Annotated in this window: 54 protein-coding genes, 1 tRNA gene and 1 pseudogene (1 of these 56 running past the window's edge); 22 read left to right on the top strand and 34 right to left on the bottom strand. The window is 33.4% G+C overall.

Features of this window, described 5'->3' with window-relative positions:
• Both HRU50_RS06005 and HRU50_RS06000 read right to left on the bottom strand, forming a co-directional pair.
• On the bottom strand, nt 1–158 hold the 5' portion of the coding sequence (locus HRU50_RS06005; protein WP_296349213.1) for a response regulator transcription factor. 529 nt of this gene lie to the left of the window's left edge; the window shows 158 of its 687 coding nt (coding positions 1–158); it begins with the start codon at nt 156–158; its stop codon lies beyond the left edge, outside the window.
• Between the two features lie 11 nt (nt 159–169).
• The gene (locus HRU50_RS06000) at nt 170–1,567 is read right to left on the bottom strand and encodes a HAMP domain-containing sensor histidine kinase (RefSeq protein ID WP_296349211.1); all 1,398 of its coding nucleotides are present in this window, start codon (nt 1,565–1,567) and stop codon (nt 170–172) included.
• Between the two features lie 292 nt (nt 1,568–1,859).
• Here HRU50_RS06000 and HRU50_RS05995 point away from each other — a divergent pair, with 292 nt between their 5' ends.
• Nucleotides 1,860–2,600, top strand: a complete 741-nt coding sequence (locus HRU50_RS05995; RefSeq protein ID WP_366927348.1) for a GLPGLI family protein — start codon at nt 1,860–1,862, stop codon at nt 2,598–2,600.
• Here the strand turns inward: HRU50_RS05995 and hemB are convergent.
• From hemB to hemA, 7 genes are all read right to left on the bottom strand, one after another.
• Complete coding sequence (hemB, locus tag HRU50_RS05990; RefSeq protein WP_296349206.1) at nt 2,597–3,589, bottom strand: porphobilinogen synthase; 993 nt, start codon at nt 3,587–3,589, stop codon at nt 2,597–2,599. The genes HRU50_RS05995 and hemB overlap by 4 nt on opposite strands.
• A gap of 52 nt (nt 3,590–3,641) precedes the next feature.
• Nucleotides 3,642–4,544 (bottom strand): oxygen-dependent coproporphyrinogen oxidase, encoded by a 903-nt coding sequence (gene hemF / locus HRU50_RS05985; RefSeq protein WP_296349204.1) that lies wholly within the window; start codon nt 4,542–4,544, stop codon nt 3,642–3,644.
• Nucleotides 4,545–4,549: 5 nt separating this feature from the next.
• Nucleotides 4,550–5,086 (bottom strand): GNAT family protein, encoded by a 537-nt coding sequence (locus HRU50_RS05980; RefSeq protein WP_296349202.1) that lies wholly within the window; start codon nt 5,084–5,086, stop codon nt 4,550–4,552.
• Complete coding sequence (locus HRU50_RS05975) at nt 5,086–5,868, bottom strand: EI24 domain-containing protein (RefSeq protein ID WP_296349200.1); 783 nt, start codon at nt 5,866–5,868, stop codon at nt 5,086–5,088. The genes HRU50_RS05980 and HRU50_RS05975 overlap by 1 nt, the downstream gene beginning before the upstream one ends.
• 70 nt (nt 5,869–5,938) lie before the next feature.
• Entirely contained in the window at nt 5,939–6,964 is a 1,026-nt protein-coding gene (hemE, locus tag HRU50_RS05970; RefSeq protein ID WP_296349198.1) for a uroporphyrinogen decarboxylase, read from the bottom strand.
• 70 nt (nt 6,965–7,034) lie between these two features.
• Nucleotides 7,035–8,612, bottom strand: a complete 1,578-nt coding sequence (hemC, locus tag HRU50_RS05965; RefSeq protein WP_296349196.1) for a hydroxymethylbilane synthase — start codon at nt 8,610–8,612, stop codon at nt 7,035–7,037.
• Nucleotides 8,605–9,855, bottom strand: coding sequence for a glutamyl-tRNA reductase (gene hemA, locus HRU50_RS05960; protein WP_296349194.1), 1,251 nt, complete (start codon nt 9,853–9,855; stop codon nt 8,605–8,607). Before hemA ends, hemC begins: the two co-directional genes overlap by 8 nt.
• 201 nt (nt 9,856–10,056) lie before the next feature.
• On the opposite strand from hemA, the gene HRU50_RS05955 reads away from it, so the two are divergent.
• Nucleotides 10,057–10,956, top strand: a complete 900-nt coding sequence (locus HRU50_RS05955) for an AraC family transcriptional regulator (protein WP_296349192.1) — start codon at nt 10,057–10,059, stop codon at nt 10,954–10,956.
• Nucleotides 10,957–10,959: 3 nt separating this feature from the next.
• Here the strand turns inward: HRU50_RS05955 and HRU50_RS05950 are convergent, their stop codons facing one another.
• On the bottom strand, nt 10,960–14,484 hold the full coding sequence (locus HRU50_RS05950) for a TraB/GumN family protein (protein WP_296349191.1): 3,525 nt from the start codon (nt 14,482–14,484) through the stop codon (nt 10,960–10,962).
• Between the two features lie 213 nt (nt 14,485–14,697).
• On the opposite strand from HRU50_RS05950, the gene hemH reads away from it, so the two are divergent.
• The 6 genes from hemH to HRU50_RS05920 all read left to right on the top strand — a co-directional run bounded on the left by hemH (nt 14,698) and on the right by HRU50_RS05920 (nt 23,167).
• On the top strand, nt 14,698–15,735 hold the full coding sequence (hemH, locus tag HRU50_RS05945; RefSeq protein ID WP_296349189.1) for a ferrochelatase: 1,038 nt from the start codon (nt 14,698–14,700) through the stop codon (nt 15,733–15,735).
• Nucleotides 15,735–17,090: an MATE family efflux transporter gene (locus HRU50_RS05940; protein WP_296349186.1), complete on the top strand. Its 1,356-nt coding sequence runs from the start codon at nt 15,735–15,737 to the stop codon at nt 17,088–17,090. The genes hemH and HRU50_RS05940 overlap by 1 nt, the downstream gene beginning before the upstream one ends.
• A gap of 46 nt (nt 17,091–17,136) precedes the next feature.
• Nucleotides 17,137–20,220 (top strand): glycosyl hydrolase, encoded by a 3,084-nt coding sequence (locus HRU50_RS05935; RefSeq protein WP_296349184.1) that lies wholly within the window; start codon nt 17,137–17,139, stop codon nt 20,218–20,220.
• On the top strand, nt 20,220–20,765 hold the full coding sequence (locus HRU50_RS05930; RefSeq protein ID WP_296349182.1) for a CopD family protein: 546 nt from the start codon (nt 20,220–20,222) through the stop codon (nt 20,763–20,765). The genes HRU50_RS05935 and HRU50_RS05930 overlap by 1 nt, the downstream gene beginning before the upstream one ends.
• Before the next feature lie 116 nt (nt 20,766–20,881).
• Complete coding sequence (locus tag HRU50_RS05925) at nt 20,882–22,336, top strand: ATP-binding protein (protein WP_296349180.1); 1,455 nt, start codon at nt 20,882–20,884, stop codon at nt 22,334–22,336.
• Nucleotides 22,337–22,384: 48 nt separating this feature from the next.
• On the top strand, nt 22,385–23,167 hold the full coding sequence (locus tag HRU50_RS05920) for an enoyl-CoA hydratase-related protein (protein ID WP_296349178.1): 783 nt from the start codon (nt 22,385–22,387) through the stop codon (nt 23,165–23,167).
• Between the two features lie 12 nt (nt 23,168–23,179).
• Here HRU50_RS05920 and HRU50_RS05915 read toward each other — a convergent pair whose 3' ends face one another.
• Both HRU50_RS05915 and HRU50_RS05910 read right to left on the bottom strand, forming a co-directional pair.
• The gene (locus tag HRU50_RS05915) at nt 23,180–23,332 is read right to left on the bottom strand and encodes a hypothetical protein (protein WP_296349177.1); all 153 of its coding nucleotides are present in this window, start codon (nt 23,330–23,332) and stop codon (nt 23,180–23,182) included.
• A 175-nt stretch (nt 23,333–23,507) separates the two neighbouring features.
• Nucleotides 23,508–24,071 carry a hypothetical protein gene (locus tag HRU50_RS05910; protein ID WP_296349174.1) on the bottom strand — a complete coding sequence of 188 codons (564 nt, stop codon included), beginning with the start codon at nt 24,069–24,071 and terminating at the stop codon, nt 23,508–23,510.
• A 615-nt stretch (nt 24,072–24,686) separates the two neighbouring features.
• Between HRU50_RS05910 and HRU50_RS05905 the strand changes: the two genes are divergently transcribed.
• Nucleotides 24,687–25,559 carry an AraC family transcriptional regulator gene (locus HRU50_RS05905; RefSeq protein WP_296349172.1) on the top strand — a complete coding sequence of 291 codons (873 nt, stop codon included), beginning with the start codon at nt 24,687–24,689 and terminating at the stop codon, nt 25,557–25,559.
• A gap of 36 nt (nt 25,560–25,595) precedes the next feature.
• Here HRU50_RS05905 and HRU50_RS05900 read toward each other — a convergent pair whose 3' ends face one another.
• From HRU50_RS05900 to HRU50_RS05890, 3 genes are all read right to left on the bottom strand, one after another.
• Nucleotides 25,596–26,252 (bottom strand): HD domain-containing protein, encoded by a 657-nt coding sequence (locus HRU50_RS05900; protein ID WP_296349170.1) that lies wholly within the window; start codon nt 26,250–26,252, stop codon nt 25,596–25,598.
• A complete protein-coding gene (locus HRU50_RS05895) occupies nt 26,249–26,986 on the bottom strand; it encodes a 1-acyl-sn-glycerol-3-phosphate acyltransferase (protein WP_296349169.1) in 738 nt (245 codons plus the stop codon). Before HRU50_RS05895 ends, HRU50_RS05900 begins: the two co-directional genes overlap by 4 nt.
• A gap of 85 nt (nt 26,987–27,071) precedes the next feature.
• Complete coding sequence (locus HRU50_RS05890; RefSeq protein ID WP_296349166.1) at nt 27,072–27,482, bottom strand: BrxA/BrxB family bacilliredoxin; 411 nt, start codon at nt 27,480–27,482, stop codon at nt 27,072–27,074.
• Nucleotides 27,483–27,602: 120 nt separating this feature from the next.
• Here HRU50_RS05890 and HRU50_RS05885 point away from each other — a divergent pair, with 120 nt between their 5' ends.
• The 6 genes from HRU50_RS05885 (at nt 27,603) to HRU50_RS05860 (ending at nt 33,227) form a co-directional block, all read left to right on the top strand.
• Nucleotides 27,603–28,397 carry a TerB family tellurite resistance protein gene (locus HRU50_RS05885; RefSeq protein ID WP_296349164.1) on the top strand — a complete coding sequence of 265 codons (795 nt, stop codon included), beginning with the start codon at nt 27,603–27,605 and terminating at the stop codon, nt 28,395–28,397.
• A 90-nt stretch (nt 28,398–28,487) separates the two neighbouring features.
• Nucleotides 28,488–30,842, top strand: a complete 2,355-nt coding sequence (locus HRU50_RS05880; protein WP_296349161.1) for a TonB-dependent receptor — start codon at nt 28,488–28,490, stop codon at nt 30,840–30,842.
• A complete protein-coding gene (locus HRU50_RS05875; protein ID WP_296349159.1) occupies nt 30,842–31,309 on the top strand; it encodes a thioredoxin fold domain-containing protein in 468 nt (155 codons plus the stop codon). Before HRU50_RS05880 ends, HRU50_RS05875 begins: the two co-directional genes overlap by 1 nt.
• A 1-nt stretch (nt 31,310) precedes the next feature.
• The gene (locus HRU50_RS05870) at nt 31,311–31,970 is read left to right on the top strand and encodes a metal-dependent transcriptional regulator (protein WP_296349157.1); all 660 of its coding nucleotides are present in this window, start codon (nt 31,311–31,313) and stop codon (nt 31,968–31,970) included.
• A 3-nt stretch (nt 31,971–31,973) separates the two neighbouring features.
• Nucleotides 31,974–32,795 (top strand): ZIP family metal transporter, encoded by an 822-nt coding sequence (locus tag HRU50_RS05865; protein WP_296349156.1) that lies wholly within the window; start codon nt 31,974–31,976, stop codon nt 32,793–32,795.
• A 51-nt stretch (nt 32,796–32,846) separates the two neighbouring features.
• A complete protein-coding gene (locus HRU50_RS05860; protein ID WP_296349153.1) occupies nt 32,847–33,227 on the top strand; it encodes a DUF423 domain-containing protein in 381 nt (126 codons plus the stop codon).
• 63 nt (nt 33,228–33,290) lie between these two features.
• Here the strand turns inward: HRU50_RS05860 and HRU50_RS05855 are convergent, their stop codons facing one another.
• The 8 genes from HRU50_RS05855 to HRU50_RS05820 form a co-directional block, all read right to left on the bottom strand.
• Nucleotides 33,291–34,421: an efflux RND transporter periplasmic adaptor subunit gene (locus HRU50_RS05855; protein WP_296349151.1), complete on the bottom strand. Its 1,131-nt coding sequence runs from the start codon at nt 34,419–34,421 to the stop codon at nt 33,291–33,293.
• A gap of 1 nt (nt 34,422) precedes the next feature.
• A complete protein-coding gene (locus HRU50_RS05850; RefSeq protein ID WP_296349149.1) occupies nt 34,423–38,745 on the bottom strand; it encodes a CusA/CzcA family heavy metal efflux RND transporter in 4,323 nt (1,440 codons plus the stop codon).
• A gap of 69 nt (nt 38,746–38,814) precedes the next feature.
• Complete coding sequence (locus HRU50_RS05845; RefSeq protein ID WP_296349147.1) at nt 38,815–39,213, bottom strand: hypothetical protein; 399 nt, start codon at nt 39,211–39,213, stop codon at nt 38,815–38,817.
• Between the two features lie 69 nt (nt 39,214–39,282).
• Nucleotides 39,283–39,420, bottom strand: a complete 138-nt coding sequence (locus HRU50_RS05840) for a FeoB-associated Cys-rich membrane protein (protein WP_296349145.1) — start codon at nt 39,418–39,420, stop codon at nt 39,283–39,285.
• A complete protein-coding gene (locus tag HRU50_RS05835; RefSeq protein ID WP_296349143.1) occupies nt 39,417–39,578 on the bottom strand; it encodes a hypothetical protein in 162 nt (53 codons plus the stop codon). Before HRU50_RS05835 ends, HRU50_RS05840 begins: the two co-directional genes overlap by 4 nt.
• A 1-nt stretch (nt 39,579) precedes the next feature.
• A complete protein-coding gene (gene feoB, locus HRU50_RS05830) occupies nt 39,580–41,685 on the bottom strand; it encodes a ferrous iron transport protein B (protein WP_296349141.1) in 2,106 nt (701 codons plus the stop codon).
• Nucleotides 41,678–41,914 carry a FeoA family protein gene (locus tag HRU50_RS05825; RefSeq protein WP_296349139.1) on the bottom strand — a complete coding sequence of 79 codons (237 nt, stop codon included), beginning with the start codon at nt 41,912–41,914 and terminating at the stop codon, nt 41,678–41,680. The genes feoB and HRU50_RS05825 overlap by 8 nt, the downstream gene beginning before the upstream one ends.
• 155 nt (nt 41,915–42,069) lie before the next feature.
• Complete coding sequence (locus tag HRU50_RS05820; RefSeq protein WP_296349137.1) at nt 42,070–42,744, bottom strand: SCO family protein; 675 nt, start codon at nt 42,742–42,744, stop codon at nt 42,070–42,072.
• Between the two features lie 193 nt (nt 42,745–42,937).
• On the opposite strand from HRU50_RS05820, the gene rseP reads away from it, so the two are divergent.
• From rseP to HRU50_RS05805, 3 genes are all read left to right on the top strand, one after another.
• Nucleotides 42,938–44,278, top strand: coding sequence for an RIP metalloprotease RseP (rseP, locus tag HRU50_RS05815; RefSeq protein WP_296349132.1), 1,341 nt, complete (start codon nt 42,938–42,940; stop codon nt 44,276–44,278).
• 91 nt (nt 44,279–44,369) lie between these two features.
• Nucleotides 44,370–44,443, top strand: a tRNA-Asn gene (locus HRU50_RS05810).
• A 134-nt stretch (nt 44,444–44,577) separates the two neighbouring features.
• The gene (locus HRU50_RS05805) at nt 44,578–45,159 is read left to right on the top strand and encodes a CHAP domain-containing protein (RefSeq protein WP_296349130.1); all 582 of its coding nucleotides are present in this window, start codon (nt 44,578–44,580) and stop codon (nt 45,157–45,159) included.
• A 15-nt stretch (nt 45,160–45,174) separates the two neighbouring features.
• Here HRU50_RS05805 and HRU50_RS05800 read toward each other — a convergent pair whose 3' ends face one another.
• Nucleotides 45,175–46,131, bottom strand: coding sequence for an NAD-dependent epimerase/dehydratase family protein (locus HRU50_RS05800; protein ID WP_296349128.1), 957 nt, complete (start codon nt 46,129–46,131; stop codon nt 45,175–45,177).
• A gap of 164 nt (nt 46,132–46,295) precedes the next feature.
• Here HRU50_RS05800 and HRU50_RS05795 point away from each other — a divergent pair, with 164 nt between their 5' ends.
• On the top strand, nt 46,296–46,823 hold the full coding sequence (locus tag HRU50_RS05795) for a hypothetical protein (RefSeq protein WP_296349126.1): 528 nt from the start codon (nt 46,296–46,298) through the stop codon (nt 46,821–46,823).
• Nucleotides 46,824–46,886: 63 nt separating this feature from the next.
• On the opposite strand, the gene HRU50_RS05790 is transcribed toward HRU50_RS05795, so the two are convergent.
• Nucleotides 46,887–47,606 (bottom strand): hypothetical protein, encoded by a 720-nt coding sequence (locus HRU50_RS05790; protein WP_296349124.1) that lies wholly within the window; start codon nt 47,604–47,606, stop codon nt 46,887–46,889.
• A gap of 71 nt (nt 47,607–47,677) precedes the next feature.
• Complete coding sequence (locus HRU50_RS05785; RefSeq protein ID WP_296349122.1) at nt 47,678–48,487, bottom strand: NAD(P)H-binding protein; 810 nt, start codon at nt 48,485–48,487, stop codon at nt 47,678–47,680.
• Nucleotides 48,488–48,598: 111 nt separating this feature from the next.
• Between HRU50_RS05785 and HRU50_RS05780 the strand changes: the two genes are divergently transcribed.
• Nucleotides 48,599–49,087: a CBS domain-containing protein gene (locus tag HRU50_RS05780; protein ID WP_296349120.1), complete on the top strand. Its 489-nt coding sequence runs from the start codon at nt 48,599–48,601 to the stop codon at nt 49,085–49,087.
• A 3-nt stretch (nt 49,088–49,090) separates the two neighbouring features.
• Here HRU50_RS05780 and HRU50_RS05775 read toward each other — a convergent pair whose 3' ends face one another.
• Complete coding sequence (locus HRU50_RS05775; RefSeq protein WP_296349119.1) at nt 49,091–49,441, bottom strand: hypothetical protein; 351 nt, start codon at nt 49,439–49,441, stop codon at nt 49,091–49,093.
• Nucleotides 49,442–49,686: 245 nt separating this feature from the next.
• Between HRU50_RS05775 and ssb the strand changes: the two genes are divergently transcribed.
• The gene (gene ssb / locus HRU50_RS05770) at nt 49,687–50,019 is read left to right on the top strand and encodes a single-stranded DNA-binding protein (RefSeq protein WP_296349117.1); all 333 of its coding nucleotides are present in this window, start codon (nt 49,687–49,689) and stop codon (nt 50,017–50,019) included.
• A gap of 151 nt (nt 50,020–50,170) precedes the next feature.
• Entirely contained in the window at nt 50,171–50,857 is a 687-nt protein-coding gene (locus HRU50_RS05765) for a sulfite exporter TauE/SafE family protein (protein WP_296349115.1), read from the top strand.
• A gap of 87 nt (nt 50,858–50,944) precedes the next feature.
• On the opposite strand, the gene HRU50_RS05760 is transcribed toward HRU50_RS05765, so the two are convergent.
• From HRU50_RS05760 to HRU50_RS05730, 7 genes and pseudogenes are all read right to left on the bottom strand, one after another.
• Nucleotides 50,945–51,652 carry a LytTR family DNA-binding domain-containing protein gene (locus tag HRU50_RS05760; RefSeq protein ID WP_296349114.1) on the bottom strand — a complete coding sequence of 236 codons (708 nt, stop codon included), beginning with the start codon at nt 51,650–51,652 and terminating at the stop codon, nt 50,945–50,947.
• Nucleotides 51,649–52,614, bottom strand: coding sequence for a histidine kinase (locus HRU50_RS05755; protein WP_296349112.1), 966 nt, complete (start codon nt 52,612–52,614; stop codon nt 51,649–51,651). The genes HRU50_RS05760 and HRU50_RS05755 overlap by 4 nt, the downstream gene beginning before the upstream one ends.
• Before the next feature lie 7 nt (nt 52,615–52,621).
• Nucleotides 52,622–53,446, bottom strand: coding sequence for a CPBP family intramembrane glutamic endopeptidase (locus HRU50_RS05750; RefSeq protein ID WP_296349111.1), 825 nt, complete (start codon nt 53,444–53,446; stop codon nt 52,622–52,624).
• Nucleotides 53,447–53,453: 7 nt separating this feature from the next.
• Nucleotides 53,454–54,929, bottom strand: coding sequence for an erythromycin esterase family protein (locus HRU50_RS05745; RefSeq protein ID WP_296349109.1), 1,476 nt, complete (start codon nt 54,927–54,929; stop codon nt 53,454–53,456).
• Between the two features lie 149 nt (nt 54,930–55,078).
• The gene (locus HRU50_RS05740; protein ID WP_296349108.1) at nt 55,079–56,173 is read right to left on the bottom strand and encodes a hypothetical protein; all 1,095 of its coding nucleotides are present in this window, start codon (nt 56,171–56,173) and stop codon (nt 55,079–55,081) included.
• A 3-nt stretch (nt 56,174–56,176) separates the two neighbouring features.
• A complete protein-coding gene (gene hypE, locus HRU50_RS05735) occupies nt 56,177–57,259 on the bottom strand; it encodes a hydrogenase expression/formation protein HypE (protein WP_296349106.1) in 1,083 nt (360 codons plus the stop codon).
• 112 nt (nt 57,260–57,371) lie between these two features.
• Nucleotides 57,372–57,671: pseudogene (locus HRU50_RS05730) on the bottom strand (hydrogenase formation protein HypD); the annotation flags it as partial.

Here is a 57,671-nt window from a genome sequence, read left to right as displayed (position 1 = left end):
ACGTCAAAAACACAAATGTTAAATGTGTTTTTGGTAAATACGTCTAAAGCTTCTTTTCCGTCTTTTGCCCAAGTTATTTTAAAACCTGATATTTCTAAGTATTGTTTTAATATGTTACCGAAATCTAAATCGTCTTCTGCTAAAAGAATATGTTTCATTATTTCAGATTTTAATTAATTGGTATTGTGAGAATAAAGATAGTACCATTATTATTCTGACTTTTAACAATGATGTCTCCGTTATGGGCTTTAATAATTTGTTTTGTGTAGTATAACCCAAGGCCAAGTCCTTTAACATTATGAACCTCCGTATTTCCTGCTCTATAGAACTTTTCAAAGATTTGGTTTTTGTCCTTGTCCGATATACCTATGCCATTGTCTTCAATTGAAATTTTTAAATGATTAGAAGCTTGAACATCAATATTGATTTCAATGTTATTTTCAGAATATTTTACTGCATTTTCAAGAATATTTAAAAGAGCAGTGGTCATATAAAACTTATCAATACGAATAGAGGAGTGCAGTAGATTAAAGTTTCTATTCAGTTTAAGCTCCTTAGATTTTACGGAGAGTTCAAAATCATCTAAAACAGTATTTAGGTAATCAGAAATAATTACAGATTCCTTGTTTAGTTCAATTTCTTTGTAACCCAAACTGTTATTCAACACTTGGTCAATGAGCTTTTGCAGTCTTTTATTTTGGCGTTCAATGGTTTGTACAGTATTTTCAATAAGTTTTGGTTCATGTTGAATTTCTTCTTTTCTAAGCATTTTAGTGGCTAGAGTAAGCGTAGCTAAAGGCGTTTTAAGCTCATGGGTAATGTTATTGACAAAATCGGTTTTAATATCAGCGATTTTCTTTTGAGTGATAAGACTTTTTATCGAATAATAAAGTAGCCCAAGAACAAAAGCAAAAATGAAAATAGAGAGTACAAGAATACCAGACATACGTCTTAAAACTTCTTTTTCCCACCCATCTATATTGATATAATCTTGTGTTGTAACTTGAAATTCTATCGACACACTTTTTTCGATTCCATTCTCTACATAATTCCGTTGCACATCATTAGTGATTTGAGAATTATTTAGTGCATAAGCACTTTCCACATCAAAGGCTTCACCTAATAAGTAAAGAGAATTTAACTTTTGAGGTTTATAAAAAAGTGTGTCATTAAATACGCTATCTAAAAGTACAACAGCTCTTAATCTCTTCTGAAATTTAACCGGGTGAGATAAATTAAAAGATCTAAAAGCATCTTGATATAATTTGATAAATTTTGGATTAACGGTATCTGTAATATTATTGAATTCATTTAGGAACTTATGTTTTTCTAGTCGACCTAATTTGTAATCAATAATCCTGTCTACCATTTCTTCACCAACCATTTCGTAAATCGAATCAATTTCTGTTAATTGGTCGTCAAACCGAAAAACTGCTCGTTTGGTTTCTTCTATAAAGGCGTCTTTCTCAAGTTTATAGGTGTTGTTAATAAGATAGCCTTGAATAATAGATAGCGCTATTAGCCCAAGAATAGAGGCAAAGATTAGAACATTGATTTTTCTTTTCATTTGAAGCTCTAATTTAAAACATAAAACAGAGTTTACAGGTAATAATTTGATTGATTTATATTTTGATTGATGATACTGTAAACTCCGCTTTACTAAAAAGATAACTACCTAAAGCGTCTTCTGGTATTCCAATTATAGGCTTTAGTTCTCTGATCTCTTTTTGTGATTTGATTGTTGTTTAAGGATTTCATATTTCTATGATTTATGATTGATGATGACACAAATCTATTACTAACAATTCGTTTAGAAAAAGAAAAAAGTGACGTTAACCTAGCATTAACCTAACTAAGAAATGCTAAATTTAGGCATGAAACATATTTTGGTTATTCTTAGTTTTCTTAACTGTATGAACTTAATTTCTCAATCAACAGGGAAAGTAACATATAAAGTATCTATTGTTAAGGATAGTACTGACTTGCCGAACACAAACCCTGAAAAGACGGAAATTCAAAACGATGTTCTTGCTATGATTCATGGTTCCCAAGATGTGGAATCATATTTAGTATTTAATGATAGTATTGCTTTATATACTGTTGAGCCAAAGACTGAGTTGCCAATTTGGAACAATGATAATGATGTAATTACTACTGAAAGAGCAAAGATTAATTTGGCCTGGATTTTTGCAGGTGGTGAATCTTTATTTTACTCTGATTTGAGTCGCAATTGGAATATCTCACAGCAGGAAGTTTTTGGAGTTACTAAACGTGTAAAAAGAGATTCTATTAAATGGGAAATTACAACGGAAACTAAAGAGATATTGGGTTACAAATGTATAAAGGCTAATTTGGTAGAAGATTCTAATTCAGAAGTATGGTATACATCTCAAATACCTGTAGAGCATGGGCCACATGGCTATAATGGTTTGCCAGGTTTGATTCTCGAGGTCAAATTTGGGAAAATGGTCTACTTTAAAGCACAATCAGTAGATTTCGAAAACACTGAATATCTCGATATAGAAGAGCCAGTTTCCGGTGAAATCGTAACCTCCGAAGACTATAGAAAGCTCGGACAGATATATTTATATGATGATTAGCTGTTAAGCAATTTAACCACATCCTTAGCAAAATAGCTCGCTATAATATCTGCACCAGCGCGCTTAATAGAGGTGATTTGTTCCAACATTACAGTGTCATGATCTAACCAACCTTTTTCAGCGGCAGCTTTAAGCATTGCATATTCACCTGATACTTGGTAAACAGCTATTGGGATTTCAAAATTATTTCTAATATCTCTAACAATGTCAAGATAACTTAAGCCTGGTTTTACCATAACAATATCGGCACCTTCATTAATGTCCATTTCAGTTTCTCTAATGGCTTCATCTCTATTAGCGTAATCCATTTGATAGGTCTTTTTGTCTTTAGGAACATCAATCATATCTACAGGTGCTGAATCTAAAGCATCTCTAAATGGTCCATAAAAAGCAGAAGCGTATTTGGCAGAATAACTCATAATACCAACATCGGTAAAATTAGATTGGTCTAAACCTTCTCTAATACCCAAAATTCGACCATCCATCATATCACTAGGTGCAACAAAATCAGCACCAGCTTCAGCGTGAGAAATACTCATTTCGGCTAATACTTCAACAGTTCTGTCGTTTATGATTTTTCCGTTTTCAATAATACCATCATGTCCATAAGACGAAAATGGATCTAAAGCCACATCTGTCATCACTAACATATCCGGACAAACGTCTTTAACAGTCTTAATGGCACGTTGCATTAATCCATTAGGATTTAAAGCTTCGGTACCCTTATTATCTTTTAAATTATCAGGCACTTTTACAAAAAGTAAAACCGATTTTAAGCCAAAACTCCACAATAGTTTTACTTCATCTTTAAGTAAATCTAAACTATAGCGATAGTAGTTTGGCATAGAAGCAATTTCTTCTTTTATACCATTACCTTCTACTACAAAAAGCGGCACAAGAAAATCGTTGGGTGTTATTATAGTTTCTCTAACTAAGCCTCTAATTGCTTCGCTTGTTCTTAGTCTTCGGTTTCTTCTTATTGGGAACATTATTAAAAGTTAAAAGTTAAAAGTACAAAGTTATAAGTTGTTTATCCAAATCTTAAACCCAATCAATAGGATTACTTAATACTTCAACGAGCTTTTCCTCTGCACTTCCTTTCTCAGGATGATGATCATAAACCCATTGTACATGTGGTGGTAAACTCATTAAAATACTTTCTATTCTACCATTGGTTTTTAAACCAAATAAAGTGCCTTTATCGTGTACTAGATTAAATTCTACATAACGACCACGACGAATTTCTTGCCAATTTCGTTGTGCTTCTGTGTATGGTATCTCTTTTCTTTTTTCAACAATAGGTACATAAGCATTTAAGAAACTGTCACCAATTTCGGTAACAAAGTCATACCAGTTTTCCATGCTCATGTCTTCTGTTTTTTTGCAGTAATCAAAGAATAATCCGCCAATACCGCGCGCTTCATTTCGGTGCGAGTTATAAAAATACTCATCACATCTAGCTTTATATTTTGAGTAAAATTCTGGATTATGATTATCACAAGCCGTTTTACAAACCTCGTGAAAATGTGTCGCATCTTCTTCAAACAGATAGTATGGTGTTAAATCTTGTCCGCCACCAAACCATTGGTCAACGATATTTCCGTCTTTGTCATACATTTCAAAATAGCGCCAATTTGCATGAACCGTTGGTACCATTGGACTTTTTGGATGTAATACAAGGCTCAAGCCACATGCAAAGAAATCGGCATCTTTAACACCAAAATAAGCTTGCATGCTTTCTGGTAATGCACCATGAACACCTGAGATATTTACACCTCCTTTTTCAAAAACGTGTCCATTTTCAATAACACGAGTTCTTCCACCGCCACCTTCGGGACGTTTCCAAAGGTCTTCTTTAAAGGTTGCTTTGCCATCAATCGTTTCTAACTTTGAAGTGATAGCATCTTGAAGTTGATGTATATAATCGAAAAATTTATCTTTCAAAATAATTATGATTTATAAAGTTCGTATAACTCCATGTCTAGAGGTGATTCGTTTGGTGGTGTGTAGCCTTTTTTTAATGTCCTTTGCCATTCAAAATTATTGATTTTTGCAACATTAACGCTAGAAATATTGTCTTTATGTACAATAATTTGAAGCACTTCTAGTCCGAGGCTTTCAAAGGCATATTTTGATAGTGTTTTAATAGCTTTTGCCATTAACTTTTTACCACTAAATGTGTAACCCAAACAGTAGGCAAACTCACCTTGTTTTTTGCCCCAGTCGAGTTCTTTTATATAGATAAGCCCTGCTAGTTTGCGACTTTCAGAGTGTTTTAATGTGTAAAGAAAGACGTCTTTGTTTTCATAGGCTTTAACTTTATTGTCTACAAACAATTGAGATAAAGTAGGGTTGAGATTCTGTTCTAAGGTTTTTGGAAAATAACGTTTAAATCGGTCAATATTTGCCACACACAAATCACAGATTTTCCAAGCATCTCCATTATGAACTGGATTAATTTCAAAGCCTTCAAATTGTGCAATCATTAACTAAGTTCTATTTTATCAAAAGGCTCAAAACCTATTTCGTCATCATCGTCAAATAATAAATCAACTGCAATTACAGATGCTGAGGTCACTGATAAGGGAAGTACTAAGATAACACCAATGACAGGTATAAAAAGTAAAAGTAAGAAACCAATACCATTGCCTATTGCTAAACCTCTATTTTTTCTAATAAAAGAGATACTTTCACGATACTTAAAGTGACGTTCAAGTGTATAATCCATATTACTAAAACCAGCATAATATGCTTGAACTAAAAACAGTAAGGCTGTTGAAAATATATTTATTATAGGTATGAATTTTAATAATAGAATAGGTAGTGTGTAAAGCAATTCTTTAGATAGGTTTCTAATACTAATTCTAATACCACGAGCTAATTGCTTTGAGAATGAGGTGTTAATATAGTTTTTGGCGGGCTTACCTGTAAAATAAGCTTCGATTTTTTCTGAAACCGGACTCATAAATGGTGTAGACAAAGCCATTATGATGTGTTTGTACATTATAAGGCCTAATGCAAATATAACTATGCCACTTATAAATGTAGATATAGCTGTAAAGGTTTCTTTACCAAAATCCCATGGCCAAATTCCACCAATCCATTCGCCTAGGTTATCAGAAAGTCCGTAAGCAGAGACAAATATGAAAACAAAAACAACTAAGCTAATAATCATAGGAATCACGAAGTACTTCCATAGTTTTAATTTTGAAATTAAACCATAGGCTCCACTATACACTTGAAGTCCTCTAAATATATCTCTGACCATAGTAATTACATGTTTCTATATAAATCTAGACGTATAAACTGACAAACTGTTACCTTTTGGTCATAAAAACTTATGAACCGTATTCCTTAACAGCATCAATAAATGCTTTTGCATTGTCAAGTGGAATATTAGGTAATATTCCATGACCTAAATTTACAATGTATTTGTCTTTTCCAAATTCATTGATCATTTGGTGAACCATCTTTTTAATTTCAGCTGGTGGTGAAAATAATCGTGTCGGGTCAAAATTACCTTGTAGTGTAATGTTTCCGCCAGTTAAATAACGTGCATTACGAGCAGAGCATGTCCAATCAATACCTAGTGCAGAGGCATTAGATTTCGCCATTTCCCCTAGTGCAAACCAACAACCTTTTCCAAATGCTATAACTGGCGCGTCATCTTTTAAAGCTTCAATAATTTGATTGATGTATTGCCATGAAAATTCTTGATAATCTACTGGTGACAACATGCCACCCCAAGAATCAAAAATTTGAACTGCATTACAGCCAGCTTCCACTTTTGCTTTTAAATACGCAATGGTAGTATCCGTAATTTTTTGAAGTAAATTATGAGCAGCAACAGGATTTGTAAAACAAAATTCTTTAGCCTTATCAAAGTTTTTACTGCCTTGACCTTGAACACAATAGCAAAGAATCGTCCAAGGTGAACCAGCAAAACCAATTAACGGAATGTCGTCATTTAGCAATTCTTTAGTTGCTTTGATGGCCTGCATAACATAATCTAACTCTACATTAACATCAGGAATGATAACATTATCTACATCTTTTTGCGAGCGTACAGGATTTGGTAAATACGGACCGAAATTAGGCTTCATTTCTACCTCAATATTCATAGCTTGAGGAATCACCAAAATGTCTGAGAATAAAATAGCAGCATCCATACCATATCTACGGATTGGTTGTACTGTGATTTCGCTCGCTAATTCTGGTGTACGACAACGTGTAAAGAAATCATATTTAGCTTTTATCTCCATAAACTCTGGCAGATATCTTCCGGCTTGTCTCATCATCCAAACTGGTGGACGTTCAACCGTTTCTCCTTTTAATGCTCTTAAGTATAAATCGTTTTTTATCATTATAGCTGTTGGCTTTTAGCTATTGGCTTTTTGGTATAGCCTTTAGCTGTTTTTAATTTTACTGATTAAGCTATTGCGCGAAGCGCATGTTGACCAATTCAATAACACTTTCTACAGTTGGTACTTTTGCAATGCGAACCTCTTCAAAATAATTCTTAGCAACATTTGCAGTAGTTTCACCTATACAGAATGCAATGCCGTTTGGTTTATTTTGCTTTAAGAAACTCTCTACGGTTGATGGGCTATAGAACATTACACCTTTTAAATCACCTTCAATTTTATCGGCGTTATATCGTGTTTGATAGGCTTCAACCTCATTCACAACAATATTGTTTTCACTTAAAACTTTTGGTAAAGTATCTAATCTTAAATCGCTACAAAAATATGTAACTTCTGTACCTTCTAAATATTCAATCAAATGTTGTACAAGCTTAGCTGCATTAGCTTCAGTATGTTTTACTTTTCCTATTCTGTTTTCAATCAATCGTTTGGTGCGTCGTCCAACACAATAGATATTTTTGAATTGTAATTCTGTGGCTGAAAAGTTGTTTAAAAGTGCTTCAACACCATTTTTACTTGTAATGATGACGTTTTCAATTTCATTTCTAACAACACTTTTAGGTATGCGATTCAGACTGATTTTTATAGCATCATTACTTTCTGCGACTACATCGTTATGAAACAACTGTAATTGGTCATCCGTCAACTTTTTTGTCGAATAGATATTGGTTGTTTTATCGCTTCTGTGTAGCTGGTCAATAAGTGTTTTTCCGCCTTTGCTAATAATGTAATCCGCACAGAATTCACCTAAATCGTGATGCTTGCCTAAAGGGACAACTTTTGAAACTTCAATCTTTTTTGTGCCATCTTTACTTAGAAGAATGCCTTTAAAATTAACTTCTTCGTTTTTAATAAATGCCAAAGCACCAATTGGCGCTGTACAGCCACCTTCTAGTCTATTTAAGAACTTACGTTCTATAGATGTTGAAATCTCTGTGTCTTTATGATTAATTTCGGCACAGATTTCTAAAATTTCGGTATCCTTTTCTAGAGCCGTAATCATAATAGCACCTTGTGCTGGCGCAGGTATCATCCAATGCAAATTAATAGCATTTTCTGGTCTTATATTAAGTCTGCCGATGCCTGCAGCTGCAAATATTGCAGCATTCCAATCGTTGTCTTCTAATTTTTGAAGTCTAGAATTTACATTACCTCTTAAGCCAACAACTGTATGGGTTGGATAGCGATTAAGCCATTGCGCTCTGCGTCTTAAACTACCGGTTGCTATAATAGCATCCTTTGCAGAGAGGAATTCTTCATTGTTTTTAAAAACCAATGCGTCATTAACATTGCCACGTTTTAAAACTGCCGCTTGTACGATGCCTTTTGGTAATACTGTAGGCACATCTTTAAGAGAATGCACCGCAATATCAATATCTTCATTAAGCATTGCGATGTCTAAAGTTTTTGTAAAAATCCCAGTAATGCCAAGTTCATACAAAGGTTTATCTAAGACTAAATCTCCTGTGGATTTTACAGGTACCAATACAGTTTTGTGGCCTAAGCGCTCTAATTGCGCCTGGACAGTTTCTGCTTGCCACATTGCGAGTTGACTATCGCGTGTGCCAATACGAATTACTTTAGACATTTTCAGTGGTTTCTAACTGGAATATTTTTTTGATAAGCTCAATACTTTCGTCCGAAGAGTCACTATCTTCTCTAAGGTGATGTGCAAATTGATTTGTGATTTTTTGAATCAACGTATTTGTAATCAATTCGGCTTGGTCTTCGTTAAAGTCAGCTATTTTTTTGCGATGTGTATTGAGTTCAGAATTTTTAATATCTGTAAGTTTATGCTTTATCGCTTGAATTGTAGGTACAAATTTTAGAGTATCTAACCAAGCATTAAATTCTGCCATAACTTCACTGATAATTCGTTCGGCGTCAGGTATAAATGCTTTACGTTTCTCTAGTGTGTTATCAGTGATTTTAGCTAAATCATCCATATGCATCAGTGATACATTTGGTAATGCTTTAATATCTTCGTTTACATTCTTTGGAATAGATAAGTCTAAAACCAATAATGGTTTTTTAGTTGTAATTAAAGATTTGTATACCGTTGGATTAAGCGCACCTGTGGCAACAATAACGATATCAGAGTTGTTAATTTCGTCTTCAAGATTTTCAAAGTCTTTCACGAGTACATTAAACTTACCAGCAACTTCTTCTGCTTTTGCTTTGGTTCTATTGATTAATGAAATGTGTGAGTTCTTAGTGTGCTTCACCAAATTTTCGCAAGTATTTCTGCCAATTTTGCCGGTACCAAAAAGTAAAATATTTTTTTCTGAAATATTCTCAACAGAATTCATGATGTACTGCACAGAAGCAAATGATACCGATGTCGCACCAGAAGATAATTCTGTTTCGTTTTTAATTCGTTTACTAGCTTGTATTACAGAATTTACTAAACGCTCAGTAAATGAGTTGAGTAAACCTTCAATTTTTGAAACTCTTGCTGCTGATTTTAATTGACTAATAATTTCAAAATCACCTAGAATTTGACTGTCAAGTCCAGAACCAACTCTGAACATATGGTTAATAGCTTCTTTGTTTTTGTAGACATAAGCTACATCTTGAAATTCTTCAACAGTACCTTTTGTGTTTTCACAAAGCAAATGAATAAGCTGATAAGGATGTTCTGCAAAACCGTAAAGTTCAGTTCTGTTGCAGGTAGAAATAAGTATAAGACTTTCAATGCCATTTGCTTTAGCTTGAACCATAACGTTGTTTTTACCTTCGTTACTTAAACTAAAATGACCACGCACTTCGGCGTCGGCTTTTTTATAGCTGAGACCTATAGCGTAAAAATGTGTACTCTTATGATGTTGCATTCGCTCGTTTTACCTGACTTGGAAATTAACAGGGCAAATTTAATTTTGTCTCAGATAAAAAAATAACGCTAGAAGAACTTAAAGTATCGTTTCTGGTTTTTTAGAGTTATTTTTTATAAAAATATGATATTTGTCATATTTTTATAGTGAATTCAGGGGTTTTTGACCCATTTGTTTAGAACCAATCTAAATAACAACAAAATGAATCTAGAAAAATTGACTTCAAAAAGTGTCGCTGAAGGTACTTTTGATGAAATCTTGTTAGAGGATGGCTTTTTCGTATTAACTTCTAAAAATGATAATGATGTCGTTGCCATTTTAGAACGTGATATTGATAGTAGCTTTATACAATTTCATTTCTGTACAAAAGGATCGGCTGTATTTGTTTTTAATCAAGGCACTTATACATTAGATATAAAAGAAGACACATCTTTACTTTTATATAATCCACAACGCGATTTACCTATCCATTTAGAATTGCAACCGCACTCTTGGTTAGTATCTGTTGTTATATCTATAGAGAAGTTTCATGGCTTGTTTTCTCAAGATGCAAATTATGTGACTTTTCTTTCTGAAGATAATAAGGATAAGAAATATTATACTGATGGAAAAATTAATCCGTATATGTCAGTAGTCCTTAACCAAATGATTAGTTTTAATCTTAACAATTCAATTAAACCATTGTATTTTAAAGGTAAAGTATATGAACTTTTGAGTTTATACTTTAATAGAAATGAAGATGCCGACATTGAGCAATGTCCATTTTTAGTAGATGAGGTTAATGTAGCAAAACTTAAAAAAGCAAAAGATATCATTACAGCTAATATGGCTGAGCCACCAACTTTAAAGGAGTTATCTCAAATGGTAGATTTAAGCCTTAAGAAGTTGAAAGAAGGTTTCAAACAAATATATGGCGACACAGTTTATGGATTCCTATTTGATTATAAAATGGAAGTAGCCCGTAAACTTTTAGAATCTGGCGAACATAACGTAAATGAAGTCGGATTAAAAGTGGGTTATAGCACTGCTAGCCATTTTATATCAGCTTTTAAAAAGAAATTCGGTACAACGCCTAAAAAATATATTACCGCAGCGAGTTAAAATCTAGTACCCATAATAATCATCATAATTATTTCTACCACTAGGAGAGACGCGCTTTCGGTCTTTGTAAATGGCTAGGTTAATAATTTCTTCTAACTGTTCTTCGAGCTCTCTAGTTTTGTCAATCTCTGTGCCATAATTTCTAGACATGTTATAGTCCTTAACAACAAGCTGTCCTTCTTTTTTTGGCTTAATAAAGGAAATGTAATGTAAATATTCTTTTTTGCCAGAATATTCGTTTTCCTTTTCAATCTTAAAGAAATACATTACAGCATTCTTGCCTTTATCGGTTACAAAATCGCGTTTTAATAAAAAGTTTATCGAGTCCTTTTCCTTTTCAAAATTAGATTTAGATAGAATTTTAGATTTTGCGAATTGTTGTTGGTCAATCTGCAAGGATTTTATCTTTTTAGATAATTTCGCTTCGGCTAATGCTTCTAAAAGCATGAACTGATTTTTCTCTTCTTCGAGGATTTTTTCCTTAAGTTCATCTGGAATTTCTTCATTGTTTTTTGCTAATAACACATAGTAGTTAACTAGTGCACGAGTGTCGTCTACATTCAGTAATTTTTCAAAGAAATCCTTTGCTGTTTTATCCGATCTGTAAGGAAAAATCAGTTTGATATATACTGATAGATTGCTGTAATAAGAATTGTAGTTATAACGATTATTGTTACCTAACTTTCTTTTAACCTCAACTTTACCATCATTTATGAATTGCTTTTTGTGCTTGTTGTACACTTTTGATTTTACATAACCGCTATCTTTTAAACGAGACAATAGGCTATAGACTGAGTTTTTGTATTCGTTTATAGAACTGTATTCTAATAATCTTGGGAATAGTGCTGCTTTCAGCTGTAAAGAATCTTTCTTGTAATAACTAGAAAAAAGATTATTTACTGATCCTAAAGGCAAATCACGTTCCATCAAATCTAAGGCAATACTGTAATTCTCTTTTTTCTTTGACTGAAATAAACCTCTTAAAATTGATTTTTGAGTATCTGGGTCCGAATAGCTATCGTAATACAGTTTCTTAATGAAATCCAGATTATTTTTAAGATCTATTTCAATAAGTTGTTCTACAAGGTGCGATTTAATATCTAAGCGCTCTTTCTTAAATTCAAAGTCTTTTAAAATGGCAATAATATCTTTACTATTTTCCTTTTTGAATTTAACACGTTCATAATCTTCAAAAATAATGCTGTCATTAGCTTTTAGAGCTTTAAAGAATTCCTCTGTCTTATCATTAAGAACTGATTTTCCTAATAACGTGTCATTTGGTGTAAACGAGTCATAGAACTCTTTCACAAATTTAGATGGTCCATCTAATGAATCAATAAGTGTTTTTAGTTCAAAGAGAACACCTTCTTTAAGTATGTTTTTTACCAAAACTTGTTTTACACTACCGGTGTCAGAATACGTAAAGTTATAATAGTAAATATCATCTTTTTTGGATTTAGAACGATTAGAGATGATAAAGGTTTCTTCTGGCGTATAGTATCTATTTGAGAAATTAATTTTTCGTTCTTGACCCTTCCATAGGCTATCTATATTGTGATACATCTGTAAGTCATGAAATTTCTTTCGCGTTATTTTTATCTGTTCATTCGCCTTAGTTGCATAAGTGGTTGATTTTATTTTTTCGTCATAATCTTTGTCCTCGTCATTACCATAACCACCATAAGAATAGGGATTAGGTAAAGGTGGTTTTGCAATGGTGTTTACTGTAAAATGTAGAGTTGTATCAACAACTTTTTTGAAACCGTCATAGTTGGTTTCATGGAATTTAAACGATTTAAAAAACGTCGATTTATCTTCAGAATTATTACCAACGTATCCTAATAAATAGTAGCTACCATCTTTAACAACCGTTTTTAAAAATAAGTATTTATTAGATGTTGAGTCTAAAGTTGCTTGAGACTCATAAGTCCTGTATGTTCCTGCTTTAAATCCACCTTTTGCTTCATTTAACTTATATGCTTTGTAAAAGGCATGATGTAAATATTTTGCCTCAAAACTATCTTCCTCTATATAAGATATATCTTGAAGCGGAGCTTCTTGCACAAAATAATAGCCATCATTGTCGTATCCTTCCAATAACTTACTACCATTATTATTCATGTTACTTGCTATCCTATAATCAGGGAAATTAACCTCAAACTTTTTGTTTGGTGCAATAAAACGTCCATGAGATGATGTAGGTGTCTTTAAGGTAATTGATTCAAAAACCTTGTCAGCGTGGTTTAACACAAAGTCACTTCTTCCTGCATATTTAATAATGATGATTTCTAGTGGAGTTTGGTAAATATGATATTTCTGAAATTCTCCCTTTTTGGTTTTATTTACAATACTTATTCCAGGATAAGGATTTGTCATTGATTCTTTCTTAATGATATCTCCAGGAATATCCTCATACAATAAATTGTCAATATCTTGTAATGTGATATTGTCTTTTTCATTGGGCAAATATTTAAACCTACTAATTCTGTTTACTGTTAAATAAGCACCATTAGTCATGTCTGGATCTAAATAATATTTCTGACCGCCATAAGAAAACTCCCTAAGTTCGTCATAAGTGTTTAGAGTCAAAAAGCCATCATTAGTTTTGTGTTTTTTCAGAATTGGATCTACAAATAAGCTATCGAGTTTCGTTTTTTCAGTTTTTCCGTAATCAGTCTGTTCGGAGGTCAGTGCTTTAACTGTATAACCTCTTTCTCTCAGCATATTTATCATACCTTTTTCTCCTGGTAAGTGCGCAGCACCAACCCCAGCAAATACAGATTTTTTAGGCATTAATTCAATTAACGAAATCACCATATTTTCGTTTCGAATGTAAAGCATGTTCTCTCTGTAAAACTCAGTGTTTTCACTAGCGCCGATTGAGTCAAGTAAATCTAGATTTCTATCTCTATACAGATTCTCTTGTAGTAAATATGGATTCTCCTTAGAATATAACTTTTGTAACCAAGGTTCTTTTTCTTTTTTGTTGATGTTGTACGCTGCCTTTGTTGTTAGATAACGCGATTCTGCTAAATCCTCTAAACCGTAAATTTCTTTATTATTTTTTTTGCCGGCTTGATAAATAAACATATCAAGGTAAGTCTCCTCTTCAAAATTATCTGTTGCGTTATTCTTTCTATATAAATAAGCATTAACAGCACCATTATCCATTCTAACAGAAGCTCTCACAGCCATTTCTTCAGGATGAGTTAGTTTAAAGAGATTAGTGTAAATATCCGCTCTATAATTTTTGTAATAGGCCATTTCATTTAGCATCATTTCATAGTTGAATGCTGGCCAGGATATTGGGTCAGACTCTAAAGCAATACAATCACTTTTATTTAAAGATTCATAAAAGACGTCATCTAATCTAAAAGCGACTTTTTTACTTACATGCATTGTACCATATAAATAAGATGGTTTTTCAAGACCATTGCCGGTTATTTCCCAAAGTAAACTTTGATATTTCTGTTGAGCTAATGAGGTTGCAGAGACTGCAAATATTAGGGCTAAAAAGATGTTTTTCATTTTCTAATAGATAATCTACTCGTAAATATATTCAAATCATTCAAAATGTCATGTTTAAACGTTAAAACTCGTTAAAAACATGTCTATTGAAATATAGATTATAACATAATAATCCTAGAATTATTATTGTGATACTATTATAAATAAAACTAATACTTCATGCTTTTAGGTATTGCGATTAGAGTTGTATTTTTGTTTTAGTTATAAAATGTTATGTCAAAAGGAATATTACTAGTTAATTTAGGATCACCAGATAGTCCAAACCCAAAAGATGTTAAGAAGTATTTGGGTGAATTCTTAATGGATGAGCGTGTTATAGATGTGCCACTTTGGGCTCGTACACTTCTGGTAAAAGGAATCATTTTAAATACAAGACCAAAAGCATCTGCAAAGGCTTATAAAAAAATATGGTGGGAAGAAGGATCACCATTAATTGTCTTATCTGAACGACTACAGGTGAAAATACAAGAAAAGGTAGATTATCCTGTGGCACTTGCCATGCGTTATGGTAGTATGTCCTTAAAAAAAGGCTTACAAGAATTGGTAGACAAAGGTTGTACAGAAATTAAAACAATACCACTTTATCCACAGTTTGCAATGGCAACTACTGAAACTATTGATGTTAAAGTTGATGAGTTGGTAGCTGAGTTTTTCCCTCAGGTAACAATAACACGTACACCAGCATTTTATAATCGTGAAGACTACATCGAAGTATTGTCTAGAAGTATCCAAGAAAAATTAGAAGGTTTAGATTACGAACATATCTTATTTAGTTATCATGGTGTTCCGGAAAGGCACATTAGAAAAAGCGATATTACTAATGGTAATTGTAGAATGGACGGAAAGTGTTGTTTTAAAATGGGAAGTAAGCAACATGAATTCTGTTACCGCCATCAATGCGAACTGACTACGGTTAAAGTTGCTAAAAAATTAAAACTAAAAAACGGAACGTATTCTACAACGTTTCAATCGAGACTTGGTTTCGATCCATGGTTAAAGCCATACACGGACAGAACAATAGAAAGAATGGGTAAAGAAGGCACCAAAAAAATGGCAATCGTAACGCCAGCTTTTGTGAGTGATTGTTTGGAAACCCTTGAAGAAATTGCAATGGAAGGTGAAGAAATTTTTCATGAAGTAGGTGGAAAAGAATTTACAGTAATTCCATGCCTTAATGATAGAGAAGACTTCGCTCAAGTAGTAGTTAATATGATTGATGAATGGACAACTGCTAAAACTGAAGCAGTTTAATGTCTAAAGTAGTTTCACAAGATTTAGGAACACAACCAATAGGTAAACTGTTGATTAAACAAGCAGTGCCTGCATCGATAGGTATATTGGTAATGTCCTTAAACATCTTAGTGGATACGATATTTGTTGGCAATTGGATTGGTCCTAATGCCATAGCCGCCATAAATGTAGTACTACCAGTTTCCTTTTTTATCGCAGCATTAGGTATGGCAATTGGTATTGGTGGTTCTTCAATTATTTCTAGAGCCTTAGGTGCTAATAATAGAGAAAAGGCATTAACCACGTTTGGCAATCAAATTACACTAACGTTATTATTAACTGTGTCGCTAGTCATTCCCGGATTGTTATTTGTGGATAGCATTATTCCGGCTTTTGGTGGGAAAGGTGCTATTTTCGAACCTGCTAAGATTTACTATGTAATTGTACTTTATGGTATTCCATTCTTGGCATTATGCATGATGGGAAATACGGTTATTCGTGCAGAAGGAAAACCGAAATTTGCTATGTATGCTATGATGATTCCTTCTGTTGGGAATTTATTGCTAGACTATATATTTATCAAAATATTAGGATATGGTATGTATGGAGCAGCTTGGGCAACCACAGGTTCTTATATCCTTTGTCTGGCTTTTATATTTTGGTTTTTTCTTTCTAAGAACTCGGAACTTAAAATTACCGATTGTTTCTACAAGTTAAAATTACCGATTGTTAAGGAGATCTCGAGTTTAGGTTTAGTAACCTTGGCAAGACAGGCAGTTGTAAGTGTTACTTACCTTTTAATGAATAATATTTTATTTGATTTTGGTGGAGAAACTTCAGTTACTGCCTATGCAATTGTAGGTAGAATGATCATGTTTGCTTTATTCCCAGTATATGGTATAACACAAGGATTTTTACCAATTGCTGGGTTTAATTATGGTGCAGAAAAATATAAGCGTGTAAGAGAAACCATAATGACTGCTATTAAATACGGTATTGCATTAGCATGTATTGTATTTGCATTATTAATGTTATTACCAGAGGCAATTACAAGTCTTTTTACTACAGATACTGAGGTGTTAGAAAAAACACCGCCAGCAATGCGCTGGGTATTTGCTGTGACCCCAATTATTGGTATTCAATTAATTGGAGCTGCGTATTTTCAGGCTATCGGAAAGGCAAAGCCAGCGTTGCTTCTCACCTTATTAAGACAAGGCATATTTTTCATACCGCTAATATTTATTTTGCCTAAGTTTTATGGTGAGCTTGGTGTTTGGATGTCTTTTCCAATTTCAGATGTTATAGCTACGCTTGTAACCGTTTACTTTTTGCACCGTGAGGTAAAGTTAAATTTGTTGCCAAAAGAAATAGACTAATTTATAATCCTTAATTTTAGGATGAAATAACTAACCAAAACTGAAGATGAAGAATTACATGTATTTAGCATTCGTGCTATCTTTTTTCTGTCTAGAAATTAACGCCCAATCTTTTGATGAATCAAATTATGAAGCCTTAGATTATCGATTAGTCGGGCCATTTAGAGGTGGAAGATCTGCTGCTGTAACAGGTGTCCCAAACCAACCTAATTTATTCTATTTTGGTTCTACTGGTGGAGGCATCTGGAAAACTACCAATGGAGGTCGTCAATGGGAAAATATTTCTGATGGATTTTTCGGTGGAAGTATAGGCTCTATTGCAGTGTCTAAAAGTGACCCTAATGTGATTTATGTTGGTGGTGGTGAAAAAACAGTTAGAGGAAATGTGTCTTCTGGATATGGTATTTGGAAAAGTGAAGACGCTGGTAAAACATGGACTGCTTCAGGATTATCAAAATCTAGACATGTACCACGTATTGCAATTCACCCAACCAATCATAATATTGTATATGCTGGTGTTTTAGGTAATATTTATAAACCGACACAAGAACGTGGAGTTTATAAAAGTATTGATGGAGGAAAGTCATGGAAAAAGGTGTTGTTTTCTAATGAGCATGCTGGTGTAGTTGACTTAATTATTGACCCAACAAACCCAAGAATTTTATATGCGTCTACTTGGCGCGTACAACGTACACCTTACAGTTTAAGTTCTGGTGGAGAAGGTTCAGCTTTATGGAAAAGTACTGATAGTGGTGAAACTTGGATAGAAATATCTGAAAAGGATGGTTTCCCTGACGGTATTTTAGGGATTATTGGTGTTACGGTTTCGCCGGTAAATAATCAACGTGTGTGGGCAATAGTTGAAAATAAAGATAAAGGTGGTTTATACAGAAGTGAAGATGGTGGAGAAACTTGGAAGCAAGTCAATAGCGAACGTAAGTTGCGCCAACGTGCGTGGTATTATACTAGAGTTTATGCTGATACCGAAGATGTGAATACGGTTTATGTCCTTAATGTAAGATACCATAAAAGTACCAACGGAGGATCTTCATTTAGCACGTATAATGCACCACATGGTGATCATCACGATTTATGGATAGCACCAGAAAATCCGAAGCGAATGATTATTGGCGATGATGGTGGAGCACAAGTGACTTATGATGGTGGAGAAACCTGGAGCACCTACCATAATCAACCAACATCACAGTTTTATAGAGTGACGACTGATAATGCTTTTCCATATCGAATTTATGTAGCACAACAAGACAATTCAACCATTAGAATTCCACATAGAACAGACCGCTATTCAATTACTGAAGACGATTGGGAAAGTACAGCTGGTGGAGAATCAGCACATATAGCCATTGATCCAGACGATAATGATATTGTGTATGGAGGAAGTTATGACGGGTTTTTAACTAGAGTGAATCATAAGACAGGAACTGTTAGAGCCATAAATGTTTGGCCAGACAACCCAATGGGTCATGGCGCAGAAGGCATGAAATATCGCTTTCAATGGAATTTCCCTATCATTTTTTCAAAGCATAATCCAGATAGGTTATATACCTTTTCTCAACATGTACATGTTACTGAAAATGAAGGACAGTCTTGGGATATTATCAGTCCAGATTTAACACGTAATGATCCAGAAAAGTTGAAATCTTCTGGTGGACCAATAACACAAGACAATACATCGGTAGAGTATTATTGTACCATTTTCGCGGCCCAAGAATCTGCTTTGAAAGAAGGTTTGCTTTGGGTTGGTAGTGATGATGGACTAATTCATGTAACACAAGATGGAGGAAAGACTTGGGATAATGTTACGCCCAAAGGTATGCCAGAATGGATGATGATTAATAGTATTGAGCCAAGTGTTTTTGATGAAGGTACTTGCTATGTGGCTGGCACAAAGTATAAAACAGGAGATTTTGCACCGTATTTATACAAAACTACAGATTATGGCAAAACATGGAAAAAAATTACAAACGGTATTAATGAAGAGCATTTTACTAGAGTTCTGAGAGAAGACCCAAAACGAAAAGGGCTGTTATATGCTGGTACAGAAACAGGTATGTACATCTCATTTAATGATGGTAAAGATTGGAAACCATTTCAGTTAAATTTACCAATTGTACCAATTACAGACGTGACTATAAAAGACAATAATTTAATTGTAGCGACTCAAGGTCGTAGCCTTTGGATGATTGACGATTTAACAGTAATACATCAATTATTCGATGCAGATTTAAGTAAGGATGTGCTTTTTAAACCAAAAGATACTTATAGAATGCGTGGTGGTAGTTTTGAAGGAAGCAAAACGTCTGGCACCAATCATCCTAATGGTGTCATGACATATTTTAATTTGAAAGATTTTAAGGATGACGATAAGGTATCGTTAACTTATTTTGATGTGAAAGGTGATACCATTAAGACCTTTTCAACTGATGATAAAAAGAATAAACTTGAAGTAAAAAAAGGTGCCAATCAATTTGTGTGGAATATGACTTATGATGGCGCAGAACGACTTGAAGGTATGATTTTATGGTGGGCAAGTTTGCAAGGCCCGAGAGCCATTCCAGGTGAATATAAAGTGAGTTTAAATGTAAATGGAGAAACACAAACTCAAAATTTTACAATTTTGGCTGACCCAAGAGCAGAAAGCACTTTAGCAGACATGGAGGCACAATTTCAATTCATTAAAGATGTGAATGAAACCATGGATGAAGCTCATAAATCTATTAAGAAGATTAGAAAAATTAATAAGCAACTATCTGCTTTTCAAAAGCAATATAAAGATGACGAAAGTGTGAAAGAATTGGTTGAAAAAGCAAAAACACTGCAAGATCAACTTTCAGAAATTGAAAAAGCGCTATATCAAACCAAAAACAGAAGTGGTCAAGACCCTTTAAATTTCCCGATTAGGTTAACCAATAAATTAGGGCATTTAAATTCTCTTGTAAGCATGGGAGATTTTGCACCTACAGCACAAGACATCGCCGTTAAAAATGAATTAACTGCTAAGATAGAAAAGGAATTATCAGTGTTTAATACCATCTTAAATGATGAGGTGAAAGCGTTTAATACAGCGTTCAATTCAAACAAGTTGGATTATTTATTTATTGAGGAATAATGACCTATTCATATATAAAAGCGTTACACTTAATTTTTGTGATCACATGGTTTGCAGGTTTGTTTTATATACCAAGATTATTTGTGTATCAAATTGAAGCCTTTCATAAACCATCACCAGAAAAGGAAATATTAGGAAAGCAATTAAAACTTATGGCCAAGCGTTTATGGTTTATCATTACATGGCCATCAGCAGTTTTAGCAACCATATTTGCTATTTGGTTATTGATTTTGGTTCCGACATGGTTAGAAGAAGGATGGATGCATGTAAAACTAACTTTCGTGGTTTTATTATTCCTTTATCAATTTAAGACACATGTGTATTATAAACAGTTGCAACGCGATGAGATTAAAGTGTCTTCAAATTACATGAGAATGTGGAATGAAGGCGCAACTTTTATTTTGTTTGCTGTGGTGTTTTTAGTGATTTTAAAAAGTGCTCTCAATTGGATTTTTGGAGTTATTGGTATTATAGTATTAGGAATTCTTTTAATGCTAGGTTTCAGACTGTACAAGAATATAAGAGCTAAAAATCCAGAAGCATAACCTTAAAATTTCAACTTCTAAACACTTCAGATTGTAATTTAATTTTTGAAGTTTGAGTTTTGTGCGAAGCACTTTTGGTGCGATTATTGCTATATTTAAAGCATTATAAATCCTAAATGAAGCTAAAAAAACTATCCTTAAGGTCTAGAATATTCATTGCCATGATTCTTTTGGTACTGTTAGCTTCGGTTCTAATTGCCGCTGTTACCATATACCAGTATAATGAGGAAGCAAAGGATTATCATAGGGAGCGATTAGAACGTAAGGAAAAAGCCATCCGAAAGAGTATCAGCTCGACGATTCAGAAAACAACATATCCAGTAACTACAGAAAATATCCCACTTATTTTTAGAGAGGCCATTTTTGAAATAGATGCCATTCATAGTCTGCAGATTAACCTTTATGATCTTGAAGGTCAACTTTTAAAATCCTCTAAAAGAACCATACAAAGAGATACTACTGAGCAATGTCTAGATGCTGAAATATTAAACGCATTATCAAATACCGTTGAGCATCGTCATGTTATTAAAACAAATGAAAATGGACAAGTCTTCCAGTCGTCTTATTCATACATCACAGATGAAAAATTTAAAAACTTAGCTATTCTAAATTTACCTTATCTAGAAAACGATGATTTTTTAAATAAGGAATTGAATGAATTCTTATTGCGCTTAGGCTATGCCTATTTAGCAATGATTTTGGCGGCAATTGTATTTGCGTATTTTATTTCTAAATATATCACAAAGTCGCTAAAAACTATTAGTGATAAGATGAATGAAATACGACTTGAAAAACGAAACACGAAAATTCAAATCGAGTCAACAAGTGAAGAAATAGAAACTTTAGTAAATTCATACAATAGTATGATAGATGAGCTTGAAGCGAGTGCCGTAGAATTAGCTACTAGCGAGCGAGAGCAAGCATGGCGAGAAATGGCTAAGCAAGTTGCGCATGAAATCAAAAACCCATTGACACCAATGCGATTAAGTGTGCAGAGTTTTCAAAGAAAGTTTAATCCAGAAGATGACAATATTCATCAAAAAGTTGAAGAGTATAGCAACACTTTAATTCAACAAATAGATACCATGAGCTCTATAGCTTCTGCATTTTCTAATTTTGCAAAAATGCCAGCGCAAAAAAGTGAAGAGTTAAACGTAGTTTATATTGTAAGATTGGCTTTAGACATATTTAATGAGCATTATATCTCTTATGAAGCCTTGGAAGATGAAATCATTGCAAAGTTTGATAGAACACAACTGATTAGAGTGGTAACCAATTTGGTGAAAAATGGTATACAAGCCATGCCAAATGATAAAATTGATCCAAGAATAAAAGTCAAGGTGTTTTCTGAGAATGATTTAGTTAAAATTACAGTTGAAGATAATGGCGTTGGAATTTCAGATGATACAAAACCAAAAATCTTCGAACCAAAATTCACTACAAAGACTAGTGGTATGGGACTTGGATTGGCAATGGTAAAAAATATTGTGGAAACCTTTAATGGAAGTATTACCTTTACCTCAGAAGAATATAAAGGTACTACTTTTACAGTTACCTTTCCTAAAAAATAACTACTATTCCTGCAAAGGCAGGAATCTCACAACAAAACAACAAACTATATGTCTTACAACAACATCCTTTCAGAATTTGAAAATGGCATCACCACAATTACTATAAATAGACCAAAAAAGCTCAATGCTTTAAATAAAGAAACCATAAGTGAGCTACATGACGCTCTTGACGCTGCAAATAATGATGCAGATACAAAAGTAATTGTTCTAATTGGTAGTGGGGAAAAGGCATTTGTTGCTGGTGCAGATATTAGTGAGTTTGCCGATTTTAACGTTGAAGAAGGCGGAAAACTTGCAGCAAAAGGTCAAGAATTATTGTTCGATTTTGCTGAAAATCTCAGCACACCAATTATTGCTGCTGTCAATGGTTTTGCTCTTGGAGGTGGATTAGAATTAGCAATGTCTTGTCATTTTAGAGTGGCTTCTTCTAATGCCAAAATGGGATTACCAGAAACCTCGCTTGGGGTTATTCCAGGATACGGAGGTACGCAGCGTTTACCGCAACTTATTGGTAAAGGTAGAGCGATGGAAATGGTAATGACTGCTGGTATGATAGATGCTCAGCAAGCGTTACACTATGGTCTAGTAAATCATGTTGTAGAACAAACTGAGTTGTTACCACTTTGTTATAAGATAGCATCAAAAATAATACGCAATTCATCAGTGGCTATATCGCAAGCCATCAATGCAATAAATGCTAATTACAAAGATGGCATCAATGGCTATGATATAGAAATTGAAGCTTTCGGTAACTGTTTTGGAACCGAAGACTTTAAAGAGGGTACTACCGCATTCTTAGAAAAACGTAAGGCTGATTTTCCTGGAAAGTAGTGAAATTAGGTATTAGCAAGTCATTTCCATTTCAACATCTACATTGGATGTATCATAAGATCTTTCATCAATAAGTCTATGTAATGCGTAAAATGGACTTAGTACCAATAAAAGTAATAGTAGCATTGGACTAAAAATTAAGATAAGGGCATACTTAGTTTTCATAATTCTATTTTTTACAAATTTTAAAAATATTTAAACACCTGTAAACAAGTATATTAACAAAAATATATGCAATATTTACAAACGGATTTAAAATATTATTACGTTTACACAGGTAAACATCAAGATGTGTCACCAAACATATCTTGATGTTTTTTGTTTAGTTTTAAATAGGTTATTAAATTTCAAAGTTTTCTTTGTACACTCTTTCATCGGATGTAATAACAGCAGTGTAAGATCCTCTTTTTATGTTATCAAGTTGGTAAACTCTGTTTAAAACAGCATCTCCTTTAACAGTGTCTTCATAGATTAATTCATCTTCAAAATAAAGCTTAACCGACATTGCTTTAGTGCCAGTTGCTATTTTAGAGATGATTATTTTATTCTCTTCAGTTCTTACAACTGGTTTAAATAGTTTGATTTTACTTTCAGGCAGATGCTTAACCATTTGATTTTTAATCTCTATAGAGGTAAGTTCAATTTCATATCCTTTACTAATCTCAATTGAATAAATCCCATTTTTTAGATGAGAAAAATCATAGATCTTAGTAAGGTCATTACTAGTTTTTAATTCACCACTGTAAAGTACAGTGCCGTTATGGTCTGTAATTATGATATGGCTTCCTTTATTAATAAGTTTAGAATTTTTAGAAACACCACCATCAAATCTTGTGTTTGCTCCTGCGCTTAATGTTCCTAACATTAATGCAACTACTAAAATTTTGTTTACTGTTTTTTTCATTTTCAATACGTTTTATGAACAATTTATTCTTGTTTTAAGAAATGGTTGTTCTAATTCAACGGGACAAAATTATAATGAGAATATGAGCTGAAAAACATCAGTTTTGGCATATATATGTTCTAAATTAACATAATTAAAGATATTTTCTGAATAATTAGTTAAAATAGAATACAATTGAGGTAAATGACAATACAATAGTTAATAAGTATTTGAACTTTTCAATCGTATATCTTAAGCTTGCTGCTATAAAATGGTTAATAAAGAAAAAGGAATTAAAATAAGGGTAAAAATAAAATGGGCCGTAAGGCCCATTTTATAACTAAATAAATAACTAATATATAAACAACAAATTTATATTCTAATGTGTGTTTTTGCTCTATTGTTCTTTCTTATCCTTCTGCCAAGAGCAACATAAAATCAGTTTAAATAAACTTACAGAACAAAATTAACGCTTCTTATTCATGCATAGAACAAGAATATTGGCTTATTTATATGCTATATTAACCCTTTACAAATAATTAACATATAATAATGATAATTTAGTGTATATTAGAGATAATTGTAAATAGAATTCAATTTCTATTTAGAAGTATCTTTGCGTTGTTGCTATTTTTTATGAAAACAAGAAAACCTACTTTAGAGAAGATAAGTCCTGAATTTGGTAGTTCTTTACGGGTCATTAAAAACGAAGCTTACATTGGTGAGAACAAACCGTTTTGGCATTTCCATCCGGAGCTTGAGCTGGTTTATGTAAACAAAGGAAAAGGAAAACGTCATATAGGCAATCATTTATCTTATTTTAATAATAGTCAACTTTTATTAATTGGGTCTAATCTCCCGCATCATGGTTTTACAGATAGACTTACTGTTAACGGTTCCGAGACTATAGTACAATTTAGACCAGACTTTTTAGGTGAACAATTTTTTAGTGCTCCAGAAATGGAAACTATTAATAATTTATTTGATCGCGCCAAGAACGGATTGTTATTTGGAATTAAAACCAAGCAAAAGTTAGGGCAAAAGATTTCGAAACTTCCTGAAAAAAAAGGGTTTAAAAAGATTTTAGTGCTTTTAGAAATTCTACATAGTTTGTCTAAAACTGACGATTACACCATTTTAAATGCTGATGGTTACACCTTTGAAACGCAACCGCAAGACAGTGCCAAAATAGATAAGATTTTTGCACATATTAATGACAATTTTAAAGAGCATATAACTCTAGACGACATTGCTGATGAGGTTAGTATGACGGTGCCAGCGTTTTGTAGATACTTTAAAAAAGTAACAGGTAAAACATTTACTAAGTTGGTTAATGAATACCGTGTAGTACATGCTACTAAGCTCTTGTCAGAAAGCCAAATGAGTATTACTGACATCAGCTATGAATGTGGCTTTAATAACTTTTCGCATTTTAATAAGTTATTTAAAGAATTTACCGGTAAAAGTGCTTCAAAATATAGAAGTGAGTTGAAGTTAGTGGTGCAATAAGTATTTGTTATGAATGTTAGAAGCATAACAAAGTAATTACTTTTCACCGTTCCACTCAGCATAAAATTGATCGAGAAAGTCTTCCATATATTTATGTCTTGATGCAGCTATGCGCTTACCTGTTTTGGTATTCATTTGATCTTTAAGTAAGAGTAATTTCTCGTAGAAGTGATTAATAGTAGGCGCTTTAGCTAACTTATACTCTTCTTTTGTCATATTTAGGTTTGGCGCTATATCCGGATGATAAAGTGCTCTGTTTTTAAACCCACCATAATTAAAACATCTCGCGATACCAATGGCACCTATAGCATCTAATCGGTCTGCATCTTGAACAACTTCCATTTCCTTTGAAATAAAAGAAGTATTTAAGTCAAAAGAGTTTTTAAAAGACATGTGTTCAATAATATTTGTCACATGTTCTATAATGATACTATCTACATTTTGTTTGAGAAGAAATTCACTTGCTTTTCTTGGACCTATGGTTTCGTCACCATTGTGAAATTTAGAATCTGCAATATCATGTAGTAATGCTGCTAAAGAAACAACGGTTACGTCAACATCTTCACTTTTAGAAATAAGCTTAGCATTGTTATAAACTCTTTGTGTATGAAACCAATCGTGTCCACCTTCAGCATTGTGTAATTCTTGCTTTACAAATGCGATGGTAGTTTCTATCAGCTGGTTTTTGGTCATACTACTATACTACGCTTTACCTGAGCTTCAACAATTTTAACGAGTTCGTTTTTATCCTCATACTCATCAATAGGTATTGGTTTGTGAACTGAGTAAGTAATATTTGCACCTAAACCCATAGGAAATTTTCCATATCTTAATGTTTTCCAGGAATTATTGATGGTAACTGGAACAATCAACGCATTGGGCGCATGTTCAATCATGGATAATAAACCTCTTGTTTTAAATGGCTTAGGATTGCCATCTCTGCTTCTGGTACCTTCTGGAAAAATAACAGCTGCCCAATTATTTTTTGAGACGCGTTTTGCAAAATTTTCAATAGCTTTTATGGAGCCTAAAGCATCTTTTCTGTCAATTAATACTGAACCTCCATGCCTTAAATTATAAGATACACTAGGTATGCCTTTCCCAAGCTCTTTTTTACTTATAAACTTAACATGGTGCTTTCTCATATACCATATAAGAGGTGGAATATCATACATACTTTGATGATTGGAGACGATAATTAGAGGTGTTCCTTTCTCAATGTTGTGTGGGTTAGTAAAAGTAAACCTAGTGCCTAAAATATTAAGACAACGTAGTAAAAAAAACTGCAGGCAATCAACACTTACTTTGTGAGCTTTGTAACCGAAGATATTATTGCAAACCCATTGTATTGGATGAAATATAACCAAGGTTAGTCCAAAACAAATAAAATAGATTATAGTCAGTGGATAAGCTAATAGTTTCTGCATGTTGCAAATGTAAATCAATGGATAAAAAGCACAAAAAAACCACGAATTAATTCGTGGTTTTAATTTCTCTTTTTCATTAAGATTTTTAGCAATGCTCGTTGTAAGCATCCATAAGGTTTTCTGCTATTAATTCTGCAGGGCGACCCTCAATGTGATGACGCTCTAGCATATGAACCAATTCACCATCTTTAAATAATGCCATACTTGGCGAACTTGGTGGAAAAGGAATCATATATTCTCTTGCTTTATTTGTAGCGTCTTTATCTACACCTGCAAAAACAGTCACTAAATTATTAGGACGTTTAGCATTTTCTAAACTCATAGTAGCACCTGGTCTTGCATTTCTTGCTGCACAGCCACAAACAGAATTTACAACTACTAACGTTGTACCTTCTTTAGCAATCGCGCTGTCAACCGCTTCTACAGTATGTAGTTCTTCAAAACCTACTTTTGTTAAATCTTCGCGCATTGGCTTTACTAATTCCGCTGGATACATATTTAATATTTTTAATTATCAGTTTTACAAAGCACAAAGATATATAATGTGTAACAATTACCTTAAGTAATACACTAACTAATAGTATATTTATGCATTCATAAAATCTATAGTTAAAATATGAGTTTTGCAAAGTGGATTGGTGGAGCTATTGGCTGGTCTTTTGGAGGTCCAATAGGTGCTATTATAGGAATAGCCTTAGGCAGTTTTGTTGATAATATGTCAGGTGATGGCACTGCATTAATAGGTGATAGACCTTCAAGAAAAAAATCTAGAAGAGATCCTTACAGAGAGCGTCCAAGACAGACCAGAAGAGATCGAAGACCTAAAACCCAATCGGGTGATTTTGAGGTTAGCCTTCTTATTTTGGCCTCTATAATTATTAAGGCAGATGGCAAACAAGATAAACGCGAATTAGACTATGTTCGTCAACAGTTTCGTAACATGTATGGTGTAGATCGGGCAAATCATGCATTTGAATTGTTTAAACGCGTTAGTAAGCAGAATATCTCTATGCGCCAGGTTTGTATGCAAATAAAACAAATGATGGACCATGCGTCTCGTTTACAATTATTACACTTCTTATTTGGTATTGCAAAAGCCGATGGACATATTGCTGAGGTTGAATTGAAACAGATATACACCATGTCTGGATACTTAGGTATTAGTAGCAAGGATTTTGAGAGTATTAAATCTATGTTTTATGATGAAACTAATAATGCTTATAAAATCTTAGAAATAGATAAAAATGTTTCTGATGATGAAGTCAAACGTGCCTATCGAAAAATGGCTAAGAAATATCATCCAGATCGTTTAAGTCATTTAGGAGAAGAACATCAAGAAGGAGCAGAAGAGAAATTTAGACAAGTACAAGAAGCTTACGACCATATCCAAAAACAACGTGGATTTAAGTAAATACTAACTACAGTAGTAATTTTCAGTATAACACATAATTATTTTTAGACATATCTAAAAATAGAGTTATATTTGCAAAAAAAATTGAAAATGAGATTATCTATTATTGTTATTTTACTTGCGATTAATACAATATTTGCCCAAAATCAAAATATCAAAGGACGTATTCACTACGAAAATCAACCCATACCTTTTGCTTTATTAAAATTTAAACTAAAAACAGATGTGTATGAGTGTTACACTAATAAAGACGGTGAATTTACAATTAGTCTTCCATACGGTGATTATAATATTTCTGTAAAGTATCTAGGTCTTAAACCAAAAAGTGACAATGTAAGTATCACAGATGCTAATAAAACGAATATAGTTATAGAGTTAATTGAGGATCAACTTGGACTAGATGAGGTTGTGGTTAGTGCAACGCGAAATAGAGTTAACAAAAAAGAAGCACCTATTATAGTAAATACTCTTGGTGATAAGTTAATTTCAGCAACCCAGTCTTTAGCCATTTCAGAAACTTTGAACTATTCACCTGGTGTTAGAGTAGAAACTAATTGTCAAAATTGTGGCTTTACACAAGTTAGGTTAAATGGTTTAGACGGTAGTTATTCTCAGATTCTTGTAAATAGTCGTGCGGTTTTTAGTGCGCTTAATAGTGTTTATGGGTTAGAACAAATACCTACTCAGATCATTGAGCGTGTTGAAATTGTTCGTAGTGGTGGTTCAGCATTATTTGGGTCAAACGCCATTGCAGGTACGGTAAATATTATTACTAAAGATCCGGTTTTAAATACTTGGGAAGTTGGTAGTTATCTGGGTTTAGTTGATGGTGAAGCTGCAGATAGAGTGCTTAATTTTAATGCGTCTTTAGTGTCTGATGATTTAAATAGCGGAGCTACATTTTATGGATTACATAGAAATAGGGATGCATGGGATGCCAACGATGACGGTTTCACAGAACTTGTTAAACTTAGAAATACCACGTTTGGGACGAAGGCTTATTATAAACCAACAGATAGAAGTCGTATTACTTTAGATGCTACTGTTTTGAACGAATATCGTCGTGGTGGAGACCAATTAGAATTACCGCCACATCTCACAGACATTACTGAGGAATTGACACATAATACTATAATGGCTGGCGCAAGTTATGATTTTCATAATGCACAAAACACTGACTTCTTCTCCTTATATAGTTCTGTGCAATATACCAATAGAGATAGTTATTACGGCGGTTTAGGAGGTGGAAGGACTGCTCAAGATACATTGACCGCAATCAATGCCTACGGAATTACTAAAGACTTGGCGATAGCAAGTGGTTTTCAGTATACTAAAGAGTTTGAAAATGATATCTTAACTTCTGGTGTTGAATATAATATAAGTACCACAGACGATGTTATTTTAGGTTATAATAGAAGCGTAGATCAAGATGTCAGAGCTACAGGTTTGTATGCGCAATATGAATGGAAACCTAATCAAAAATTTTCTGCATTAATCGGGTCTCGATTAGATCATGTAAGTGTAGATGGAAATTATGTGGTTGGTGATATTGAAAGAAACTCAGATGTCTCACAAACTGCATTAAATCCGAGAGTTACCTTAGCCTACGAGTTTTCCAAAAATTTAAAGTTCCGTGGTGGCTATGCAAGAGGATTTAGAGCACCACAAGCATTTAATGAAGATTTGCATATTTCCTCTGTAGGTGGCGAACCACAGTTTGTGATTTTATCAGAAGATTTAGACGCTGAGTTTTCAAATGCATTTACAGGATCATTCAATTATACCAGAGAGATTAATACCATGCAGGTTAATTTATTAGTGGAAGGATTTTACACAAGCCTAGAAGATCCTTTTACACTAGTGAGCACAGGTGCGCAATTGCCAAATGGTTCTATAGTTGAAGAGGTTAGAAATGGTGAAGGTGCCGCAGTTTATGGGTCTAATATTGAATTTGGGTTTTCACCTTCGAAAAAATGGTTATTTCAGCTAGGTGCAACTGTGCAGCGCTCTGAGTATGATGAAGCCCAAGTGCTGTTCGAAGCTGATGGAAGTAATCCAGATGAACAAGACATTGTAGTATCTGAGTTTACGAGAAACCCCAATTTTTATGGCTATTTAAATACCAATTGGACACCAAGTGATGCCTTCAATATATCACTTACAGGTACCTATACGGGAAGTATGATTGTGCCAAGAGTAATTAGCGAGTCAGGCTTTTTAAGCTTAAATGAAAGTGATGCGTTTTTTGACGTTAATATTAATGCTGAAAAGCGATTTGAGGTATCTGATGATTTTCAATTAACTTTAAACGTTGGAGTAAAGAATATATTCAATAGTTTTCAGGATGATTTTGAAGTTGGTCCAACAAGAGATTCAGATTATGTCTATGGTCCAGCATTACCAAGAACATTTTTTATAGGACTTAAAATAGGAAAACGCAATTAATGAGACATCTGCTTGTAGTCATATTATCCGTTTTGCTTTTAAATGCTTTACCAAAGGAAGAAGTCCATTGGTTGACGTTTGAAGAGCTTGAAACTGCTTTGGCTAATGCGCCTAAAAAGGTCATTATTCATTTTTATGCGGATTGGTGTGTTTACTGTAAAAAAATGGAGCAATCCGCTTATTCTAAACCAGACATTATTGAAACATTAAATGCAGAGTATTACGCCGTAAAGTTCAATGTAGAATCTACAGATGAGATAGAGTTTGGTGGAAAACGCTTTATAAATGCTAACGTTGGGAAAAAACGAAATCCATACCATCAAATTCCTGAATATTTGGCTGGTAGAGAAAATGAAGAATTAGAATTACCAGCAACTGTATTTTTAGATGAGGATTTCAATATAGTAGAGCGTTATTATTGGTATTTATCACCAAAAGAAATGCGAGACATATTAAAAGAGAACTAAGATGTTCACCACATTAACAGAAGAGAATTATTTAAAGGCTATTTACCACATTAGTCAGTCTAGTGGTACTGATGTGAGCACTAATGCTATTGCTAAGCAAATTGATGCCAAGGCATCTTCTGTAACAGATATGCTAAAGAAATTAGCAGACAAGAACCTCATTACTTATATCAAGTATAAAGGTGTTAATCTTACTGAAAAAGGAAGACAAGCTGCTGTTTACATTATTAGAAAACACAGGCTTTGGGAAGTGTTTTTGGTTGATAAGTTAAATTTTTCATGGGATGAAGTTCATGATGTTGCCGAGCAATTAGAGCATATTAAATCTCAAAAGTTAATTAGCGAATTAGATGCGTTTTTAGATTTCCCTACACATGATCCACATGGTGATCCCATTCCTGATGAAAATGGCCAAATACAACGCACCAATAAAATTATGTTGTCTCAGGCTCAAATCGGTAATTCATACACATGTGTTGGGGTTATAGACTCTTCTTCAGAATTTTTAAAGTATTTAGACAAACATCAAATTGGTATAGGAACTCAGATACAAGTTGAAGCTATTGAAGAATTCGACCACTCAATGAGTTTAAAAATAAACACTAAAATAATGGTAATGTCCAAGGCAATTACCAATAATATCTACGTTAAATCAATCTAAGTTATGGAAAGTATCATTCAATATTTCGAATCCATTGACCCAATATTAGGTGCATTATATGCCTCTTTATTTACATGGATATTAACGGCTGCAGGTGCGTCTTTAGTCTTCTTTTTTAGAGGTATGAATAGAGCTGTTCTCGATGGCATGTTAGGGTTTACTGGCGGAGTCATGGTGGCAGCAAGTTTTTGGAGTTTATTAGCACCTGGTATAGAAATGAGTCCTGGCGAAGGCTTTGTAAAAGTGATTCCTGCAGCCGTAGGTTTTGCACTTGGAGCTTTATTTTTGTTTGGCTTAGATAAAGTACTCCCGCATTTGCACATTAACTTTAAAGATAGTGAGAAAGAAGGTATTAAAACACCTTGGCACAGAACAACCCTTTTGGTCTTAGCCATAACGTTGCACAATATCCCAGAAGGTTTGGCTGTTGGTGTGTTATTTGGTGGAGTAGCGGCAGGCATACCTGAAGCAACTATTGGTGGAGCAGTTGCTTTAGCCTTGGGTATTGCGATACAAAACTTCCCAGAAGGTTTGGCGGTTTCTATGCCAATGCGTAGACAAGGTGCAACCAAATTTAAGAGTTTTTGGTATGGGCAATTATCTGCTATAGTAGAACCGATAGCAGCGGTTATTGGTGCAGTTGCAGTTACCTTTTTTACACCAATATTACCTTATGCGTTGGCATTTGCGGCAGGCGCAATGATTTTTGTGGTTGTTGAAGAAGTAATTCCAGAAACCCAACGCGATAAGTATACCGATGTCGCAACCCTTGGGTTTATTGGTGGTTTTATTGTAATGATGACACTAGATGTGGCCTTAGGGTAATTTTTTCATCCCTAAGTAGGCAGAAATCTCAACACAAAATAAATAAGACTAATGAACGAAATAGCATTAATTTTTGGAGCCATATTCGGTGGCCTATCCATAATTCTTGGAGCTTTTGGGGCCCACAAATTAAAACAAGTGTTTACGCCTGAGTTATTACAAAGTTTTGAAATCGGAGTGAAGTACCAAATGTATCATGCTATTGTATTATTAGTTTTAGGCTTTAACCTTGATATAAATGCAAAATTTTACAATGCAATAATCTGGTGTTTTATAATTGGAGTAATACTTTTCTCTTTTAGTATTTATGGGTTATGTTTTAGTAGCTCAAAAGGAAAGAAACTTAAATTTTTAGGGCCAATTACACCAATTGGTGGGTTGTTTTTTGTTGCTGGATGGTTACTCTTTTTAATTAGCCTTATCAGTAAATAAAATTTATATTTATTTCGTTTATAAGCCCTGATATTATATGGGTCATTAGGTTATAGCACTTTTTTAGTCTTTCCCACCTTCTAAAATTGTATTTACTCCTTCAACAAGGATAGATTTATGATCCACAACATTTACGTTTAAAATTTCTACGAAATCTTTGTTTTGCTGACCAATTTCAACTTCTGTTTTGATAAAACTATAGTTTTCCTTATGATGTTTCTCTAACGTTAACACATAATTTTTGTCATTAATATTAGTAATTGCTTCATTTGATATTCCAAAAGCAATTCTAGGTTCCACAAGAATTTTGGCCTCAACGTACATACCTACCAAAAACTTAGTTTTCTCTGTATTAACATGTCCATGTACTTGAACTCTTCTTGTATTTTTATCTATCGTTGTACCTACTAAATGTACGATTGCATTATAAGTTTCATTTGAAGCTTCTGGAATTTTAAATTGTATTTGTTGTCCTTTTTTAATGCGCATAATATCCTTTTCAAAAGCTAATAACTCAATATGAATATGATCGGTATTAATAATCTCAAGAATAATATCATTCGGTTCAACAAAAGATCCATTACTAATTTTTAGTTGCGTAACATTACCATCAATTGGAGCATATAGGTGTATTGTGGAGGTTAATTTGCCTTGCTCTACAGTTAATGGATTAATATTCATCAATTGTAATTTTTTTCTTAATCCATTATAAGTGGCTAAACGACTTTTATAGTTGCTCTCTGCCTTAAGGTAATTTTTCTTAGAAGATATATTCTCGTTGTAAAGTGCCTGTTGTCTTTCAAACTCATTTTTCAAAAAGTTCAGCTGTTCTGAGATTTCCAAATAGTGCTGTTGCATTTCTATGAATTCAGGGTTTTTAAGACTTATCAAGTGCTGTCCTTTTTGCACCTTATCTCCAACCAGTAGGGGCGAATGAGAAACATAGCCTCCAACAAAAGAGGTTATTATAGCTTTATTCTTCGGCGGAACATCTATCATTCCATTAATTTCTATAGTTTTTGAAAACACATATTCTCTTAAGCTGTCTAGTTTCATCTTTTGGCTTTGGAATGTTGTTTTGCTAACAGTTATATTGGTATTTTCTATATTCTTATTACTGGTTGAACTTTTCTTTTCCTCATTACTTCCACACGCTAAAAAGTAAAGGAATATTAAGAGATATTTATATTTCATTTTAGTGAATATTTAATGTTAGATAGTTAATTTGTATTACAGTTTGGTTGTATGTATTTAAATCTTTTAAGTAGGATAACTCAATCTCAATGGCGGTTTCTAGGCTTTGTATATATTGAAAGAAGTCGATTTCACCTTCTTTGAATGTTCTGTTAGCAGTTTTAATGATTTCCATTTTTAATAGTTTACCTTCATTGTTATAATAACTAATGTTGTCCTTATATTGGGCTAAAGTTGCTAAGAGAGACTTTTGCTTTGCTTCTAATTTTAATTTATAGTCTGTTTGTTCTTCTTTAATAATATCTCTAGCTATTTTTGACACTTTTATTTTTGAACTGTTGCCAGAAAAAAGTAGAGGTATTTTTAACCCTATTTGGTAACCTCTTAAATTATCATTCAGTTGATTATTTGTCCCTTGAAAATATTCAAAACTAATGTCTGGTAGTAATAGGTTTTGTTTTTCTAGTTGATACAATTTATTTTGATAATTTTTTGCTTCTTCGTAAAATTGGATCCCAATATTGTTTTGGGTTGTAACTGATTTCAGTATAAGAGGCTTTAGTTGTTCATCTATGATTTTAATACTATCTACTTGCACAATTCCTATGAGCTGCTCCCTTATGTACTTAACTTCATTAAGCGCTGACTTATATAAAGTTTTAATTTGTTTCTGTTTAGATTTTGCAGTAATCATCTCTAAATAATTGGTTTCACCAAGTTCAAAACGACGTTTAGACTTACTTGCAAAGTCGTCATAAAGACTATCTATATATTTATAAGTTTTTGCTTTATTTTTAGCATAAATTAACTGGTAATACTTAGAATAAACGTCTTGTTTCATTTTAAGTATTAAGACATCATGAGTTATTTGCTCTAAATTTGCTTTGCTTGCGTAAGCATTCTTTTCTTTAAAATAGATAGTAGGAAATTTAAAATCTTGAGAAATACCAAAAACACCAATTGGTTTATTATTGATGGCAAGGTTATTCTCGTCATAGCCGTAGTAGATTGAAGTTTTATCGAAGCTAAAAGCACTATTAATTAAGGTTTTACTCTTTTCTATTTTAAGTAGAGATGCCTTAACGTCCGAATTGTTTTCTATAGCTAAATTATAAGTTTGTTCAACAGTAAGTTGTGATTGTGCTGTAGTACTTGTAATAAATAGAATTGTTGCAACACTTGCTATAAAAGTTTTATTGATATTTACTTTACGCTTAGTTTCAAACCAAGCATACAATACTGGAATAACTACCATGGTTAAGATTGTGGCAGAAATTAAACCTCCAATAACGACTGTCGCTAGAGGTCTTTGAACTTCAGCACCGGCACTTGTAGAAATTGCCATTGGTAAAAACCCAAAAGCTGCTGCCAAAGCCGTTAGTAAAACAGGTCTTAAGCGTTCTGACGTACCTTTAATAATGAGATCTTCAATACTTTTAAAATCTTTAGTTTTTAAATCTTTAAGATGTTCTATTAGTACAATACCATTGAGCACTGCAATTCCAAATAGAGCAATAAAACCAACGCCTGCAGAAATACTAAAGGGTAAATCTCTAAGCCATAAAAATAAAACACCTCCTACTGCAGATAATGGAATTGCTGTAAATACAATAAGTGCTTCTTTAACACAACCAAGTGCGAAGTAGAGAAGTATAAAAATTAGGATTAGTGCAATTGGAACAGCAAACAGTAATCGGCCTTTCGCTGTTTGAAGATTTTCAAATTGACCTCCATAAGAAACGGTATATCCAACAGGTAGATTTAACTGTTTATCTAGTATAGATTGAATATCGTTAACAACAGATTGTAAATCCCTGTTACGAACATTGACGCCAACTACTATTCTACGTTTAGTATCATCTCTAGAAATTTTTGCGGGACCTTCGGTATATTTAATTTGTGCTAATTCGCTTAAAGGAATTTTGCCACCATTAGGCGTATCTACATATAAGTTTTTTAAACTAGAAAGGTCTTTTCTGTTGTTTTTATCTAAGCGTAGTACTAAATCAAAACGTTTTTCACCTTCGAAAATTTGACCAACAGATTCGCCAGCAAACCCCATAGAAATGATTCTATTTACATCTGAAATGTTTAAGCCATAACGGGCAATTTTTTTTCTGTCATAAGTAACATTCATTTGAGGTAGTCCTTCAACTTTTTCTATTGAGATATCTGAGGCGCCTTCTACGCTCTTAATAAGGTTCTTAATTTCATCTGCCTTTTCAGAAAGAATATTAAGATTTTCACCAAAAACTTTTATTGCAACATCCGCTCTAACACCTGTAATCAGTTCATTAAAGCGCATCTCAATGGGCTGAGTAAATTCAATTTCTATCTCAGGAAAAACACTAAGAGCCTCTTTAATCTTATCTGCTAGTTCGTCTTTACTTTTAGCATTAACCCATTGACGCTTTGGCTTTAATTTTATAATAATATCACTTTCTTCCATGGACATCGGATCCGTAGGAACTTCTGCTGCACCAATGCGACTTACCACTTGTTCAACTTCAGAAAAGTTATCTAAAAGTAAAGTTTCAATTTTTGTGGTGATTTCTATTGTTTTTCCTAAAGCAGTTCCAGTTTTTAAGACGGGTTGTATTACAAAATCACCTTCATCTAAGGTAGGTACAAACTCGCCACCCATTCTACTGAATATAACAACACTTAAACTTAATAGACAGATGGAAGAAATTATAACTGCTTTTTTATGCTGTAATGCCGAGATTATAATTGGTCTATACCAAGCATTAATACGATTTGTCAGTTGAAGTGAAAAATTATTTTTTTGAGGCTCTTGAGGTCTCAGAAATAAGGATGATACAACAGGTACATAGGTTAGGCAAAGCAGCATTGCGCCAATGAGTGCAAAACTAAATGTTAACGCCATAGGCTTAAACATTTTTCCTTCTATACCGCTTAATGACAATATTGGTATGAAAACAATAAGGATTATTAGTTGTCCAAAAATGGCAGAATTCATCATCTTAGAAGCACTTTTTAAGGTGATTTTATCAATATGAGATTGATACTTTTGTTTATTACTAGTACTAAGTTTATTACTTTGAGTTATAACTTTAAAGGCTATGTATTCAACAATAATTACTGCGCCATCTATAATTATTCCAAAATCAATAGCACCAAGACTCATAAGGTTGGCATCTACACCAAAAATATTCATAAGTGAAATGGCAAATAATAAACTAAGAGGAATGACTGAGGCAACAACAAGACCAGAACGAATATTCCCAAGAAGCAATACCACCACAAAAGTGACGATTAGTGAGCCTAAAATTAAGTTTTCAGTTATGGTATAAGTGGTTTTATCAATCAACTCACTACGTTCTAAAAACCCATTAATATAGACACCTTTAGGAAGACTTTTTTGTATTGATAACACGCGTTCTTTCACGGCTTCAATAACGGCTTTTGAGTTACCATTTTTTAGCATCATTATTTGTCCTAGTACCTTTTCCCCTTCACCATTACCTGTAATAGCACCAAAACGTGTTGCACTACCATAGCCTACATGTGCTACATCTTTTACATATATTGGAGTTTGTTCATTTTTTACAACGATGTACTTTATATCATCTAGACTTGTTATAAGGCCTTGGCCACGAATAAAATAGGCTTCATCAGTTTTTTCTATATAACCACCGCCAGCAACGCTGTTATTTTTTTCTAAAGCATTGTATATTTCCTTTATCGAAATATGCATTGCGTTAAGTTTTTTTGGGTTTAAAGCCACCTCGTATTGCTTTAAGTATCCGCCCCAAGTATTTACTTCAACCACACCTGGAATACCGGATAATTGACGTTTCACAATCCAATCTTGGATGGTGCGTAAGTCGGTTATGGAGTATTGATCTTTATATTCTGTTTCTACATCTAGGATGTATTGATAAATCTCACCTAATCCTGTAGAAATAGGTCCCATTTCGGGTGTCCCAAAACCTTTTGGGATTTTCTCAGATGCAGATTTTATTTTTTCTGCAATAAGTTGTCTAGGGAGATAAGTACCCATGTCATCTTCAAAAACAATAGTAACTACAGAAAGCCCGAATTTCGAAACAGATCTAATCTCTTTAACACCCGGTAAATTTGCCATTTCTAACTCAATTGGGTAAGTAATGAACTCTTCAATATCTTGAGTAGATAAGTTTCTAGAAGTAGTGATAACCTGTGCCTGGTTGTTTGTGATATCAGGCACAGCACCAATGGAAATTTTGGTAAGTGAAAAAATTCCATAACCAAGAATAAAAAGTGTAATTAAGAATACGGTGAGCTTGTTTTTTAAGCTAAATTTAATAATATGTTCTAGCATAATTCATATTGATAAAATGAAAAATCCCTGTTTTAAATCAGTTAGTACAGGATGTATTTTAAAAAAGAATTATGCTTGTTTAGGTGGTTGTAAGTCTCTTTTATGACTTAAAGAAGTGTATAAGTTAAGGTAGAAAAAATTACTTTCGAAGCTTGTTTTAAAGTCTATATCTAGATGAAAGTTATGAGTTTTAATTTGTAAAAAAACGAAAGTTACAGCGCTATAACCATGGCATTGAAAAGGTAATTTTTCGTGCTCATTTTTCTCATTATCATTATCATGTGTATGTTCTAGTTTCAATTCGCCGTAGTGTTTAGAAAGGAATACCAAGAAATTATCCCCATATTCTTGTTTATGGAAATTTGCATGTTCAATGAGTTCATCAATCTGTAAAAAGTCCTTAACACTAATTTGAAGACTTTGAGCAAGAATAATGCTTGATAATATTATGGATATAATTTTACTCACTTGTACAAAGGTAGCAAAATCTTTATGAGAAAAGTTGACACTTGTCAGTAAAGTGCATGTTAACGGTTATTAAGAACAACCACAACCATCATTGCCACAGGCCTTTGTAGATGCTTTTTTAGGTCTCCAAATAAACTTGCGTACTATAAATGCTAAAGCGAATGCTAGAGTTGTAAAAACTAATATATTTTGAACAATAGAATTCATTTGGTTTTTGGTTTAATAATACCAGGAATAAGAAATACAATACCAGCACCAACACAGAAGCCCATAATTAAATCCGCAAAATCATTCCCAACAAACAACTTATTTAATATAATGCCTGTTGCAACGAGTATCAATCCTATAATTCTTGGTTTAGTCATTCTATTTGTTTAAAAACTGAAAAGCCACTAAAGCAACAAGATAAGCAAAACCACTCATAACTACTAATTGCAGCATAGGCCATTTCCAACTATTGGTTTCCCTTTTTACTATAGCCAGAGTACTCATACATTGCATTGCAAAAGCATAAAACAACAGTAATGAAATACCGGAAGCAAATGTAAATACCTTTTTACCATCAGCATGTACTTCTGCGGCCATCTTACTTTTAATGGTCTCTTCATCTTCGGAGTCACTTGCACTACCAACACTATAAATTGTTGCTAACGTACCTACAAATACCTCTCTTGCTGCAAAAGAGGTTACTAATCCAATGCCTATTTTCCAGTCGTAACCTAATGGTTTTATTACGGGTTCAATGGTTTTTCCAACAACACCAATATAACTGTGTTCGAGTTTATGTGCAGCAATTTTATCTTCTAAATCAGTTTCAGAGAGATTTGGAAATTCCTTGGCTACAATCTCTTCAGCATTATTAAACTGTTCTCCAGCGCCGTATGATGCCAAAAACCATAAGACAACCGAAATCGCTAGAATAATTTTACCGGCTTCAAATACAAAGGATTTTGTTTTTTCAATGACTGTAATGGCTACATTTTTGAATAACGGCAATTTGTAGTTTGGCATCTCAATCACAAAGTAAGACTTGCTCTTTATTTTTAAGATTTTGTTTAATATGTATGCCGCAAAAACAGCGGTTAAAAATCCGATGATGTACAAGGACATTAATGTCAGTGCTTGATAGCTTATACCGGCAAAAGTACCTTTGGGAATAACTAAAGCAATAATGATAACATAAACAGGTAATCTTGCAGAACAGGTCGTAAAAGGTGTCACTAAAATGGTGATAAGACGTTCTTTCCAACTTTCAATATTACGAGCAGCCATTACTGCAGGGATTGCACAGGCATTTCCTGAAATTAATGGCACAACACTTTTACCACTAAGTCCAAAACGACGCATCACTCTATCCATTAAAAACACTACGCGACTCATATAACCACTTTCTTCAAGCAATGCAATAAACAAGAACAAGAAAGCAATAGGCGGAATAAACACCATAATACCTCCAATACCAGCGATAATACCTTCAGCTAGAAGATTTGTAAAAGCACCTTCGGGTAAATTTTCTTTTGTCCAATCAGCCAAACTTGCAAAGCTAGCATCAATAAGATCAGTTGGGTATGCTGCCCAATCGTAAACCGCTTGAAACATTAATAAAAGTATAGCGGCAAAAATGATATAACCCCAAACTTTGTGGGTTAATACTCTATCTAATCTAGAGCGTAAATCTGTTGCAGCATTTGGGTCAATAGTTTGTCCTTTCTTCAGTGTCTCATTAATAAACTGATAGCGTTTTATGGTTTCTTTTTGTTGTAATCGTTTAAGATCACTTTCAGATTTAGTTTTGAATTCTGAAACACTATCAATGGTTTTTTTATCTACTTTACCAAAATTAACATCCTGTGTTATCACTAACCATAGTTTGTACAAGAGTTGATTGGGGAATGCTTTTTGGAGACCTTCAAAATAGGATTTATCTATAACAGAGGCATCAAGACAAGGTTCGGTAGAAAGATTTTCGTAATTAGTTATAAGTTGTTTTAACTCATCAATTCCTGTATTTTTTCTTGAGCTTATTAGTGCAATTTTTGTTTTTAATGCCTTTTCTAAAATCGGGATATCTAATGAAATACCTTTACGCTGCATTCTATCTGACATGTTAATGGCCAGAATTGTAGGGATTTCTAAATCCTTTATTTGTGTGTAGAGTAGAAGGTTGCGCTTTAAGTTTTCAACATCGGTAACTACAATAGCAACATCAGGAAAATCTTTATCATTCTTATTTAAAAGTAACTCTATAACCACATTCTCATCTAGTGATGATGCGTTAAGGCTATAGGTTCCTGGTAAGTCAATAATGTTTGCTTTTACATCATCGTTGAGTTTAGAGACACCTTGCTTTTTATCTACAGTTATACCAGGATAGTTACCTACCTTTTGATTTAAACCGGTCAAGGCATTAAATACAGATGTTTTTCCGGTATTAGGATTTCCTATTAAGGCTACTTTTATTTGCTTACTCATCTACTTGATCAATTATAATATGAATAGCAGTGTCTTTTCGTATCGCTAAATGAGATCCATTAATGTTGAGATACATTGGGTCAGAAAAAGGAGCAACTTGCACTAGCTCAACAGGATTACCAGGTAAGCATCCCATTTCTAGAAGCTTTAGAGGTATATGCGCAGAAGATACATCTTTAATAACTCCTTGTTGTCCTTTTTTTAAGTCCGCTAGTGTCAAATCCGTCATGTTTTTTGAAGATCCCAAATTGAATTCGGGATAAATTCAACTATAATATTTCTACACATTTCACTTTCGAAATATTTACTTCATTTATTTAGAATAAATATAAAGAAGCAAAAATAATCTAAAATATTAAGTGTATGAAGCGCTTTTGTAAGAATTTAAGATTCGTCTTTCAACGTTTCAATATCTTCAAGAAGTTGTTCAATGTCTTCTGGATTTGTACCATCATAAAATCCTCTAATTTGCCGCTTTTTATCTATAAGCATAAAGTTCTCTGTATGTATCATGTCATACTCGTCGCCATTGCCATCGGTTTTTACAGCTAAATAACTTTTCCGCGCGAGTTTATAGATGTCTTTCTTATCACCAGTAACTAAATTCCATTTGCGATCAATGACTCCTTTTTTTATAGCGTATTTCTTTAATTGCGGGACACTATCAATTTTTGGTGTTACAGAATGAGATAATAACATGATGTCATCATCATTAATTATTTCCTTTTGTATTTGATACATGTGATCTGTCATAATTGGACAAATCGTTGGGCAAGTTGTAAAGAAAAAATCCGCAACATATATTTTATCTTTATAAGTATCCTGAGTTACAATTTCACCATTCTGATTGGTTAAACTGAAATCGGCAATTTTGTGGTATTTCATCTGATGTTGAATGGAACTATCAACTAATTCTTCGCTCACCATTGCAGGTTGATAAATAGGTAAAGGCTTTTTGACATTCAGAATATTATATATTATACTAATAATAATAATACTTAGTACTGAAAGAAATATTCCGAACTTTTTATATCTCGCAAAAAATGATAAAAATGACATAGTTTAAAGCAAAATTTTTCGTCTCACAAAGGTACGATTAAGGGTAATTTTTAGATGTATTTTTAACACAAATATTCGCTGTGAAACCCTTTAATTATAAATCCTTGTTAAAAATTTTTCGATAAGAATTGCTTTTGTTTCCTAAGTTCATTGAAAATCTTACTTTTGTCAATCGAAATTTGAAAATGACTACATGGAATTTGTAATAAAGATATCCCAATTTTTACTGAGTTTATCGTTACTTATAGTACTGCACGAATTGGGACATTTTGTACCAGCCAAACTATTTAAAACCAAAGTTGAAAAATTCTACCTGTTTTTCGATGTGAAATATTCTTTATTTAAGAAGAAAATTGGAGAAACGGTGTATGGAATCGGTTGGTTACCTCTTGGTGGTTATGTGAAGATCGCCGGTATGATTGATGAAAGTATGGATAAGGAGCAGATGGCACAACCACCGCAACCATGGGAATTCCGCTCTAAACCTGCTTGGCAACGATTAATCATTATGTTAGGTGGTGTTACAGTAAACTTTATATTGGCTTATATCATTTATGTTTTTGCATCGTTTGTGTATGGAGATACTGATATTAAAATAGACAGTCTAAAAGGTGGTTATGAGATTGAGAATCCTGTACTCTTAGAAGCTGGTTTTAAAACTGGAGATAGAGTTTTAGCCATAAATGATTTAAAGATTGAAAAAGACTCTGAAATTGGTCAGAATATTATTGGAGCAGAGCAGATAACCGTAGAAAGAGCAGGAGAAGAAATGGTAATTAATTTACCTGAAAACTTCCTAGGTCAGTTATCTGATGAAGGTAGTAAAAACCTTTTTAAATACCGTTACCCTTTCATAGTAGAGTCAGTTCCTGATTCGTCAGCTAATAAAAATGTAGATATTAAAGCAGGAGATGTTATTCTCGGTCTCGATGGAAAGAAATTAGAATACTTTGACTTGTTTGAGGAAACGTTAGCATATTTAAAAGGACAAACAGTTCCCGCTGAAATTTTGAGAGGTGACGAAACGATTACTAGAGAGCTAACCATTAATTCCGAAGGTAAACTGAATATATTTAGACAAATTAACGGTGCTAGATTTGTAGAGTTAGGTTACTACGAAATTACTAAAAGAGAATATGGTTTTGGAGAAAGTTTTGCTGCTGGTGGAACTAAGTTTGTGTCTACCATATCTAATTATTTTTCTCAGTTAAAGGCAATATTTAATCCTAAGACAGGAGCATATAAAGGTTTAGGAGGTTTTAAGGCAATCTATGATATTTTCCCAGATTTTTGGAGTTGGGAAGCTTTTTGGAGGCTTACTGCATTTTTATCTATCATGTTAGCAATTTTAAACTTGTTACCAATACCTGCATTAGATGGTGGTCATGTTATGTTCTTATTATATGAAATGATCTCTGGGCGTAAGCCGAGTGAGAAATTTTTAGAACGTGCACAAATGGTTGGTTTCTTTATTTTAATTGCACTTGTACTTTTTGCAAATGGTAATGATATTTTTAAAGCAGTCACCAAATAATTTTTTTGAATTAAGGTCAAAAAAATAAATTTTCATATTGTAGAAAATAAAAAATAATTTATATTTGCGCTCGCTAAAGCGAACAATACCTTCCTCTTTAGCTCAGTTGGTTAGAGCATCTGACTGTTAATCAGAGGGTCCTTGGTTCGAGCCCAAGAAGAGGAGCAAATAAAGCCATTTCGAAAGAAGTGGCTTTTTTATTTTTCATATCTTATCTAGTTCTTCTTACAATAAGAATCTTAATTGATATAATAATTTCCTCTCAGTTTCTGTTATACATTAAAATCAATTACACTTTCATGAAAAAACTATTAGTTGCTTTTGTATTTCTATTCTTCGTAACAACGGTATTAATAGCTTCTGGAAATAAACGTTTTAATTCGCAACACTTTAAAGTAGGACAAAAGATTGATAGTCTAAATGGTATTTATGTCTATTACAATGGTGATATGGACAATGTATCTGGAAGAAACATGCAAAATGGCTATAATCTCGGATTAAAGTACCAATGCGTAGAATATGTAAAGCGTTATTACTATTGGCATTATAATCATAAAATGCCAAATAGTTATGGTCACGCTAAAGACTTTTTTGAGGATGGATTAAAAGATGGCGAGCTGAATAAAGATCGTAATTTATCTCAGTATACAAATAAAAGTACTTCAAAACCTGAGATAGGTGATTTAATAGTGTTTGATGGCAATGTTTTTAATCCTTATGGTCACGTGGCTATAGTTTCAAAAGTATCAAATGATGAGATTGAAATCATTCAGCAAAATGTAGGTACAACAACAAGAGAAAACTATACTTTAAAGAAGCAATCTAATAAATGGTATATTAATGATAGCGCTATTTTAGGTTGGTTGAGAAAATGTCCTTAAAATTAAAATAAGCGATTAGTTATCTCTGTATTTTTTACCAAGTTCTTCAAGCATCACTTTAGTCATAGCGTTTAAATCATAACGATGTTGCCAGTTCCAATCGTTTCTTGCAACACTATCATCAATTGAAGAAGGCCAACTATCTGCAATAGCCTGTCTAAAATCTGGTTGGTATGAGATTTCAAATTCTGGTATTTCAGTCTTTATGCTATTAGCAATATCTTCTGGTGTGAAAGTAATGGCCGAAAGATTATATGATGATCTAATGGATAAATTTTCAGAAGGAGCTCGCATTAAATCGATGGTGGCGTTAATGGCGTCATCCATAAACATCATAGGTAAACTTGTCTGTTCCGATAAGAAACATTCATATTTACCTGTTTTTATAGCTTCATGATAAATCTCAACAGCATAATCTGTGGTGCCTCCTCCAGGCATTGCCTTATGACTAATAATACCAGGATAACGTAGACTTCTTACATCAACACCATATTTTTCATGGTAATACTCACACCAGCGTTCACCTACTTGTTTGGTAATACCATATACTGTTGTTGGCTCACAAATGGTATGTTGAGGTGTGTTTTCTCTAGGAGTAGTTGGTCCAAACACGGCAATACTACTTGGCCAATATACTTTTTTAATTGTGCTACCTTTAGCTAAGTTTAGCACATGAAAGAGCGAATTCATATTTAAATCCCAAGCTTCCATCGGATATTTTTCACCAGTAGCACTTAACAGCGCAGCCATTAAATAAACCGTATCAATATTGTAATTTTTACAACAATCTTTAATCGCATTGAAATTCTTTGCATCAATAATCTCAAAAGGTCCAGAATTAACAAGCTCTAAGTTTCGGGTATTAATGTCACTCGCAATAACATTTTCAGCACCATAAATTTCTCTTAATCTTGTAGTTAGTTCTGTGCCAATTTGCCCGCAGGCGCCTATAATGAGTATTCTTGAAGACATCTTGTATTGAAATATCCTCAAAAATATGAATAAAATAGGTCTGTAGAAATTAAATTATTCATAATTAATACGATTTATCTACGAAAATGATAATTGTGTTGGTTAACATATACGATTGAATAAAAATTATAGTTTAAGTATATTTACAACTTAATTATATACCTGTGGAGTTACGTTTAGTATTACTTAATATACTTTTAATTGGTTTGATAAGTTGTGGTGGAGATACACCCAAAGATGTTGATGAAACCGACAAAAAGGAACAACAGCAACCACTTATTACGGCTAAAGCTATTGAACAATTTAAATTCAATGATTATGTGTTGAGTATAGATGGTGAAAAGGCAGTTGAAAATTGGGAAAAGTATCAAGAGCTATCCATACAGATAGGCTATCTAAGAAAAGCAGATTTATCTTTTTTTATAGGTGAGAAAGAGATGTTGAAGGAATTTATAAACAAGTTTGTTGATGAACTTCCAGAGAAGTTAAATCAGAACCCTATTATTTCTAGAGTGGCGATTGTTCAAACAACCGTTTTAAGACTTAACGAGAATTTGACACTAGACAATATCGAAGAGTCAATGAAATTAGAAGGGGTGAAGGAAGTTTTGATTGCGTTTTCAAATTTAAATTATCAAATAAATAAGAAACTTGAAAGAGATAAGTATGACAAGATAAAGTCTGAATACTAGATGTTTTAGAACAAAAAAATGCGACCATTCGGTCGCATTTTTCATTATTTATAATACCTTCTATTAATTTTTAGGTGCTGTAGCAGCTTGTTGTGCTTTTTGGTTTTCTAAAGCTTGTCTACTTACCTTAGCTAAATTAAAATTAGGATCTATTCCTAAGGCATCGTTCATTAATTTAACTGCGGTATCAATATTAGCCGTTTTATCTTCTGCAAAAGCTAATAAACCTTTTAAATAAGTTAAAGCTGCTTTCATAGATGTTTCGTATGGTTGCTGTGTTTCGTAGTAAGCACGCTTCATGTCATCTTTTACATTTGCAAGACCATATGCTATACTTTCCTTAGCTCCAGCAAGATCATTAATTTGAAGTTTGATATCAGCCATTTCGTAAGCTAAATATACATTTGGGTTGCGCTTAAAAAGCACTTCATAATGCTCAATGGCTAATTTTGGTTGATTAAGATTTTTTAATGCTAAAGCTTTTACTTCAACATTCATATCTGAGTCGGTTTCATTCTTTTCGTAACCAATGGTATTAAGAGCTTGCATGTATTTACCTTCAGATAAATATAGATAAGCAAGTGTATCTTGTCTAGCAATATTTGGCTCTAATAAGTTAAGGTGTGTCATAGCATTAATAATGCCTTGTACATCACCTTGTTTTTTCATTTGTTTGTAATAAGCTTCGTAGTGTGCTTTTAAATCGTCATTAGTTTGGGCAAAAACACCTGCAGCGCAGAATATCATTCCGATGGTTAATGCCACAATTTTAATCTGTTTCATTGTGTGTTCATTTATTTGAGGGCTAAATCTATAAAAATTAATAGTAATAGAACTTAAAAAACTATTAATTTCTATGGTGCCTGTTTAAAGCGATACTTCAATAGTTGTACCAATTCTGAACTATCTATAATTTTTCCTTTATTTTTTTTACTAAGATTGAATTCTGGTAGGTCTAAACCATGCCTTTTGGAGTATGAGATATAATAGTCTGATTTGTTCGGATGAATAGGGTATGATGCGTTTAAAGCGATGTTCCAATAGTTTTGTTGAAGTATAGTAGAAATAATTCCAATGCAATCTTCTTTATGAATTAAATTAATAGGTGCATCTGGGTCTGAGATGTTTTTCCGTCCCGAAAGAAATTTGCCAGGATGTCTAAAATCATCCAATAAACCTCCAAACCTTAAGATTGTTGTGTTAAAATTGCCATTCGCTTTGAGCATTTTTTCAATCACGATTAATTGTAAGGCACTATTTGAAGTTGCATTGGGTTTAGTGTTGTTTTTAATAACTGGGAAATGTTCTTCATTCTCAAAAACTGAAGTTGAACTGACATATAATATATTTTTAATCTTATGTCTGGTTATAGCATCCATTAAATGCTCAATTTCTTTAACATGATTCTTATTAGGATGACGTCTTAAACCAGGTGGAATATTTATAATTATGGTATCACTTTCGTTAAGAAAACCGTGAATGTTGCCTTTAATACCTTCTTCATTAAGCGTAATCACAAAACCTTCAATAGAGGATTTATGTAATTCACTAAGCTTACTTTCGGAAGTTGTAGAGCCTTTAATTTTGTAATTCTTTTCAATAAGAGATTGCGCCAATGGAAGTCCTAACCATCCACAACCAATAATGCTTATTTGTCCTTTCAAAACAGAAGAATTTAATGCGCTTTAAAAATACTAAAACTTAGGTGTTTGAGGCTTGTTTTGATAAGTGGTTAATTTTCAGTAACTTTAGAAGACACACTAAAAACAAAAATTATGGGGATAAAGAGTTTTCAAGGGTCGCGTAAGCAGCAAGCTCATACAGCGCAACCGATAGCACTTAAGGTTAAGGATTACATGACGACGAATTTGGTGACATTTCGACCAGACCAATCAGTACAGGAGGTTGTAGAATCTCTAATTAAATATAGAATATCTGGTGGGCCTGTAGTAAACGAAAAACAAGAGTTAGTAGGTGTTATATCTGAAGGTGACTGTCTAAAACAACTGAGCGAAAGCCGTTATTATAATATGCCACTAGATCGTGATAATGTTGAAAAGCGAATGGCAACCGATGTTGAGACTATCGATGGAAATATGGACGTTTTTGATGCAGCAAACAAGTTTTTACAGTCTAAGAGAAGAAGGTTTCCGATTGTAGAAAATGGAAAACTTATTGGACAGATTAGTCAGAAAGATATTTTGAAAGCAGCATTGCAACTCAAAGGTGAGAACTGGAATAGCAAAACAAATGGCAATTGGTAGCTATTAGTCGTCTCTTTTAACTAATGCGTAGTAATCACCATCTATTGGTAAATAGCCTTGATCATACACAAAAAAGTACATCGTGCCAGCTTTTGTGGTATATATACTTGTGAAATAATTAAAGTCAAATCCCCTTTCTATAAGCTTCGCTCTAGAGCACTTTGATTTTTTGTTTGGGTTAAGTGTTTCTAATATTCTATAGTTTCTTCTGAGACGATTATTGGTGTTCCTTATAAGGTTCTTAGAATCCTTATTAATACGATTGTTGTATGCGTTTCTACAAGCATCACTGCAAAATTTCTTGTCAATTCTACCAACAATTTTAGCACCACATTCAAGGCAAGCTCTTTCCATAAAGTGTTCTATTTGAGATAAATATATGAATAATTATTCATTTTCAAACGACTACAAACATTTACAAACGAATTTAAATAGGTAATAACCGACTAAAGTTTGGAGGTCAATATAGCTTTGCGGTGTAGGATTGTTAGTCTCATTGGGCATAGTCTAAATGTTCTAAAATTCGATATTATTTAAAAAGTTCCTGAAACGAGTTCAGGATAAAAGTATTAACTGTTTAACAATTAAAATTAGAAATTATGAACGCACTTAAAAACAAAGTACAGTTGATTGGTAACCTAGGTAATGATCCAGAAATTATTAATCTAGAATCGGGTAAAACACTTGCGAAATTTTCTCTTGCAACTAATGAGAGTTATAAAAATGCGAATGGTGAAAAAGTTGTAGATACACAATGGCACAATATCGTTGCTTGGGGAAAAACTGCAATGATTGCTGAGAAGTTTCTAGACAAAGGAAAAGAAGTAGCCATAGAAGGTAAACTAACCACTCGCTCATGGGAAGATAAAGACGGTTTTAAACGATATATAACAGAAATTGTTTGTAGCGAATTATTGATGCTGAGCAAATAGTATTTAATTTTATACTAAAACTATTAAGGCAAAGGAATCTTCTGGATTCTTTTGCCTTTTTATGTATTAATTTATCGTTGAATTGGCATCTTAACCGATACTATGTTTTAATTTAATTTAATTATCTTAAATTGATTAAAAAAATAATCCAATGTTATCATTTCCTTTAATTGCAGGAATTATTGCATCTATATTACATGTGTTATCTGGTCCTGATCATTTAGCTGCAGTTACGCCTATAGCAATAGAATCTAAATTTAAAGTTTGGCGCATCGGATTTTTTTGGGGTGCAGGACATTTATTGGGCATGCTAATTATTGGATTACTATTCTTTATGTTCAAAGATATTATTCCAGTTGAAGCTATTTCTGGCTATAGTGAACAATTGGTTGCCGTGGTATTAATAGGTATTGGGTTGTGGTCTCTTTACAAATTATTCTTTAAAGAAAAAATACATTCTCGACCTCACATTCACTCAGATGGTGAAGTCTATGTGCATACCCACAACCATATTCACAGTGATACAAAACACAAGTCTAATTATGGTAATAATGAAAAAAAATCTTCATTTAGCATAGGCGTTTTACACGGATTAGCTGGTGTAGCACATTTTCTCTTGCTGCTTCCTGCTTTAGGTTTTGAAACACGATTTGAAAGTGTACAATACATTGGTGGTTTTGCTATTGGAACCCTAATGGCAATGACCCTTTACACACATATTTTAGGATTGGTAACTAAAACGTCAAGTAATAATAAAGCTCTCTTAAATACCATACGCGTTGCCGGTGGCTTTTTTGCTTTAATTATTGGTGTTTATTGGATGTTTTTGACTCTTTAAGTTACTCATCACCAATCGATGATTTCCAGTATCTGCGAGGAAGAGTTGGTCTTTAAAGTTTAAAGCAAGGTATGCTTCAGTTATTATTTAAGGATTCATTAAATGGTTTTCAAAATCTTGTTTGTAGGTAGCCGATATAGGTACAATATTATCTTTAAACAAAATTCTATTGCCTTGCACTTGGGTGATTTTTTGCATATTAACGATGTAGCTCTTATGAACTCTGCAAAATTGTTTGGTTGGTAATTTATCTAAAAGTTCGCTTAACTTATCTAATACCAATAATGGTCGCTTTCCTTTCGAAAGTATTTTCACATAATTACCACTACCTTCAATAAACAAAATATCTTTAAAGAAGTACTTATGAATCTTTTTATCAGCTTTAAAGAAGATAAAGTCATTCTCTTGTGTAGCTTCTTTTTGTAATTGCTCATTTTCTCCTTTAAGCATTAAAACTTTATTCACGGCTTTTAGGAAACGCTCTAAGGAAATGGGTTTTAATAAGTAATCGGTTACACCATATTCATAACTTTCAACTCCAAATTCTGAAAATGCTGTGGTTAATATAACTTTTGGTGGTTTTTGAAGTGATTTTAGCAACTCTAATCCCGTCATAGAAGGCATTTTAATATCTAAGAACATTAAATCTACCTCATTTTGATGCAACACATTCATTGCTTCTATGGCATTACTACATTTGCCGATGAGGGTTAAAGTTTCAACCTTTTCAATATGTTGTTCTAATATTTGCTGAGCAATAGGCTCGTCATCAACTATAAGGCATTTTGTTTTCATAGCGTTATTTGTAGTAATGCTTTGTAAAAAGTGTCTGTTTCTTCAATTTCTAACAAATGTTTTTCAGGATAAATAAGCTCCAAACGCTTTTTAATATTGTCTAATCCTGTTCCGCTTGGTACTTGGTTTAGGTGTTCTCCTAAAGAGTTTTCGGCTTCAAAAAATAACTCATTGCCTTGTTTGGCAATGGTAAAATGTGCATAACAATTTTTTCTCAGACTTTGTAAACCATGTTTAAATGCGTTTTCAACAAAAGGAATGAAAAGCAAAGGTGCAATATGTACTTGAGAATCTATTCCCGAAACAGTGAGTTTGATATTTGCATTTTGAGATAAACGAATCTTTTCGAGTGCTAAATAATCTTCTATAAACTGAATTTCCTCTGATAATTTTACACTTTCAGATTTGCTACTATCTAATAAGTAACGCATTAAATCAGATAGTTTTAATGTCACTTCACTCGCTTGTTGGTTTTTATTTTGAATGATTAAACCATAAAGGTTACTTAGTGTATTGAATAAAAAATGTGGATTTACTTGTGCTTTAAGTAGTCTTAATTCTGTTTTAAGTTGTTCATTTTCAACTTTAATGAGGCGTGCTTGCTTTCTTTGAAATTCACGATAAAATTTAAGAGAACTTGTAATTACCACAAAGAAAAAAAGATTCACTATTTCTTGAAAAAAATTGTATTCAAGAAATTTATTTGCCGTCTTAGTGCCTAATTTTATGAGTGGTGCAAAGGCCACTATTAAAACTAATAGTAAAGAAAAATAAAGAATGTACTTCTTCTTAAAGAAATACTTGGGTAACAGATAGTATAAATTGATATATACTGTTGTAGCAGAAATAAAGAGAATCCAAAACCAAGTTAAATAATCTTCTAACGGTGCATTAAAATTTTGATATGCAAACAGTAAAGTAAAACCGAACCAAAATAAGATGTGGTATAAGATTCTCTTCATTAGAAATTTATTTTTTAAATAGTTTAAAGGCAATAGCAATAAATATAGCAATAATAATAAAATGAGTGCCTAAATCTACCCAATCTAATGACCAACTAAATTCTTCATTTAAAGCTTCATTTAAATCAATAAAAAACAAAGATAATATGAGGTTATTTGCATTATGAGCACCAGACACAAACTCTATGCGTTGTTGTTTTATTGTAATTAAAGCAAAGGCAACTGCAAAAGTAAACGAACTTATAAAACTGCTAATACCATAACCAAAATGTAACAAAGCAAAGAGCAAAGAATTTACAATGATTAAAATCGTAATATTCTTTAATCTTAAACTCATTCCTTGTAAAAAGTACCCTCTAAAAATAACTTCTTCAAAAAACGATTGGATACCAATAGAAATAAAACCAACCAGAAATAGAATGATGAAATGACTAAGGTCAAATTGATTTAAAAAATTCTGAAACTGATCGTAATCAATAATTAACCCACTCGCAAATAGTAAAACGCCCCATATTAAAAAACCGAAGAAATAAGATGTCCAATTAAACTTAGTATTTAGGTTAATGTAAGATAAAAAAGGACGCTTGTGTAACTTTTTTGATGCTATTATAAATGTAATCAACCCAACACCAAAAATTACAGTTATAAGTATTGAAAGACCTAAATTTTTTCCAAAATCGTTATCAGGAAATAAGATTTTGTAATGGGGTTGAATTAAGCTTATTCCTTTATTTGCAATAACAAAACTTATAAGTATTGCAATTAATGTTACTATATATTGCCACCATTTGTTGGTGCCTTGTTTTACTCGATTTAAAAATTTATTTTCCATTTTAATTCTATTTATTTATTAATACAACTGCATCCAAAACCTCATTCCAGTTTGGATGCTTCGTAGCCATTTGAGGTACAAATAATCTCAATATTTGCTGTTTGGATTCATCTTCTTCTTCAAGATTCCATTGGTGCAAAGGATGATAGGCTATGTCATAGCCTTTATTTTTTTGTAAACACGCCAATGATCCTTTGTAAACATCATTGTTACAAGTGTAGCTCGCTGGGGCAGTAAACCCAATAGTGAATATTTTTTCGTCATATTCTGTACTAATTAATTCGCCAGCAGTATAGGATTTAGAAAAATCAACACCCATAATATTGTTAGGGGTTACCTTATCTACGTTTTTCGAAAAGTGATACGTAGCACCAATCAAAATGATTTTCTTGTCCTTATAGACCTCACCTAATAAAAATTTCAGATTGTCTGCCATCAAGCGATCTCTGTTGTTATTGATTTTTAAGATATAACTTGGGTCAGATTGTGCTTTTTCCATAGAAAAATCGCTGTACAGTATCACGCCTTCGTCATAACCGCGGATAATATGTTGCCACAGTTTGTTGTTAGTTGCCAGCACTTTTTGTTGAAAATAAGCACTCAATTTGGCAAAGTGGTTTTTCTCAGTTTCGGTCATTGGGAACACCAATTGACTAAGGCCACCTTTTTTTCTATTTTCTTCAATGGCTTGCCAAGTTGCGATATACTCTTTATATTCTGTCGAATTAGGATCGATATCAATGTCAAGTAATAAGGCACTTAAAGTCTTGGAATAGATGTCTGTGGTGCCTACCAGTTTTGAAGTCACCTTATGGTCAAAACCTGCAAAAGCAATACCTTCTTTACTGTCTAACTTGCTTTGAAAGTATTCAAACAGACGCTTATGTTGTGGTATTTGTCCCCAAAATCCATATAACCCATTCTGTAAATCTTGAATGGAATTTGATTTTTGCATATTTTCTGTCGCTAATTGAATATCAAAAAGCCCTGACTCAAAAAGGATGAGATCAAAATCGTGATATTCTATCAAGTATTCAATCAAATCGGCTCTTACTTTAAAGGAAATATCTGGTGTATGCGTCTGTTCTCCTAAGGCCACAATGCGCGAATCTCCAATTTCATTGGCAATAAATCCAAAGCGTTCTTTAAGTGCTATTGTGGTATCTATCTCCTGGATAGCTTTAGGGTCAATAGACATAACCTCTTTTTTAGGTTTCTTTTTAGTCCATTTTATTGCGCCACCAAGAATACTTTTTTCTTTATATTCGTTTTCCTTCGTTGAATTAAGTTCCTCACTTGTTTTACTTACTTCAAAATCAAAAACGACAGTTTTGTCTTTAGGATACCTTTTCGATTTAAACAATCCCCAGAAAAATGAGGCTTCTGTTTTTTCTTTGTCTTTTACGGTTTCTGAAGTATGCTCTTGTGCAGTTATTGACAGGGAAAATACCAGAATCATAAAAGCCGATATTATTTTTTTCATTTTTCAAAAGTTTACAATTATTTGATACTACAAACTTCTGAATGAAATAGAACTCTATTAAATTAATATGATGAGTTGCGAAGTAAATCGTGTGAAATAGAGAACTTTTTATGTGAGTTGATACTGCAAAAACCAACCTTTGTCGTGTATTAATCTAAAAATTTCCCAATCACCAATCGATGATTACCCGTATCTGCTAAAAAAAGTTGGTCTTTAAACGTAGTAATGGAAAACGGCCAGTAAATAGCACTTTGAGTACCTGTGAGGTTGCCGCTAAATTCACTACTGGTATTAAAATCTGGTCGGCCAATGAGCCAGTCAGCTGGTGCGTTGTTTTTTAAAGGTAGTTTGTCAAAACCCAAAACCCTACTATTACCTGTGTCATTTACCAAAATACCATCTTTATAAAAACAGGCATCGTACGTCCAATTCATTGTATTGGCTTCGGGTGCTAATCTAAATTGGTTTTGTCCGCTGGCCTCAAAACTGTCTTGCCCAATGATGATGTCTGCCTTTTTAGTGAAAGCGTCATCTTTATTTTTCCAGATAAGCGTTCGGTAAAATTGGGTGTCTGCTATGACGAGGTTTCCCTTGTCATTTATTTTTATGGAATATGGCCAGATAGGATCGGTATGTTCATAATCGCGTGTGGTGAAATTAGGTTTACCTATCACTTTGTCCGCTTTCGCGAAAGCGGAATCAGGAATCTTATTATAGAAGAGTACACGTCTGTTACCAGTATCAGCAATCCAGAGATGTGTACCATCTGAATATACGCCATACGGCCAATTGAGTGTATTAGCATCTGGGTCTGCCGACTGACCGTGTACATTAGGTTGATTTGATTCAAAATCTGGCTGTCCTAAAACCACATCCGCAGGTTGTGCGTTTGAGGTAGGCATTGTATGCCAAATGAGTACGCGATGATTCCACGCATCGGCTATGATGAGTTTGTAGCCATCAGACCACACACCAGAAGGATATTGCAACGTACTTGGTGAAACATTAGTTTTAGCATTTCTACCTGTATCATCAATGGTTTCTTGACCTAAAATAACATCTGGTTCTTGATGTGTATCGTTAGGAATTTGATGCCAGATGAATACACGATTACGTCCTGTGTCAGAGACAAAGAGCATATCCTTTGCCACAAACACACCACGTGGCGCTAAGAACGGATTACGTTGAGAGCCTTTAAATACATAAGGTTCTGAAATTTTATTTCCTAATGTAGTGAAGTCCATATACTAGCAGATTCTTGGTAACTGTTCACCTGGTAGCATACTAATCACACGCTTACCACCAATACCACTTTCCATAATCACTTGTTTAGGATGGTCTTCTACTACGGTTCCTATGATTTTAGCATTGGTACCATTCGTATCTTTTTGTAATTCGGTGAGGATAGCATCTGCTTGTTCTTCGGCTACAACCGCCAAGAATAGGCCTTCGTTAGCTACGTATAATGGATCTAAGCCTAATAGCTCACAAGCGCTTGCCACTTGTTCATCAATAGGTAAATCTTTGTGAAAAATATCGATGCCTAAGTTGGCCGAAATCGCCATTTCCTTGAGAACCGTAGCTACACCACCACGCGTAGGGTCGGTTAATAAGTGAATAGCCGAACCAAAGTTTTCTATCAGGTTAATAATGCTATGGTTGAGGTTATTGGTATCGCTTTCTATTTGCGATTCAAATTCTAAACCTTCACGCACTGACATAATAGCCATACCGTGGCTGGCGATGTTTCCGCTAACGATGATTTTATCGCCTGCTTTGATGTTATTGACACCAATATTAGCTTTAGGATGCACAGTTCCCACGCCAGAGGTATTGATAAATATTTTATCGCCTTTGCCTTTTTCTACCACTTTAGTATCGCCAGTAACGACTTGCACACCTGCTTGCTCACAGGCGTGTTTTATACTTACTAAAACTTCCCAGAATTCGGTCATTTTAAGTCCTTCTTCTATGATGAAACTTAATGAAAGATACTTAGGAATTGCACCGCACATTGCTAAATCATTCACAGTACCATTGACGGCTAATTCGCCAATATTTCCACCTGGGAAAAAGATAGGTGAGACCAAAAAACTATCAGTTGAAAATGCGGTTTTTCCGTTAAGTTCAAGAAAGGCACCATCGTGTCTTTCGTTAAGTATGGGATTGCTTAAAATGTCGAACACACCACTATCCAATAGTTTGTTAGTGAGTGAACCACCGCTTCCGTGTCCTAAAGTAATAACGTCAAAGTCTAATTTAGGCATCGGACAGTTAAGTTGCATTTTAAGGTTTTTAGGTTTCATTATATCTTGGTTCTTTACTGTCATTGTTGTTGTTCTGCGTTAGGGATTGAACGGTTTGTTTGAGCTAATTAGACTTTTTAGTCTAAAAGCGAGTAGTGAAAGCCCGACTACACCGACTGGTGTGGGAACGCACAAATTATGCCTCTACCAATCCTGAGAAATGATAGTAGGCTGCACAGGCGCCTTCGCTACTTACCATAGGTGCGCCTAATGGAAATGATGGCTTGCATTTTTTACCAAATTGTGGGCACTCAAATGGTTTTTTTATGCCTTTCATAATCTGGCCAGAAATACACTCAGGATGTTCTGGTGCTTCCTCAATGTTGATGGCAAATTTTGCATTAGCATCAAACTGTGCATACTTGGCTTTTACGCCATAACCACTTTGCGGAATCTCACCAATACCACGCCACATCTGGTCCTTGATTTCAAAGAC

Origin of the sequence: Winogradskyella sp. (assembly GCF_013213835.1) — a bacterium.
Classification (GTDB): Bacteria; Bacteroidota; Bacteroidia; order Flavobacteriales; family Flavobacteriaceae; genus Winogradskyella.
Note: the sequence above shows the minus strand (reverse complement) of the source record. Positions and strands in the feature narration are given on the sequence as shown.

What these genes read in the sequence shown, in the direction of transcription:
- HRU50_RS06000 (WP_296349211.1), bottom strand. Translation starts at nt 1,567, where the DNA reads ATGAAAAGAAAAATCAATGTTCTAATCTTTGCCTCTATTCTTGGGCTA.
- HRU50_RS05995 (WP_366927348.1), top strand. Translation starts at nt 1,860, where the DNA reads ATGCTAAATTTAGGCATGAAACATATTTTGGTTATTCTTAGTTTTCTT.
- hemB (WP_296349206.1), bottom strand. Translation starts at nt 3,589, where the DNA reads ATGTTCCCAATAAGAAGAAACCGAAGACTAAGAACAAGCGAAGCAATT.
- HRU50_RS05980 (WP_296349202.1), bottom strand. Translation starts at nt 5,086, where the DNA reads ATGATTGCACAATTTGAAGGCTTTGAAATTAATCCAGTTCATAATGGA.
- HRU50_RS05975 (WP_296349200.1), bottom strand. Translation starts at nt 5,868, where the DNA reads ATGGTCAGAGATATATTTAGAGGACTTCAAGTGTATAGTGGAGCCTAT.
- hemE (WP_296349198.1), bottom strand. Translation starts at nt 6,964, where the DNA reads ATGATAAAAAACGATTTATACTTAAGAGCATTAAAAGGAGAAACGGTT.
- hemC (WP_296349196.1), bottom strand. Translation starts at nt 8,612, where the DNA reads ATGTCTAAAGTAATTCGTATTGGCACACGCGATAGTCAACTCGCAATG.
- hemA (WP_296349194.1), bottom strand. Translation starts at nt 9,855, where the DNA reads ATGCAACATCATAAGAGTACACATTTTTACGCTATAGGTCTCAGCTAT.
- HRU50_RS05955 (WP_296349192.1), top strand. Translation starts at nt 10,057, where the DNA reads ATGAATCTAGAAAAATTGACTTCAAAAAGTGTCGCTGAAGGTACTTTT.
- HRU50_RS05950 (WP_296349191.1), bottom strand. Translation starts at nt 14,484, where the DNA reads ATGAAAAACATCTTTTTAGCCCTAATATTTGCAGTCTCTGCAACCTCA.
- hemH (WP_296349189.1), top strand. Translation starts at nt 14,698, where the DNA reads ATGTCAAAAGGAATATTACTAGTTAATTTAGGATCACCAGATAGTCCA.
- HRU50_RS05940 (WP_296349186.1), top strand. Translation starts at nt 15,735, where the DNA reads ATGTCTAAAGTAGTTTCACAAGATTTAGGAACACAACCAATAGGTAAA.
- HRU50_RS05935 (WP_296349184.1), top strand. Translation starts at nt 17,137, where the DNA reads ATGAAGAATTACATGTATTTAGCATTCGTGCTATCTTTTTTCTGTCTA.
- HRU50_RS05930 (WP_296349182.1), top strand. Translation starts at nt 20,220, where the DNA reads ATGACCTATTCATATATAAAAGCGTTACACTTAATTTTTGTGATCACA.
- HRU50_RS05925 (WP_296349180.1), top strand. Translation starts at nt 20,882, where the DNA reads ATGAAGCTAAAAAAACTATCCTTAAGGTCTAGAATATTCATTGCCATG.
- HRU50_RS05920 (WP_296349178.1), top strand. Translation starts at nt 22,385, where the DNA reads ATGTCTTACAACAACATCCTTTCAGAATTTGAAAATGGCATCACCACA.
- HRU50_RS05915 (WP_296349177.1), bottom strand. Translation starts at nt 23,332, where the DNA reads ATGAAAACTAAGTATGCCCTTATCTTAATTTTTAGTCCAATGCTACTA.
- HRU50_RS05910 (WP_296349174.1), bottom strand. Translation starts at nt 24,071, where the DNA reads ATGAAAAAAACAGTAAACAAAATTTTAGTAGTTGCATTAATGTTAGGA.
- HRU50_RS05905 (WP_296349172.1), top strand. Translation starts at nt 24,687, where the DNA reads ATGAAAACAAGAAAACCTACTTTAGAGAAGATAAGTCCTGAATTTGGT.
- HRU50_RS05900 (WP_296349170.1), bottom strand. Translation starts at nt 26,252, where the DNA reads ATGACCAAAAACCAGCTGATAGAAACTACCATCGCATTTGTAAAGCAA.
- HRU50_RS05895 (WP_296349169.1), bottom strand. Translation starts at nt 26,986, where the DNA reads ATGCAGAAACTATTAGCTTATCCACTGACTATAATCTATTTTATTTGT.
- HRU50_RS05890 (WP_296349166.1), bottom strand. Translation starts at nt 27,482, where the DNA reads ATGTATCCAGCGGAATTAGTAAAGCCAATGCGCGAAGATTTAACAAAA.
- HRU50_RS05885 (WP_296349164.1), top strand. Translation starts at nt 27,603, where the DNA reads ATGAGTTTTGCAAAGTGGATTGGTGGAGCTATTGGCTGGTCTTTTGGA.
- HRU50_RS05880 (WP_296349161.1), top strand. Translation starts at nt 28,488, where the DNA reads ATGAGATTATCTATTATTGTTATTTTACTTGCGATTAATACAATATTT.
- HRU50_RS05875 (WP_296349159.1), top strand. Translation starts at nt 30,842, where the DNA reads ATGAGACATCTGCTTGTAGTCATATTATCCGTTTTGCTTTTAAATGCT.
- HRU50_RS05870 (WP_296349157.1), top strand. Translation starts at nt 31,311, where the DNA reads ATGTTCACCACATTAACAGAAGAGAATTATTTAAAGGCTATTTACCAC.
- HRU50_RS05865 (WP_296349156.1), top strand. Translation starts at nt 31,974, where the DNA reads ATGGAAAGTATCATTCAATATTTCGAATCCATTGACCCAATATTAGGT.
- HRU50_RS05860 (WP_296349153.1), top strand. Translation starts at nt 32,847, where the DNA reads ATGAACGAAATAGCATTAATTTTTGGAGCCATATTCGGTGGCCTATCC.
- HRU50_RS05855 (WP_296349151.1), bottom strand. Translation starts at nt 34,421, where the DNA reads ATGAAATATAAATATCTCTTAATATTCCTTTACTTTTTAGCGTGTGGA.
- HRU50_RS05850 (WP_296349149.1), bottom strand. Translation starts at nt 38,745, where the DNA reads ATGCTAGAACATATTATTAAATTTAGCTTAAAAAACAAGCTCACCGTA.
- HRU50_RS05840 (WP_296349145.1), bottom strand. Translation starts at nt 39,420, where the DNA reads ATGAATTCTATTGTTCAAAATATATTAGTTTTTACAACTCTAGCATTC.
- HRU50_RS05835 (WP_296349143.1), bottom strand. Translation starts at nt 39,578, where the DNA reads ATGACTAAACCAAGAATTATAGGATTGATACTCGTTGCAACAGGCATT.
- feoB (WP_296349141.1), bottom strand. Translation starts at nt 41,685, where the DNA reads ATGAGTAAGCAAATAAAAGTAGCCTTAATAGGAAATCCTAATACCGGA.
- HRU50_RS05825 (WP_296349139.1), bottom strand. Translation starts at nt 41,914, where the DNA reads ATGACGGATTTGACACTAGCGGACTTAAAAAAAGGACAACAAGGAGTT.
- HRU50_RS05820 (WP_296349137.1), bottom strand. Translation starts at nt 42,744, where the DNA reads ATGTCATTTTTATCATTTTTTGCGAGATATAAAAAGTTCGGAATATTT.
- rseP (WP_296349132.1), top strand. Translation starts at nt 42,938, where the DNA reads ATGGAATTTGTAATAAAGATATCCCAATTTTTACTGAGTTTATCGTTA.
- HRU50_RS05805 (WP_296349130.1), top strand. Translation starts at nt 44,578, where the DNA reads ATGAAAAAACTATTAGTTGCTTTTGTATTTCTATTCTTCGTAACAACG.
- HRU50_RS05800 (WP_296349128.1), bottom strand. Translation starts at nt 46,131, where the DNA reads ATGTCTTCAAGAATACTCATTATAGGCGCCTGCGGGCAAATTGGCACA.
- HRU50_RS05790 (WP_296349124.1), bottom strand. Translation starts at nt 47,606, where the DNA reads ATGAAACAGATTAAAATTGTGGCATTAACCATCGGAATGATATTCTGC.
- HRU50_RS05780 (WP_296349120.1), top strand. Translation starts at nt 48,599, where the DNA reads ATGGGGATAAAGAGTTTTCAAGGGTCGCGTAAGCAGCAAGCTCATACA.
- HRU50_RS05775 (WP_296349119.1), bottom strand. Translation starts at nt 49,441, where the DNA reads ATGGAAAGAGCTTGCCTTGAATGTGGTGCTAAAATTGTTGGTAGAATT.
- ssb (WP_296349117.1), top strand. Translation starts at nt 49,687, where the DNA reads ATGAACGCACTTAAAAACAAAGTACAGTTGATTGGTAACCTAGGTAAT.
- HRU50_RS05765 (WP_296349115.1), top strand. Translation starts at nt 50,171, where the DNA reads ATGTTATCATTTCCTTTAATTGCAGGAATTATTGCATCTATATTACAT.
- HRU50_RS05760 (WP_296349114.1), bottom strand. Translation starts at nt 51,652, where the DNA reads ATGAAAACAAAATGCCTTATAGTTGATGACGAGCCTATTGCTCAGCAA.
- HRU50_RS05755 (WP_296349112.1), bottom strand. Translation starts at nt 52,614, where the DNA reads ATGAAGAGAATCTTATACCACATCTTATTTTGGTTCGGTTTTACTTTA.
- HRU50_RS05750 (WP_296349111.1), bottom strand. Translation starts at nt 53,446, where the DNA reads ATGGAAAATAAATTTTTAAATCGAGTAAAACAAGGCACCAACAAATGG.
- HRU50_RS05745 (WP_296349109.1), bottom strand. Translation starts at nt 54,929, where the DNA reads ATGAAAAAAATAATATCGGCTTTTATGATTCTGGTATTTTCCCTGTCA.
- HRU50_RS05740 (WP_296349108.1), bottom strand. Translation starts at nt 56,173, where the DNA reads ATGGACTTCACTACATTAGGAAATAAAATTTCAGAACCTTATGTATTT.
- hypE (WP_296349106.1), bottom strand. Translation starts at nt 57,259, where the DNA reads ATGACAGTAAAGAACCAAGATATAATGAAACCTAAAAACCTTAAAATG.